The 56,217-nt window shown below is 61.7% G+C and carries 50 protein-coding genes, 2 tRNA genes and 3 pseudogenes; 34 read left to right on the top strand and 21 right to left on the bottom strand.

Annotation, left to right across the window (positions count from 1 at the left end; all coding sequences use genetic code 11):
• Positions 1–34 precede the first annotated feature (34 nt).
• Together SB772_RS25925 and SB772_RS25930 are read right to left on the bottom strand one after the other, a co-directional pair.
• Positions 35–382 (bottom strand): hypothetical protein, encoded by a 348-nt coding sequence (locus SB772_RS25925; protein ID WP_410836042.1) that lies wholly within the window; start codon positions 380–382, stop codon positions 35–37.
• Positions 379–917: pseudogene (locus tag SB772_RS25930) on the bottom strand (glycoside hydrolase family 73 protein). The gene SB772_RS25925 and the pseudogene SB772_RS25930 overlap by 4 nt, the downstream one beginning before the upstream one ends.
• A 244-nt stretch (positions 918–1,161) precedes the next feature.
• On the opposite strand from SB772_RS25930, the gene SB772_RS25935 reads away from it, so the two are divergent.
• Positions 1,162–1,953: a DNA adenine methylase gene (locus tag SB772_RS25935; RefSeq protein ID WP_410836043.1), complete on the top strand. Its 792-nt coding sequence runs from the start codon at positions 1,162–1,164 to the stop codon at positions 1,951–1,953.
• Between the two features lie 532 nt (positions 1,954–2,485).
• On the opposite strand, the pseudogene SB772_RS25940 reads toward SB772_RS25935, so the two are convergent.
• Positions 2,486–2,668, bottom strand: a pseudogene (locus tag SB772_RS25940) (IS5/IS1182 family transposase); the annotation flags it as partial.
• Between the two features lie 296 nt (positions 2,669–2,964).
• Between SB772_RS25940 and SB772_RS25945 the strand changes: the two are divergent.
• The 3 genes from SB772_RS25945 (at position 2,965) to SB772_RS25955 (ending at position 5,851) form a co-directional block, all read left to right on the top strand.
• A complete protein-coding gene (locus SB772_RS25945) occupies positions 2,965–3,699 on the top strand; it encodes a phosphatase PAP2 family protein (protein WP_410836044.1) in 735 nt (244 codons plus the stop codon).
• Positions 3,700–4,338: 639 nt separating this feature from the next.
• Complete coding sequence (locus SB772_RS25950; protein WP_410836045.1) at positions 4,339–5,097, top strand: TraB/GumN family protein; 759 nt, start codon at positions 4,339–4,341, stop codon at positions 5,095–5,097.
• A gap of 259 nt (positions 5,098–5,356) precedes the next feature.
• Positions 5,357–5,851 carry a GNAT family N-acetyltransferase gene (locus SB772_RS25955; protein WP_410836046.1) on the top strand — a complete coding sequence of 165 codons (495 nt, stop codon included), beginning with the start codon at positions 5,357–5,359 and terminating at the stop codon, positions 5,849–5,851.
• A gap of 63 nt (positions 5,852–5,914) precedes the next feature.
• Here SB772_RS25955 and SB772_RS25960 read toward each other — a convergent pair whose 3' ends face one another.
• Genes SB772_RS25960 through SB772_RS25970 form a run of 3 tightly spaced genes read right to left on the bottom strand, consistent with a single transcriptional unit; the run spans position 5,915 to position 7,858 of the window.
• Positions 5,915–6,799: a cytochrome c oxidase assembly protein gene (locus SB772_RS25960; RefSeq protein ID WP_410836047.1), complete on the bottom strand. Its 885-nt coding sequence runs from the start codon at positions 6,797–6,799 to the stop codon at positions 5,915–5,917.
• 9 nt (positions 6,800–6,808) lie between these two features.
• Entirely contained in the window at positions 6,809–7,270 is a 462-nt protein-coding gene (locus tag SB772_RS25965) for a copper chaperone PCu(A)C (RefSeq protein ID WP_410836048.1), read from the bottom strand.
• Between the two features lie 18 nt (positions 7,271–7,288).
• Positions 7,289–7,858, bottom strand: a complete 570-nt coding sequence (locus SB772_RS25970) for an SCO family protein (protein ID WP_410836166.1) — start codon at positions 7,856–7,858, stop codon at positions 7,289–7,291.
• Between the two features lie 250 nt (positions 7,859–8,108).
• On the opposite strand from SB772_RS25970, the gene SB772_RS25975 reads away from it, so the two are divergent.
• The 3 genes from SB772_RS25975 (at position 8,109) to otsA (ending at position 10,645) form a co-directional block, all read left to right on the top strand.
• Positions 8,109–8,321, top strand: a complete 213-nt coding sequence (locus tag SB772_RS25975; protein WP_410836049.1) for a hypothetical protein — start codon at positions 8,109–8,111, stop codon at positions 8,319–8,321.
• Between the two features lie 49 nt (positions 8,322–8,370).
• Entirely contained in the window at positions 8,371–9,120 is a 750-nt protein-coding gene (gene otsB, locus SB772_RS25980; RefSeq protein WP_410836050.1) for a trehalose-phosphatase, read from the top strand.
• Between the two features lie 64 nt (positions 9,121–9,184).
• A complete protein-coding gene (otsA, locus tag SB772_RS25985) occupies positions 9,185–10,645 on the top strand; it encodes an alpha,alpha-trehalose-phosphate synthase (UDP-forming) (protein ID WP_410836051.1) in 1,461 nt (486 codons plus the stop codon).
• Positions 10,646–10,747: 102 nt separating this feature from the next.
• Here the strand turns inward: otsA and SB772_RS25990 are convergent, their stop codons facing one another.
• Positions 10,748–12,583 (bottom strand): ABC transporter ATP-binding protein, encoded by a 1,836-nt coding sequence (locus SB772_RS25990; RefSeq protein WP_410836052.1) that lies wholly within the window; start codon positions 12,581–12,583, stop codon positions 10,748–10,750.
• 703 nt (positions 12,584–13,286) lie between these two features.
• Here SB772_RS25990 and SB772_RS25995 point away from each other — a divergent pair.
• The 3 genes from SB772_RS25995 (at position 13,287) to SB772_RS26005 (ending at position 16,077) form a co-directional block, all read left to right on the top strand.
• On the top strand, positions 13,287–14,351 hold the full coding sequence (locus SB772_RS25995; RefSeq protein WP_410836053.1) for a glycosyltransferase family 4 protein: 1,065 nt from the start codon (positions 13,287–13,289) through the stop codon (positions 14,349–14,351).
• A 245-nt stretch (positions 14,352–14,596) separates the two neighbouring features.
• Entirely contained in the window at positions 14,597–15,451 is an 855-nt protein-coding gene (locus tag SB772_RS26000) for a hypothetical protein (RefSeq protein WP_410836054.1), read from the top strand.
• 161 nt (positions 15,452–15,612) lie between these two features.
• Entirely contained in the window at positions 15,613–16,077 is a 465-nt protein-coding gene (locus SB772_RS26005) for a DUF2214 family protein (RefSeq protein WP_410836055.1), read from the top strand.
• 24 nt (positions 16,078–16,101) lie between these two features.
• Here SB772_RS26005 and SB772_RS26010 read toward each other — a convergent pair.
• From SB772_RS26010 to SB772_RS26030, 5 genes and pseudogenes are all read right to left on the bottom strand, one after another.
• Positions 16,102–17,977 (bottom strand): annotated as a pseudogene (locus SB772_RS26010) (ABC transporter ATP-binding protein).
• 451 nt (positions 17,978–18,428) lie between these two features.
• A tRNA-Val gene (locus SB772_RS26015) sits at positions 18,429–18,503 on the bottom strand.
• Positions 18,504–18,551: 48 nt separating this feature from the next.
• Complete coding sequence (gene dnaQ, locus SB772_RS26020) at positions 18,552–19,286, bottom strand: DNA polymerase III subunit epsilon (protein ID WP_410836056.1); 735 nt, start codon at positions 19,284–19,286, stop codon at positions 18,552–18,554.
• A gap of 80 nt (positions 19,287–19,366) precedes the next feature.
• On the bottom strand, positions 19,367–19,813 hold the full coding sequence (rnhA, locus tag SB772_RS26025; RefSeq protein WP_410836057.1) for a ribonuclease HI: 447 nt from the start codon (positions 19,811–19,813) through the stop codon (positions 19,367–19,369).
• Positions 19,810–20,649 carry a methyltransferase domain-containing protein gene (locus SB772_RS26030; protein WP_410836058.1) on the bottom strand — a complete coding sequence of 280 codons (840 nt, stop codon included), beginning with the start codon at positions 20,647–20,649 and terminating at the stop codon, positions 19,810–19,812. Before SB772_RS26030 ends, rnhA begins: the two co-directional genes overlap by 4 nt.
• 19 nt (positions 20,650–20,668) lie before the next feature.
• Between SB772_RS26030 and gloB the strand changes: the two genes are divergently transcribed.
• The 7 genes from gloB to SB772_RS26065 all read left to right on the top strand — a co-directional run bounded on the left by gloB (position 20,669) and on the right by SB772_RS26065 (position 30,889).
• On the top strand, positions 20,669–21,460 hold the full coding sequence (gene gloB, locus SB772_RS26035) for a hydroxyacylglutathione hydrolase (RefSeq protein WP_410836059.1): 792 nt from the start codon (positions 20,669–20,671) through the stop codon (positions 21,458–21,460).
• A 156-nt stretch (positions 21,461–21,616) separates the two neighbouring features.
• Complete coding sequence (locus SB772_RS26040; protein ID WP_410836060.1) at positions 21,617–23,311, top strand: transglycosylase SLT domain-containing protein; 1,695 nt, start codon at positions 21,617–21,619, stop codon at positions 23,309–23,311.
• Positions 23,312–23,511: 200 nt separating this feature from the next.
• Positions 23,512–24,756 carry an MFS transporter gene (locus SB772_RS26045; protein ID WP_410836061.1) on the top strand — a complete coding sequence of 415 codons (1,245 nt, stop codon included), beginning with the start codon at positions 23,512–23,514 and terminating at the stop codon, positions 24,754–24,756.
• A 447-nt stretch (positions 24,757–25,203) separates the two neighbouring features.
• Complete coding sequence (gene carA, locus SB772_RS26050; RefSeq protein ID WP_410836062.1) at positions 25,204–26,358, top strand: glutamine-hydrolyzing carbamoyl-phosphate synthase small subunit; 1,155 nt, start codon at positions 25,204–25,206, stop codon at positions 26,356–26,358.
• A gap of 118 nt (positions 26,359–26,476) precedes the next feature.
• Positions 26,477–29,731, top strand: coding sequence for a carbamoyl-phosphate synthase large subunit (gene carB / locus SB772_RS26055; RefSeq protein ID WP_410836063.1), 3,255 nt, complete (start codon positions 26,477–26,479; stop codon positions 29,729–29,731).
• A 151-nt stretch (positions 29,732–29,882) separates the two neighbouring features.
• A complete protein-coding gene (gene greA, locus SB772_RS26060) occupies positions 29,883–30,359 on the top strand; it encodes a transcription elongation factor GreA (RefSeq protein WP_074282679.1) in 477 nt (158 codons plus the stop codon).
• A gap of 20 nt (positions 30,360–30,379) precedes the next feature.
• A complete protein-coding gene (locus SB772_RS26065) occupies positions 30,380–30,889 on the top strand; it encodes a DUF4149 domain-containing protein (protein WP_410836167.1) in 510 nt (169 codons plus the stop codon).
• Positions 30,890–30,973: 84 nt separating this feature from the next.
• Here the strand turns inward: SB772_RS26065 and SB772_RS26070 are convergent, their stop codons facing one another.
• Positions 30,974–31,504, bottom strand: a complete 531-nt coding sequence (locus SB772_RS26070) for a YhbY family RNA-binding protein (RefSeq protein WP_410836064.1) — start codon at positions 31,502–31,504, stop codon at positions 30,974–30,976.
• 184 nt (positions 31,505–31,688) lie between these two features.
• On the opposite strand from SB772_RS26070, the gene SB772_RS26075 reads away from it, so the two are divergent.
• The 11 genes from SB772_RS26075 to phoR all read left to right on the top strand — a co-directional run bounded on the left by SB772_RS26075 (position 31,689) and on the right by phoR (position 43,938).
• Positions 31,689–32,351 (top strand): RlmE family RNA methyltransferase, encoded by a 663-nt coding sequence (locus SB772_RS26075; protein WP_410836065.1) that lies wholly within the window; start codon positions 31,689–31,691, stop codon positions 32,349–32,351.
• Between the two features lie 192 nt (positions 32,352–32,543).
• Positions 32,544–34,433 (top strand): ATP-dependent zinc metalloprotease FtsH, encoded by a 1,890-nt coding sequence (gene ftsH, locus SB772_RS26080; RefSeq protein ID WP_410836066.1) that lies wholly within the window; start codon positions 32,544–32,546, stop codon positions 34,431–34,433.
• A gap of 68 nt (positions 34,434–34,501) precedes the next feature.
• Positions 34,502–35,416, top strand: a complete 915-nt coding sequence (gene folP / locus SB772_RS26085; protein ID WP_410836067.1) for a dihydropteroate synthase — start codon at positions 34,502–34,504, stop codon at positions 35,414–35,416.
• 28 nt (positions 35,417–35,444) lie between these two features.
• Complete coding sequence (gene glmM / locus SB772_RS26090) at positions 35,445–36,803, top strand: phosphoglucosamine mutase (RefSeq protein WP_410836068.1); 1,359 nt, start codon at positions 35,445–35,447, stop codon at positions 36,801–36,803.
• A gap of 318 nt (positions 36,804–37,121) precedes the next feature.
• Positions 37,122–38,153 (top strand): phosphate ABC transporter substrate-binding protein PstS, encoded by a 1,032-nt coding sequence (pstS, locus tag SB772_RS26095; RefSeq protein WP_410836069.1) that lies wholly within the window; start codon positions 37,122–37,124, stop codon positions 38,151–38,153.
• Positions 38,154–38,270: 117 nt separating this feature from the next.
• Entirely contained in the window at positions 38,271–39,272 is a 1,002-nt protein-coding gene (gene pstC / locus SB772_RS26100) for a phosphate ABC transporter permease PstC (RefSeq protein ID WP_410836070.1), read from the top strand.
• Positions 39,269–40,165: a phosphate ABC transporter permease PstA gene (gene pstA, locus SB772_RS26105; protein WP_410836071.1), complete on the top strand. Its 897-nt coding sequence runs from the start codon at positions 39,269–39,271 to the stop codon at positions 40,163–40,165. The genes pstC and pstA overlap by 4 nt, the downstream gene beginning before the upstream one ends.
• Before the next feature lie 17 nt (positions 40,166–40,182).
• On the top strand, positions 40,183–41,031 hold the full coding sequence (gene pstB, locus SB772_RS26110; RefSeq protein ID WP_410836072.1) for a phosphate ABC transporter ATP-binding protein PstB: 849 nt from the start codon (positions 40,183–40,185) through the stop codon (positions 41,029–41,031).
• Positions 41,032–41,058: 27 nt separating this feature from the next.
• On the top strand, positions 41,059–41,763 hold the full coding sequence (gene phoU / locus SB772_RS26115) for a phosphate signaling complex protein PhoU (protein WP_410836073.1): 705 nt from the start codon (positions 41,059–41,061) through the stop codon (positions 41,761–41,763).
• 28 nt (positions 41,764–41,791) lie between these two features.
• On the top strand, positions 41,792–42,493 hold the full coding sequence (phoB, locus tag SB772_RS26120) for a phosphate regulon transcriptional regulator PhoB (RefSeq protein WP_331599213.1): 702 nt from the start codon (positions 41,792–41,794) through the stop codon (positions 42,491–42,493).
• Positions 42,494–42,624: 131 nt separating this feature from the next.
• Complete coding sequence (gene phoR / locus SB772_RS26125; RefSeq protein ID WP_410836074.1) at positions 42,625–43,938, top strand: phosphate regulon sensor histidine kinase PhoR; 1,314 nt, start codon at positions 42,625–42,627, stop codon at positions 43,936–43,938.
• A gap of 75 nt (positions 43,939–44,013) precedes the next feature.
• On the opposite strand, the gene ppk1 is transcribed toward phoR, so the two are convergent.
• A complete protein-coding gene (gene ppk1 / locus SB772_RS26130; RefSeq protein ID WP_410836075.1) occupies positions 44,014–46,077 on the bottom strand; it encodes a polyphosphate kinase 1 in 2,064 nt (687 codons plus the stop codon).
• Between the two features lie 202 nt (positions 46,078–46,279).
• Between ppk1 and ppx the strand changes: the two genes are divergently transcribed.
• Positions 46,280–47,887: an exopolyphosphatase gene (gene ppx, locus SB772_RS26135; protein ID WP_410836076.1), complete on the top strand. Its 1,608-nt coding sequence runs from the start codon at positions 46,280–46,282 to the stop codon at positions 47,885–47,887.
• An 89-nt stretch (positions 47,888–47,976) separates the two neighbouring features.
• Here ppx and SB772_RS26140 read toward each other — a convergent pair whose 3' ends face one another.
• The 3 genes from SB772_RS26140 to SB772_RS26150 form a co-directional block, all read right to left on the bottom strand.
• Positions 47,977–48,789 carry a GNAT family N-acetyltransferase gene (locus tag SB772_RS26140; RefSeq protein WP_410836077.1) on the bottom strand — a complete coding sequence of 271 codons (813 nt, stop codon included), beginning with the start codon at positions 48,787–48,789 and terminating at the stop codon, positions 47,977–47,979.
• Positions 48,790–48,996: 207 nt separating this feature from the next.
• Entirely contained in the window at positions 48,997–49,455 is a 459-nt protein-coding gene (gene sixA, locus SB772_RS26145; RefSeq protein ID WP_410836078.1) for a phosphohistidine phosphatase SixA, read from the bottom strand.
• Positions 49,456–49,841: 386 nt separating this feature from the next.
• On the bottom strand, positions 49,842–50,117 hold the full coding sequence (locus SB772_RS26150) for an HD domain-containing protein (protein ID WP_410836168.1): 276 nt from the start codon (positions 50,115–50,117) through the stop codon (positions 49,842–49,844).
• A gap of 102 nt (positions 50,118–50,219) precedes the next feature.
• On the opposite strand from SB772_RS26150, the gene SB772_RS26155 reads away from it, so the two are divergent.
• The 3 genes from SB772_RS26155 (at position 50,220) to SB772_RS26165 (ending at position 52,205) form a co-directional block, all read left to right on the top strand.
• On the top strand, positions 50,220–50,366 hold the full coding sequence (locus SB772_RS26155) for a hypothetical protein (RefSeq protein ID WP_410836079.1): 147 nt from the start codon (positions 50,220–50,222) through the stop codon (positions 50,364–50,366).
• A gap of 208 nt (positions 50,367–50,574) precedes the next feature.
• A complete protein-coding gene (locus SB772_RS26160) occupies positions 50,575–51,789 on the top strand; it encodes a DUF6402 family protein (RefSeq protein WP_410836080.1) in 1,215 nt (404 codons plus the stop codon).
• The gene (locus SB772_RS26165) at positions 51,786–52,205 is read left to right on the top strand and encodes a hypothetical protein (RefSeq protein WP_410836081.1); all 420 of its coding nucleotides are present in this window, start codon (positions 51,786–51,788) and stop codon (positions 52,203–52,205) included. The genes SB772_RS26160 and SB772_RS26165 overlap by 4 nt, the downstream gene beginning before the upstream one ends.
• A 282-nt stretch (positions 52,206–52,487) precedes the next feature.
• Here the strand turns inward: SB772_RS26165 and SB772_RS26170 are convergent.
• A tRNA-Pro gene (locus tag SB772_RS26170) sits at positions 52,488–52,564 on the bottom strand.
• Positions 52,565–52,960: 396 nt separating this feature from the next.
• Entirely contained in the window at positions 52,961–53,134 is a 174-nt protein-coding gene (locus tag SB772_RS26175) for a hypothetical protein (protein WP_410836082.1), read from the bottom strand.
• 155 nt (positions 53,135–53,289) lie between these two features.
• Here SB772_RS26175 and SB772_RS26180 point away from each other — a divergent pair, with 155 nt between their 5' ends.
• Entirely contained in the window at positions 53,290–53,460 is a 171-nt protein-coding gene (locus SB772_RS26180) for a hypothetical protein (protein ID WP_410836083.1), read from the top strand.
• Positions 53,461–53,716: 256 nt separating this feature from the next.
• Here the strand turns inward: SB772_RS26180 and SB772_RS26185 are convergent, their stop codons facing one another.
• Positions 53,717–55,105 (bottom strand): MATE family efflux transporter, encoded by a 1,389-nt coding sequence (locus SB772_RS26185; RefSeq protein WP_410836084.1) that lies wholly within the window; start codon positions 55,103–55,105, stop codon positions 53,717–53,719.
• A complete protein-coding gene (locus tag SB772_RS26190; RefSeq protein WP_410836085.1) occupies positions 55,102–55,410 on the bottom strand; it encodes a DUF2288 domain-containing protein in 309 nt (102 codons plus the stop codon). The genes SB772_RS26185 and SB772_RS26190 overlap by 4 nt, the downstream gene beginning before the upstream one ends.
• A gap of 82 nt (positions 55,411–55,492) precedes the next feature.
• Here SB772_RS26190 and SB772_RS26195 point away from each other — a divergent pair, with 82 nt between their 5' ends.
• Positions 55,493–55,843 (top strand): pentapeptide repeat-containing protein, encoded by a 351-nt coding sequence (locus tag SB772_RS26195; RefSeq protein ID WP_410836086.1) that lies wholly within the window; start codon positions 55,493–55,495, stop codon positions 55,841–55,843.
• The last annotated feature ends 374 nt before the right edge of the window (positions 55,844–56,217 follow it).

A 56,217-nucleotide genomic window follows, 5' to 3' on the forward strand; every position in this document is an offset into this window, starting at 1 on the left:
GGTTACTTTGATCGTGCTCCGGAGGCCCCGCGCCTCAATTCTTTGCAGGTGTTTTGAGCGGCAGGTAGTGCTCGCTGTCGTACGCGGTCGTGACCGTGTAACCGTCCCGTTTGCGGATCTTCAGGAAGAACAGGGTAGGCGAGACGCCGGCTGCGCCGCCGCACGCTTCCGTGTGGTTTTCGCGCACTCGCACCAGAAAGTATTCGCCCTTGTCGGCGGTATCGAAGAGCAGGCACTCGGTCTGGTCTTTCGAGAGACCGTAGGTGCGCGTGATGTCCGCCGCTCGGGTGGCTGCGTTATCGTCATTCGTCACCGGTTGATGGGCAGCGCATGCCTGGGTGCAGACAATCAGCGCAGCCGTGATGATTGCGCGGCGCATCATGGCTCGGTCCTGCGCGCGTCATACTGGTCGAGCTTGTGCGCGCGGATGATTGCGTTGAGCTTGACTGCGTAAGACGGATCCGTCGCATAGCCGTTGCGGGCGAGCGCGTTGGCGAACTGCGAACTGCGGGTGTAGAGGAAGCACGACCGGAAGCGCGGATTGTTCCGAAGCATTTGCGCATAGTCGTCGCGGCCTCTTCATAGCTGCCGTAGGCGCGGAACGCATCATCGATCTTGATCGCCTTGCCGTTGATCACTTCGTGAGTGGTGAACGTGGTGCTGTCGCCGCCCGGCGCGCGGCCTTTGACGCCGAAATAGGCGTTGCCGACGACCGACCTTCCCCAGTTGCTTTCAAGCGCCGATTGGGCAATGACAACGCCCGCTGGCACCTGATACCTGCGCTGAACCTCCTGCGCAGCGGCCAGATGGGTATCGATGAATTGCCGCACGTACGCCGGCGCCACGTGGGGCTTCGGCTTGTGCCCTGTCGCGGGGTGATGGTGCATGGACGGCTGTGCCATGGCAAATCTTTTCATCCTACGAAACGGGGACCCAGCATGCCACACGTGCGTATCGCGGGCAATCAGCCACCCGATGCACACGGCATAAAGTTACTTTGAACGTGCTTCATGGCGCGGGAAAAGACAGGGCGACCGGGAAAATGTTCGCGCATGTTCCCGGCCACCTTTCCACTGCACGAGCCAGTGAATTAGCCAAGGCCCCGACACCTACCGGTAGGCGGGCCGAATTCTAACAAATATCCAACAAAGGCAATCCACTATGGCAAATCCCATCGTTCCATGGATCGGCGGCAAGCGCCGCCTCGCGGATCATCTCATTCCGCGGTTTCCTGAATATGACTGTTACGTCGAGGTCTTCGCGGGCGGGCACGCGTTGTACTTCATGCGACCACCGGCGAAGGTCGAGGTCATCAACGACATCAACGGCGAGCTGGTGAACCTGTACCGCGTCGTGCAGCATCATCTTGAGGGATTCGTGCGCCAGTTCAAATGGGCGCTCACCAGCCGGCAGGTGTTCAAGTGGCTGCAGGATACGATCCCGGAAACGCTTACGGACATCCAGCGTGCGGCCCGCTTCTATTACCTGCAGCAGAACTGCTTCGGCGGCAAGATCGAGGGACAGTCGTTCGGCACGGCAACCACTGCGCCGCCGGGCCTGAACCTGTTGCGGCTCGAGGAGACACTGTCGGCCGCGCACCTGCGCCTGTCAAACTCGTTCGTCGAACGGCTCGACTGGAAGGCATGCATCGACAAGTACGACCGGCCGCACACACTGTTCTATCTCGATCCGCCGTATTGGGAGACCGAGGGTTATGGCGTGCCGTTTCCGTATTCGGAATACCTTGAGATGGCGGCCCGCCTGCGATCGTTGAAGGGCAGGGCGATCGTCAGCCTCAATGATCATCCGGACATCCGCCGGGCGTTCGAGGGCCTTCACATCGAGACGGTGGACATCAGGTACACGGTGGGCGGTGGGGGCCGGGAGGCTGCGCGCAAGGAGGTGATTATTTTCAGTTGGGATGATGCGGCACAACCGGCAGGTCTTTTCTAAGCCGCGGCGATCACAGGAACCCTGCCGAGGGTTCCAGCGTTTGCGCCGTCTTTTGTCCTGACGTATTGTAAATGTCCTGCCGACTTCGACTGTGCTGACGGCGGGACTGGCCTCGCGACGATAATGGGCAGCGCCGGCCAGGACGCGAGAGGCGATCAATCTGAATGGTCAATCAAGATCGGGTATTGAATTGCCGAGATTGTGGCGGCCTGCAAAGCTGTTCAGGCCGATTGAACCGAACTCAGCCTTCGCGCCGACAAAGCGACTTTGAACGGCCCAGTTCGACTCTGAGCCGACGTTCACCGTTCTACGAAGCGGACATTGATTCAAGGTAACCTGACCCGCTTCTGAAGCTACCCACGGATCGCTTGAAATCATCGTCCTTTAGTACATTCGCGGGACGAGCGTGTCATCCGCTACCCGCTGCACTGTACCCTGCCATGAGCGCCTCGGCCTCCCTTGCGAACGGGTGCATGCTGTCTACCGCGAGGCGTATCAGCGCAATCATGGGCGAGTAGCGCCCGTACTTCTGATAACGATTGATGCTTGCCCCAATGTCTTGCATGCGCCATTCTAACTTCGCGCTCGCGAAGTTGCGGTCTCGACGGTTCACCGCCTTCTTGCTTCCGTCGATTGCCACGAGCGCTTCAAAGAGCAGATCCAGGCACTGACATAACACGACAAATTGCCGGCAAACGCTTCGGATATCCGGTGCGTCCTGAGGACGAGACCAGGCTCTCATCGTTCGTCCATGACAATATCAACATGCTCGTACGCTACTCGTTCGCGGCGCCGGTGGCCGTCGCACGCGGTGAATTGCGCCCACTGCGCGATTCAACCGATCCTTAGGTCGGGGCATTGCCGTTGCTCCCCGGACCCCTTATTTTGCATTCGTCTTGTGCCTTACGACCCGGGTGGCATACTTGGCTCATTCGCGGTTGAGAGAAAAGCGCGCGTCAGCTTCCGATAACCAGGCATTTTTATAGCCATGAATCCAAGAGGACATGCCGAATGAACAGTTTCGATACAGCAATCCTAGCTTTCCTGACGCACAACGCTTTTAGCTCCGACCTGATTAACCACGCGATAAGGGTAATCGCGGACCTGTATACATTCAAGGGCCTCGTGCTCATACCCATTTTGTGGTGGATGTGGTTCAAACCCAGTCAGCGTGGCGAATGGGAGCGTGAAATGGTCATTGCAACGATTGTGGGCGGCCTTCTGGCGCTCGCAATCGGCAGGCTTCTCGCCGATTATTTGCCATTTCGGGTGCGGCCAATCTATAACCCCGAGCTGCACCTGCACTTTCCATCCGCCAGTCTGCGAGACGTGCGAACCTGGAGTTCCTTTCCGAGCGACCACGCGATGCTGTGGATGTCAGTCGCGACAGGAATTTTTCTCGTCTGGCGCCGCGTGGGCGTGCTTGCGCTTTTGTACACCGCGATCTTCATATGCATGCCGCGCGTTTATCTCGGCTTGCACTATCCGACCGACGTACTCGCGGGTGCGGCGATTGGGATTATCATCACATACGTAATGACACGGGACTCCGTCAGAACGCGTTTTGCGGTGCCGATACTGGGATGGATTCAGAGATTTCCCGGGGGCGGTTATACGTTGGCGTTTCTCTTGTGTTTTGAACTGGTAACCCAGTCGGTGGAAATACGTTTGCTCGAGCAGTCCGTTTCAAAGGCAGTACGACTGGACGGGACCGCAACTTATCGGCCCGGCAACCACTGGCAATAGCGTGAGCGTGGTAGATCGACTGATTTAAAAAACGAACCGTACACGAATCCGGACGGAGGTTGACCGGAAGCGGAGGCCACGAACCGCAGTCCCCGCAAAATCCCTGGCCCGACCGGTGAATGACCGCTTTACGCTGGCGCGTCCGATCGTCTGCTTCTGGTCGTCACTGGTCCGTCGTTGCTGACCAAGATGGATTGCCTTGAGCGGTCAATCTGGATGGTTATTGCGTGTAACGCATTGATTTAAAACTAGATGCAGCGGCCTGCAAAGCCGTTTAGGCCGGTTCGACTCCGGCTCGCGCCTCCAGTAGTTGATGAAGAGAAAAGCCCCGACTCGTCGGGGCTTTTCTCTTTTCTGCGCGTAACCTCTTGCGTCTCGCATCCAACGTGCTTCCCGATCAGGGGTGTCTGCCGTGGCGTTCCCCTGCGCGTATCTGCAGCTTTGCTGCTTCCGCCGGTATAGTGCGCAGACGTTCAGCCCTGATACACCGGCATCTACCGCATGCGCATCCAGAATATCGAACGCCGTTCTTTCTACCTGCGTGTGATCTGCGCGTTATGCCTCACCGGCGTGCTGCCGGGTGAATGACCCAACGCCCGAATACCCAATTGCCGAATCGCCCGCCAATCCCGAGGCTGCATGTACCTACAACTCACCGGCACCAACGTACGCCTGCTCGGCTCGATGCATTTGTTCCCTGCAACGAGCCGCAGGACGCCGCCCTGGATTGCCGAGGCTTATGACTGGGCCGAAACGCTGGTCTTCGAATCCGATGCACCGACCATCTTGCCGTTTCTGAAAGCGCACTCGCGAAGCGGTGCCGATCAACTGCGGCCCTTGCTATCCGCCGACGCCTGGAATCAACTCCAGGCCGTGTGGCCCGTCGACGGCCCGTTGGCGCCGCTCACCGATTTGCGGCCATGGGCCGCGCTGATCGTCGCGCCGACGCTGTTTCAGCAGGTCGTCGAAGGCGTCGAGCCGCGCATGCTGCGCTCGGCGCTCGCACAAGCCAAACCGTATCGGTATCTCGAGACCGCGGAGGAAGTGGCGACGTCGCTCGAATCGATTCCATTGGAAGCAGTCGGCGCCGCGCTCGGTTTGCTGGTGGCCGATCTGAAGGAGCCGCAGCGCACGCTCGAGCGCATGCATGCGGCCTGGCTGCATGGCGATCTGCAGGCCGTGCACGAAATTGCCGTCGAGTCGCCGATGTTCAACCTGCCCGGCATCCGCCACGCCCTTCTCGATGCGCGCAATCGCGCCTGGGCGGCGCGCGTGACGGAGATGCTCGGACGGCCGGAGCGAACGCTGGTGGTCGTCGGCGCGCTGCATTTGTGCGGCCCTGAAAATCTCGTCGAGTGTCTTGGCCGCCCTGTCGAGCCGGTTTTCCTGGGCGCGTAGCGGGCTTGCTGCGGGTGACTGCACGCGCCGAACGTGGCGAAAAGCGCAGGGAGTGCAGGCGAGAAAAGGACTCGCTCCGACGGTGGCGGCTGACCGCCGCAGAAGCGCCGCGTGCCGCGACGAGCCCCGCGCCCCGCTCGCCGGTGGTCCGCGCCCCATTCCGCAATACCGGCGCGCCATAGCCTAAGCCCGCCAGGCGCGGCATAATTCCGCATCGCCGCCGTCCGCACAGGCGCGCCTTCTTTTTTGAAGCCTTTTCATGACCGAACCGCTGCACATCGCCACGACCCCGCTCGCACAACTCGAATGGCGCTGGAAAGCCTTCGACGATCTCACCGCCGCTGAAGTCTACGCAATGCTGGCTGCTCGCAGCGCGGTGTTCGTCATCGAGCAGAACTGCCTTTACGGCGATATCGACGGTCTCGATACGCAAGCCTGGCATCTGTTCGCCTTCGGTCCCGGCGCGAGCCATCCACCGCTGGCAGGTTATCTCCGTGTGCTGCTGCCGGACGCCGAGAACACCGATATCCGCATCGGCCGCGTACTGACGACGGCGGCGTTCCGCGGCATCGGTCTTGGCAACGCGATGCTCGAACGCGCGCTGACGCAGATCAGGGCGCAGTGGCCCGGCACGCCGATCCGTTTGCATGCGCAAGCGCATCTTCAGGCTTTCTACGGCGCGTTCGGCTTTGCGCCGATCTCGGACATTCACGAAGAGGACGGCATTCCGCACGTGTGGATGCGTTCGGTCTAAGCGTCAACGAAACTCGGCGCATGCATGCGCCGGCCGCCTTCAATCGCTTTGAAATTGCCGGTATCAGCGGTGGCTGCTCGCCGGCACTGAACCGCCTCGCGCCGGCGCTTGCGCGGCAGCCGCTCCTCGTTCGCCACGCAGACGTCCGCGTGCCGACAGCCGCATCCAGTGACGCAACGCCAACAGGGCGCCGATCACGCTCATCATCGAACCCGGAATCCACAGCAGCAGTCCGCCGATCTGCTGATCGCGCATCGGGCTCAGCCACGTGAAGGCGCGTCCGCAAATCGAATAGATCGGATAAAGCTCGCGTGGCGAGAAGAAGATGAACGCGCCGAGGATGATCTGCGGCGGAATCGCGGCGATTACCACCAGCACGCGTTTGCCCGGCGACAGCCGCGCCGGTGGCGCGGGGCGCGAGTCGAGCACGAGCCACCAGAACAGCAGTCCGTCGATCACCATGCTCCAGTTCATCACGCGGTAGAGCCGCCAGTCGAGCATCGCCACGAAATGAATCGGCGACATCAGCCAGAAATAAATCAGTCCAACGAACAATGTAACCGCGACCACAGGATGCATCACCACGTCGAGCACCTTGCGCACGATGCGGGTTTGCAACGCGGGCCGCACGAAGCGTTGGCGCCAGCCGAACGGAATGCCCGCACGCAATGCGGCGCCCGGATACGACAGCGCGATGAAGAACGGGCCGAGATGATGCAGCACCAGATGCTGCGCGCGATGCATGAAGAACTCATGCTCGAAGAAGTAATCGAGCCGCGTATGCAGCGCGACATACAACGCCGCCAGCCCGAACCAGAAGGCAATGCGCCGCGCAATCGACACCTTCGCCTTGTGCGCGCCTCGCACGAACAGGATCGCAGGCACCAGCAATGCGATCACGACAGTCGGTGAAAACTCCCAGGGGTCGAGCCAGTAGAGCAGGGTCATCGTACGGCGTTACTTGGTCTGTGCGGGCGATTTGACGGCGAACGGCGTATCGAGCGTTTCGCCGTCGGAGAACTTCAGCGTCAGATGCACGGTGTCGCCCGGCGCCACCTTGTGCTTCGCGTCCTCGAGCATCACGTGGTAGCCGCCCGGCGCAATCGCGACCTGGCCGTGCGCGGGCACCGTCAGCTTATCGACCATCACCATTTTTTGCGTCGAGCCGTTCGACACGGTTTGATGCAACATCGCGCCGCCATAGTCGTTGCTGGAAATATCGACGAGGTCGACCGGCTTGTCGCTCGCGTTCATCAGCGTTACGTAGCCGGCGGCGGGCAGGTTGTTCGGCAACCAGCGGACCCACGCCTCTTTGGCGCTGATCGCTTGAGCACCGGCCGCTTGCGCGCTTGCGGCGAAACCGAACGAAAGGGCGAGGGTGCAGCTCAATGCAGCGAACGTTTTGATCTTGATCGACATGGTTGGATTCGGGAAAGGTCAGGAACGGTCATCAATGATACGGCGCAGGTCCTGTGCGATCGCGTCGGGGGTGTCGTGATCGGTGGCGAGCAGGCGCGCGTGGCCTTGCTGGTCGAACACGTAGACGGCCGAGCTATGCGTGACTTCGTAATTGCCGTCGGGGTCGCGCTTTTCCATCTGATAGGCGACCCGGTAACGCTTGGCGAGCGATTCGATTTGCCAGTCGGTGCCGGTCAGCCCTTCGGCGTGTTGCGAGTCGAAGGCGCCGATGTAATCGTGCAATGCCTTGGCCGTGTCGCGCGCCGGATCGACGGTGATGAACAGGATGCGCACTTTTTGCGCGTCCGGGCCTAGCTTGCCCAGCACCTGCATCAGACGGGCCATGGTCTCGGGACAGACGTCCGGACAATGCGTATAGCCGAAGTAGACGAGCGACGTGCGGCCTTTGAATGAGTCGCCGGTGACGGGACGGCCGTCGTCGCCGGTCAGCGAGAAATCCAGATCCGGCAAGTGGCCGGTCACGTTGGTCAACTGCCACGGTTCGGCGCGATGCGTGCAGCCGGCTAGCGTAGCTAGCGCGCCTACCATAACGGTCAGCGCGAACAGGCGGCAGGACCACGCCCGGGGTGGCGATGCAAGGTTCGGTTGCTGGCGCCGGGATGAGATGATCGGGAACAAAGCAGGATTCAATGACTCGATTGAAGAGTGGCACATGAGCTGACACATAAACTGGCACACAAGGTGGCGCAAGAGCCGATACCTCAGCGGACGCAGTGCGCTTCGCGCAAAGCGCGCAGCCCTTCATGGTGTGCAAATATGGCCGTAACCTGAGTGGTCTGTGTGGCTGCGACTGTATCGCAAAATAGCCGGCGGCGTGGCGCAGCGACTGTTGGCGCGCGGTTTGCGAGGCAATTTGACGCAGGCGGCTGAAAGCTGGATGAAGCCGGATTGTGCTCTTTTTGAACGCAATCCACGCTGGCGTCGGCTCGCGCGCCGCGACCGGGCTTGTGTCCTGGCTTACTTTCTCGAAAAATGGGTGGATGCGCGGTAAGATGCGCACACTTTTCCGGCCGCAGAAGGCTGAAAGGCAAAACTAACCGATGCAATCACTTCCGGCATTTCTGTCTCCGAGCGAGACGGCATTTTTCTTCGACTTTGACGGCACGCTCGTCGAACTCGCACCCACGCCGGACGGCGTGCTGGTGCAACCCGAAGTCATCGTGCTGCTGACCGAGTTGCAGCGTCTGACGAATGGCGCGGTGGCGATCGTGTCGGGGCGCGGCATCGATAGTATCGATGCTTTCCTCGGCTTGCCCGATCTGCCGGTCGCCGGTCTGCACGGCGCCGAGCGGCGCGACGCGAACGGCGATACGCAGCGTATCGGCTTTCACGACGAGCGCCTGTTGCGCATGGAGCAGGTGCTTGCGCAGGTCGTCAATTCGAATCCCGGCATGCTGCTCGAGATCAAGGGCGCGGCGCTCGCGCTGCACTATCGCAATGCGCCGGATCGCGAGCCGGTGGCGCGCGAGGCAACCGGGCGGCTGGTCGCCGATTACGCCGGCTCCTATGTATTGCAGCCCGGCAAGATGGTCTACGAGATCAAGCCGAAAGACGTCGACAAAGGCCGCGCGCTGCGCGCGTTTCTCGACGAGCCGCCGTTCGTCGGCCGTTTTCCTGTGTTTGCCGGAGACGATCTGACCGACGAGAAAGGCTTTGCCGTCGTCAAGGAGCGCGGCGGTCTGTCGATCAAGGTCGGTGCGGGCGATACGATGGCGCACACGCGCGTCGATTCGGTAGCGGCATTGCTCGACTGGCTGGCGTCGATTGTCGCGGCGGCGCGCGGAGCATGATGACCGCGCCGTATCGCTCAACGTACATAACGTACTTCAAGTACTGCATCGGGAATCGCGCTTCATGAGCCGACTGATCATCGTATCGAACCGGGTCGCGCCGATCTCGGAAGGCGGGCCGGCGGCAGGGGGCCTGGCGGTCGGCGTGTACGACGCGCTGAAGGAAACCGGCGGCATGTGGTTCGGCTGGAGCGGCGACGTGCTCAGTTCGGGCCAGCCGCAGATCAAGGTCGAGGAGCGCGGGCCGGTGACCTTCGCGACGATCGCGCTAATGCGCCGCGACTACGACCAGTATTACCGCGGTTTCTCGAACGCGACGCTGTGGCCCGCGTTCCACTATCGCGCCGATCTGCTGCAATACGACCGGCACGATTTCGAGGGCTATTGCCGCGTCAACGCATGGCTCGCGCAGCAACTCGTGCCGCTGTTGCGCGAGGACGATGTGATCTGGGTCCACGACTACCACCTGATTCCGTTTGCGCAAGCATTGCGCGCGGCCGGCGTGAAGAATCGCATCGGCTTCTTTCTGCATATTCCGTTTCCGGCTTCACAGGTCCTGCTCGCGGTGCCGCCGCATCGCGATCTGGTTGAAGCGCTGTGTTCGTTCGATCTGCTCGGGTTCCAGACCGCGCCGGATCTGCGCGCGTTCTGCGACTACATCGTCAACGAGGCGAACGGCACGATCGACCCATCCGCTACGGGCCCGCTGACCGTTCACGCGTTCGGCCGCACGTTGCGCGCGGCGGCCTATCCGATCGGTGTCTATCCGGACGAAATCGCCGAGCTCGCGAGAGCGGGCGAGCGCGGCAAACCGGTGCGCACGATGAAGGCGACGCTGCATTCGCGCAAGCTGATCATGAGCGTGGACCGGCTCGATTATTCGAAGGGGCTGGTCGAGCGTTTCCGCGCGTTCGAGCGGCTGCTCGAACATGCGACGGCGCAGCGCAACAAGGTGTCGTTCCTGCAAATCGCGCCGCCGACGCGTGCCGACATGCACGCGTACCAGGACATCCGTCTGCAACTCGAAGGCGAGTCGGGCCGTATCAACGGCCGCTTTGCCGAGCTGGACTGGACGCCGATTCTCTACATTCATAAGCAGTACGAGCGCTCGGTGCTGGCTGCGCTGTTTCGCACCGCGCACGTCGGCTACGTCACGCCGTTGCGCGACGGCATGAACCTCGTCGCCAAGGAGTACGTGTCGGCGCAGGATCCCGAAAATCCCGGCGTGCTGGTGCTGTCGCGCTTTGCCGGCGCGGCACAGGAGCTGGACGGCGCGCTGATCGTCAATCCGGTCGATATCGACGACATGGCCGATGCGCTGGCCAAGGCGCTGCAGATGCCGCTCGCGGAGCGCCAGGCGCGTCACCGCGACATGATGGTGCAGTTGCGCGAGAACAATGTGTCGGTGTGGCGCGATAACTTCATGCGCGATCTGCAGAGCGGCGATGGTGCAACGAGCACCAGGAGTGTGAAAACGCGTGCAGCGTCGTGCAAGCGGGCAGTGCGCGAAACATTGGCTGAATAGGCCGCTATAAAGGCCGTTCGCGGCGGGTCCGGAAAACAAGGAAGCCGCTCGAAAGCGGCTTTCTGGTTGCTTCCTTGTCGGTAGCGCCGGGCGCTACGCAGTTCAAACCACGTGCTGTTCGTCGACCTTCTTGCCGCCGACATGTAGCGTGGTGCCCTTGCCATATTGCTTCGAAAGCAGGTCGCGATATAAGCCCGGGCGCGAGCGGAGTTCTTCCGGGCTGCCGTCGTCGATCACTTTGCCCGTGCTCATCACAATGATCCGATCGAAATTGTTCAGCGTCGACAGCCGGTGCGCGATTGCAATCACCGTGCGACCCACCATCAGCCGGTCGAGCGCCTTCTGGATCGATTCTTCCGACGCGCTGTCGAGTGCCGAGGTGGCTTCGTCGAGCAACAGGATCGGCGCGTTCTTCAGAATCGCCCGGGCAATCGCGATCCGCTGACGCTGACCGCCGGACAGCTTCACGCCGCGATCGCCGACGATCGTATCGAAACCTTCGGGCATCGCCTCGATGAAATCCGTGCAGCGCGCTTCGCGCGCGGCGGCGAGCACTTCTTCGCGGGTCGCTTCAGGCCGGCCATACGCGATGTTCTCGTACACCGTGCGATGAAACAGCGAGATATCCTGCGGCACCAGCGCGATCGCGTGGCGCAGGCTGTCCTGGGTGATCGCGGCGATGTCCTGGCCGTCGATCCTGATCGCGCCGCCTTGCGTTTCGTAGAAGCGCTGAAGCAACGCGAGCACGGTGGATTTGCCCGCGCCCGACTTGCCGATCAGGCCGACCCGTTGGCCCGGTTCGATACGCAGATCGAAGTGATCGAGAATCGGCCGGCGGCGCGGATAGGCGAACGTCACGCCTTCGAAATCGACCCGGCCGCCTTGCGGCACGAGTTCGGTCGCGTCGCTGCGGTCCGGCATGCCGTGCGGTTCGAGCAGCGTGCGCACCGCTTCCGCGAGCCGCGCGACGTGCTGTGTCACGTCGACGAGCGCCACGGCCAGATCGCGCGTGCCGTGCAGGATCGTGAAGCCGAGCGAGCTGACCAGCACGATGTCGCCGGAGGTCGCCCTGCCTTGATCCCACAGCCACAGCGCCCAGCCCAGCAAGCCGGCCGACAGCAGCGCGGTAATCACCGCGTGCAACAGCCGCAGCTTTTCCAGATACAGCAGGCTCTGCTGGCGGGCATCCATTTCCGCTTTGACCGTCGCGCCAAAACGCTGCTGTTCGCGAAACGTCATGCCGAAGGCGCGCACGAGGCCCATGTTGCTGATCACGTCGACCAGCTCGCCGTCCACCGAGGCCGCTTTGGTCGCGAACTGGTGATGCCGTGCCGAACCGCGGCCGGCAAGTTTGTAAAGCACGACCGACAGAATTGCCGAGCACAGCATCAGGCCGGCCGCCATCAGCGGATTCACGGCGATGATCATCACGATCGCGCCGAGCACCGCTATACAAGGCGGCAGCACGTTCCACGCGGTGGTGTTCTCCGCGGTGTACACGGCGTTCGAGGTTGCCGTGATGCGGCTCGCGAGCATACCCGGCTGCTTCTCGGCGTAGTAGGTGGGCGAATGGCCGCTCAGATACTGGAACAGGTCGCGCCGCAAGTCGCCGGTGACGGCCACGAAGGTATGCGCGGCGACCCAGCCGCCGACCCGCCACAGCAGGTTGTCGGTGGCGATCAAACCGACGAGGATGGCAAATGCTCCCCACAGCGGACCGGGATGATGCCGGCCTTCGCCGAGCACGTCGATCAGATGTTTGATCGCGTATTGCGAAGCAAGCGCACACCCCACGGCCGCAACCACGCTGCACAGGACGGTGGCATGCGCGAGCGGGTGGCGGCGGATAAAGCGGAAGAGAAACGCAAGCGGCCGATGCGCGTAGCTCGCAAGCTTTGCGTTTTGGGCATTACGCTGGGCGATGGTTGAGTGTTCCAATTGATCGTGAGGTCGGAGTGTTTCGGTTGTGCACGCAAGGCATGGGCCACGGTAAATAGCTCGCCGCGAAGCCGATGCTTCGCATTGTAAACATGCAAAAGCGATTGCGCCCTGGGTATCCGGCGCGTTGACGCGACTGATTTCGCGATAGAGGTCCGCGACCGACCATTGCTTGGCCCGCCGACGGGGCGGTGGTTCACGCAGGCTGCGGAATATTTCGAGATATAATTACAAATTGCATTCAATTTTTACCGATGTGCCGGTGCATTTCTTCAACGGCTGCCGGTAAAGTTGGCGGCGACCCGGCACGCGCCGCGTTCGAGGTGCGTGCGGCGAGCCAGTCACCAATGTAGAACTGTCTTAGAAAACAAGGGTTTGCAAAGTGTTTCGCGCTTGTAACAACGTAAAGACTTTGAAATGTTGTGCTGCAGCGCAAATTCCGGCACCGATAATGCATGCTCTGTTGGCCCAGCGAAATATCTGACAGTTTGTCAACGTAGGTGTTGCGTGTGCGTTTACCGGCACATGCGCAGACGGTGACGACATCGATCTGGGCTCACTACCCAAGCGATCCATCGCAGGATTTCTCGAAAGAAACAGGCCCGTGCCGGGATCAACCGGCCAGAGTGCCCTGGCGAGCAAGCGAGTCGCTTTTAACCAAACGCAGTACTTTTGCCTGATTTTTTACGAGGAGTTCTCCATTATGCGAATCGCTCAAATCGCTCCGTTGCACGAGGCGGTTCCTCCCAAGCTGTATGGCGGCACGGAACGAGTGGTGTCCTACCTGACCGAAGCTCTGGTCGAACAGGGCCATGACGTGACGCTTTTTGCGAGCGGCGATTCGCAGACCTCGGCGAAACTCGAAGCTTTCTGGCCGCAGGCGCTGCGTCTCGACCCGACGATCCGCGACGTGATGGCGCCGCACATGCTGCTGCTCGAAGAAGTGCGCCGCCGCGCGGATGAATTCGACGTGCTGCATTTCCACATCGATTACTACCCGTTCTCGCTGTTCGCCCGTCAGCCGGTGCCGTTCCTGACCACGCTGCATGGCCGTCTCGATCTGCCGGAACTGCAACCCGTCTTCAATACGTTCAGCGACGTGCCGGTGGTGTCGATTTCGGACAATCAGCGCATCCCGCTGCAACAGGCGAACTGGCTGCAAACGGTCTATCACGGTCTGCCGGAAAACCTGCTCACGCCGATCAAGGACGTTGAGCCGGGCTACCTCGCGTTCCTCGGCCGCATCTCGCCGGAAAAGCGCCTGGACACGGCGATCCGCATCGCTGAACAGGCCGGCATGAAGATCAAGGTTGCTGCCAAGCTGGACAAGGCTGACCGTGCGTACTACGACGAAGTGATCAAGCCGCTGATGGCGCTGCCGCACGTCGAATACATCGGCGAAATCAGCGAAGCCGAAAAAACCGAATTCCTCGGCAATGCGCACGCGCTGCTGTTCCCGATCGACTGGCCGGAGCCCTTCGGTCTGGTGATGATCGAGGCGATGGCTTGCGGTACGCCGGTGATCGCGTTCAATCGCGGTTCGGTGCCGGAAGTGATCGAAAACGGCGTGTCGGGTTTTGTCGTCGAAGACGAAATCAGCGCGGTCGCCGCTGTGAAGCGTTTGCACACGCTGCCGCGCGCCACGGTGCGCAAGGCGTTCGAATCGCGCTTCTCGTCGAAGGTGATGGCGCAGAATTACGTCGCCACTTACGAAGCGCTGCTGCGTCAGAAGCACCGTACGGTGCTGCGCGAAGTCAACGCCGGCTAATGCCTGGTTGGTAAAAGCACGGTAAAAAACAGTAGAAGCCGGCTGCGGAGCGCCTCCGCCAGCTGCCAGTAACGCCTCGCGTGCGTCATGCCCGCGGGGCGTTGTTGCATGCGCGCCGCGTTTTTTTGCGCCGGCGGCAGAAAGTACGGTTTTCGGGCCGGCAAGCGTGAGCCTCCCTCAGTAATATCCCTATAATGGCCGTGCCGCAAATTTGGCGGCGGCGCGCTGACGAAAAGGAGGATGCCTTGGCGAGAACGAAAGAGACGCGTGCGAACGCGGCGCCCGGCGCCGGAACGATTTTCGCGTTGCGCGCCATCGGTCTCGTGCTGCTGACTCGCTGGCTTTTTTCGATGGCGCAGATGGATCTGGGTGCCTCGCTGGCGGCGATGGTGTCCTCGCCGTGGGCGTGCATCAATCTTGTCTTCCTGTTCCTGCTGATTTTCCTGCCGGGTGCCCGCGCGGTAGCCGAGCGGCCGTTTCATCCGTTGCCGCAATGGCTGCGGCAGGCGCTGCGTCTGTTTGCTTTCCTCGGGTTTCTGTTCGCGGCGTGGTCGGTCGGCGCCTTTGCGGCGAGCGCGGGTTGGCGGCGCGCCGCGCAAGCGGTGGCGGCCACCAATGGCTGGCTGCTGGCCGCGCCGGCGTTGTACGCGGCCGTCGTGTGGATCTGCCGGCCGCGCGCGCTGTGGCGCACCAATATCGCCGCACGACGCTTCGCAATTGGCCGCTACGCGGTCGCGCTCGATCCGGCGACGCGTACCGTGGTCGTGTGGGCCGAGCGTCGCAAAGTCGGTCAGTACGATGCACGTGAGTTGTCCGTGCGTTGGCCGGCAGGGCAGGGTATGACGAGCCCACCGACGCCGACGCCTGCAGTGGCTTTCGGTGCTGTGGGCGAGCCGGGCGTGACGTCGGCGCCGGTTAGGATGGCTACCGCGGCTTCACTTGCTCGCGACGGCTTCGGCCGGCGGCCGAAAATCGAATTGCTGTGGGATTCGCCCGCTGCGGCGGGTCACAACCGGCAAACCGTGTTCCGCGCCGCGCTCGCTACCGAAGGCGATCGGGTCGCCGCTCGGGCGCTCGATACGTCGTTGCGGCAAGTTTGAAGCTGGCTGTTCGGGAATTGCCCGCGCCCTCGGTCGAGGCACCCGTAGCGTAGAGAGCCCATACTTGGCATCAGTGAGATAACACCGTCCGGCGCGTCCAGCGCGAATGCGGGCGAGTGAGAAATACGTCGTTCGTGTCGCGTCCTTTTACAGGAGTCGCTATGCTGGTTCGCTGGTTGCTTGCCGCCGTTCACCTGCTTGCTTATGGCTTTGCGCTCGCGTCGATTCTCCGGCGCACCTGGGCATTGCGCCGCGCTACTGTCCCTGCTGCGTTACGGTCCGTTTTCCGCGCCGACACCGGGTGGGGCATCTCGGCATTGTTCCTGATCGTCACCGGGTTAATGCGCGCCTTCGGCGGCTTCGAAAAGGGCGCCGACTACTACCTTCATGAGCCGCTCTTCCACGTCAAGATGACGCTGCTCGTGCTGATCCTCATCCTCGAAGTCCCGTCGATGCTCGCGCTAATGCGTTGGCGTGCCGCACTTCGCAAAGGCAGCCCGCCGGATCTGCGGCGAGCGCGGAGATTCGCCCACCTCAGCGTGATCCAGACGGCGTTGCTGATCGCGATGGTGTTCGCCGCCTCGGGGATGGCGCGCGGTATCGGGCTGCCGACGGGCGTGGTCTAGTAGTGGGCGCGCTTTCAAAGCAATTTACTTCCCCACCAGTAGCGACGAATCGTCCACCCGAGTCGCCTTCGCACCAGCGGTTTTGTGCATGACCTCCGGATCGGTCAATCCCTTGATCAACTCCAGCGCCTGACGTTCGAACAAGCGGCGGTACAGGCCGTTCTCGAGCTTGATCAGCGTCTCGTGGTCGCCTTCCTCGACGATCTTGCCCTTGTCCAGTACCAGCAGCCTGTCGAGCGCTCGCACGGTGGAAAGACGGTGCGCCACCACCAGCGTCGTGCGGCCCGTCATCAGCCGCTCCATCGCCTGCTGGATCAGCACTTCGCTTTCGCTGTCGAGGCTCGACGTCGCTTCGTCCAGAATCAGGATCGGCGCGTCGGCAAGGACGCCCGCGCGATGGCGACCCGCTGACGTTCGCCGCCCGAGAGTTTGATGCCACGCTCACCTACCAGCGTGTCATAACCGGCAGGCAGCGCCGCGATGAAGCCATGGGCGCTGGCGAGTCTTGCCGCGCGTTCGATCTCGGCACGGCTCGCGCCGGGCCGCGCATACGCGATGTTCTCGGCAAGCGAGCGGTGAAACAGCACGGGCTCCTGCTGAACGATTGCAATCTGGCTGCGTAACGATGCTTGCTGCACATGGGCGATGTCCTGGCCGTCGATCGTGATCCGACCTTCGGAGATGTCGTATAGCCGCTGGATCAGCTTGATGAACGTCGTCTTGCCGGACCCTGAATGTCCGACTAGCCCCACGCGTTCGCCCGGTGCAATGCGCACGGAGAAATCGTCATAGAGCGGCGTGGCGTTCACGCCATAGTGGAAGGCGACATGTTCGAAGCGGATCTCGCCCTTGCCGATCGAGATCGGACCCGCGCCGGGCCGGTCCTCGATGCCGAGCGGCTGGCTCTCCAGCGACACCAGTTCTTCCATGTCGTTGACCGAGCGCTGAAGGTTGCGGATATGCATGCCCACTTCGCGTAGATAGCCTTGCAGCATGAAGAACATCGTCAGTGCGAACGTGATGTCGCCGACGCTTGCCTCGCCACGCGCCCACAGCAGCAGCGCCGCGCCGAGGATCGCGGCCTGAATGGCCACCAGCATGCCGCCCTGTACACCGCCGTTGATCGTGCCGCGCATCCACGTGCGGCGCGTGCGATGACGCCACTTGCCGATCACGCGGGCAAGCAGGCGTTCTTCGCGGTCTTCGGCGCCGAATGCCTTCACCACGCCGTTGCAACTGACCGCATCGGCGAGTGCGCCGCCCATGCGCGTATCCCATGCATTCGCAAGGCGAGCGGCGGGCGCGACGAAGCCGAGCGACAGCGCAACAGTCACCGCGATATACAGCACGGCGCCGACACCGACGACCGCGCCCATCAAGGGCCAGCGCACGCCCAGCAAAACCGTCGCGCCGACCAGCATGACCAGCGACGGGAACAGTGCGATCAGCAGCGTGTCGTTGAGCAGATCGAGCGCCCACATGCCGCGCGTGATTTTGCGCACCGTGGATCCGGCGAAGCTGTTGGCGTGCCAGTCGGTCGAAAAGCGCTGCACGCGATGAAAAGCATTCGCGGCGATCTCGCTCATCATCTTGAGCGTCAGCTTGATGATGTTGAAGAAAACGCCCTGGCGAAGCAGGGTGGCGCCGAGCCCGAGTGCGCTCAGCACGCAGAAGGCCGTGAGCGCCGCGTGCCAGACGTTGTCGTTGCTGCCGGACCTGACGCGATCGCGTCGACGAGCCGCCCGGCGAACATCGGCGTGAGCACGTCGGCCAATGCAGAGAACAGCACCAGCACCGTAATGGCGAAGATGCGCCAGGGCTGCCGGGCCCAGTGACGGAAGGTGAAGCCGAGGACGTCCTTGAAGGCTTGTCCGCGAAAGTCGAGTTTTTTTCTGGTCATTTGCCACGACGCGGTGGCGCATGAGCGCACCGAGGTTCCAGTCAGGAGCGAAAGGACGAGACAGTCGGAGGGTGCCAGAATGTGCTGGCAAAAAGACTACGGGCTGTCCGGGAATTGCGCGGGGCGCCTGTTCAGGCAGAACCGCGTGAGCGACGAGTTAACGTCGCGAGACCATGCCAGGGACGGCGAGATGCACTGCGAACATGTGACGCCTCCCTGTAGTCGATGAGGTGGAGGTAAAGAAGCCGGGGCGCGTGCCCGAGACCTGACTATATCAGCGCTATTTCGCGGTTGCAATCGTACGAAGTTTCGGTGTCGACTTCGAATGGGAGCAGTGCGAGCGCGTTGCTATGCGCCGTGTGATCGCCGGGACATAGCATGCGAAATGAAAAAAGCCTCAGGTCTTGCGACCCGAGGCTTTTATTCTTCGGTGATCGACACACCAAGATTCTGGTGGGTAGTACTGGGATCGAACCAGTGACCCCTGCCGTGTGAAGGCAGTGCTCTACCGCTGAGCTAACCACCCGAAGAGAGCCGAATTATGTCAGGGATATTCCTACTCGTAAAGTACTTTTTAAGTAGTTTGCTCATCCGCGGCCGGCGCGCGCTCCAGCCTCCACACGCTCGTGCCCTTGACCGCCTTGTCGAGGCCGTCGAGCACAGTCTGGTGCGCGGCGAGTTCGTCGTCGCTGGCGGCGAGCACCACCAGATCCAGTGAGTCGAGTGCGACGCGCGGCGCATGCGTATCGCCGCCGGCGTGCGCGTCGCCGAGCATGTCGATCACAAGGCTTTCCTGGCCACGCGTCATCGCCAGGTAAACTTCAGCGAGCAGTTCCGAGTCGAGCAGGGCGCCGTGCAGGGTACGGTGCGCATTGCTGATGCCGAAGCGGTCGCACAGTGCATCGAGTGAATTGCGCTTGCCCGGGAACATCTGCTTGGCGCGCGCCAGCGTGTCGATGATCTCGCCGCAGTAGGTGCTGACCGGCGGCAAACCGAGCAGCGCGAATTCGACGTCGAGAAAGCCGATGTCGAACGGCGCGTTGTGAATGATCAGGTCCGCGTCTTGAATGAAGTCGCGAAACTGGTCGGCGATCTCGGCGAACTTCGGTTTGTCGCTGAGAAACTCAGTGGTCAGCCCGTGAACGGCCAATGCACCCGGATCGCTGTCGCGTTCCGGGTTGATGTAGAAGTGCAGGCTGTTGCCCGTGAGCCGGCGGTTCAACAGTTCGACGCAACCGAGTTCGAGGATCCGGTCGCCGGTGCGTGGATTCAGGCCGGTGGTTTCGGTATCGAGGATGAGTTGACGCATGTCGGATTAGCCTGCTCTAAAAAAATCAGCGAAAAAGAACGGCGCGCGTGGGCGTGGCGCCGCGGGCGTCGAGGCGGGCATCACATCTCTGCAAGTGACGCGACGCCGCGATTGGCCAGTTGATCGGCGCGCTCGTTTTCCGGGTGGCCGTTGTGACCGCGCACCCAGCGCCATTCGATTTCGTGTTGCGCGACCAGCGCATCGAGCCGCTTCCACAGATCGGCGTTCTTCACCGGCGTTTTCGACGCGGTCATCCAGCCTTTCTTTTTCCAGCCGTGAATCCACTCGCTGATGCCTTTCTGCACGTATTGCGAGTCGGTGTGCACGACCGCTTTGCATGGGCGCTTCAGCGCTTCGAGCGCGGCGATCACGCCCATCAGTTCCATGCGGTTGTTGGTGGTGTTGGCTTCGCCGCCGAACAGTTCTTTTTCCTGGTCGCCGAAGCGCAGCAGCGCGCCCCAGCCGCCGGGGCCAGGGTTGCCTTTGCAGGCGCCGTCGGTATAAATGTCGATGAGATCGGAAGTCATTGGGTGTGGTTACGTGTGTTCGGTGTGGCGGCGGGCGCGAGGCCCGCGGTGAGGACGGGTTTTTTCACTTTCAGCGGACCGACGAGGTGCATGCCGCGCACGCGCTTGATCGCCTTGATCATGTATGTGGCGCCGAAAATCGGCCACCAGCGGTCGCCGGCGGCCTCCATGAAACTGTAGCGCGAGAGCCACTGATCGCTGCCAAGCGGCGGACGATAGCAGCCGAAGCGTCCGCGTTCAAGGTCGAAACCAAGCAGCTTGATCCAGTCTTTCAGGCGCGTGAACGCAATCAGATCGACTGCCGCGGGTACGAACGGCCGGCCGGTCATCTTGCCGACCGACTGCCGCGCGCCCCACAGCGACAGCGAATTGAAGCCGAGAATGATCAGTTGCCCTTCGGGCATCAGCACGCGCTCCGCTTCGCGCAATAGCCGGTGTGGGTCGCTGGTGAATTCCAGCGTGTGCGGCATCACGATCAGATCGACGCTTTGCGCTTCGAACGGCAAGTCGAGCAGATCGCACCACACGGCGCTGCGCCCGGCCGGCGCGGGCAAACCTTGCGGGGCGCTGCTGCCGAAGCTGTTGCCCACGCGCCCCAAGCCGCGCGGAAAAGTGTAGGGCGCGCTGGCGCCGCTCGCGGCGTCGAGCACAAGGCCGCGGCACGGCATGCGGTTTTCGCGCAAGGCATCGAGCTGCGGCAGGCCGAGTTGCAGCGCATGGTAACCGAACACGTCCGACACCACGCGGTCGAGCTGGGTCTGTTCCCAGTCGAGCACGTAGCGTCCGGGGGGCGAATCGGTCCACGCGGGCCAGTCTATAATTGCTCGGTCAGTCATATCAAAGAATGCGTCGCCTATGAATGCGCTCGAGTACGTACCGGTCCCGGCGTTTGAAGACAATTACATCTGGCTCGTGTCCGACGGGCACCATGCGGTGGTCGTCGATCCGGGTGAGGCCGCGCCCGTTCGCGCTTATCTGGCGAAAAGGGGGTGGCAGCTGAGCGCTATTTTACTCACCCACCATCATCAAGACCACGTCGGCGGGGTGGCCGATCTGCTGAACGGCCAGGCGGTGCCCGTGTACGGCCCCGCCGGTGAAGCGATCGAGCATCTCACGCATCGTCTCAAAAGTGGCGATCGCGTGAATATCGAGGCGCCCGTGCTCGAATTCAGCGTGCTCGAGGTGCCGGGCCATACGAGCGGTCACATTGCGTATTTTCAGGCTGCCGACCCGCGCGGCACGCCGCACGTGTTTTGCGGCGACACGCTGTTCGCCTGCGGCTGCGGCCGGCTGTTCGAGGGCACGCCCGCGCAGATGCTTGCGTCGCTGGATTCGCTCGCCGCGCTGCCCGGCGCCACCGAGGTCCACTGCACCCACGAGTACACGCTATCGAACATTCGCTTCGCGCTGGCGTGCGAACCGGGCAACGCTGAACTGCAAGCCTGGCGTGACGAAGCGAGCGCACTGCGGGCGCGTCACGTGCCGACGCTGCCGACCACAATCGCCCACGAACGCGCGGTGAACCCGTTTTTGCGCGCCGACAGTCCAGCCATTCAAACGACCTTGCAGGAGCAGTTGCACGAAAAAGTGCCTGATCGGTTGACGGCGTTCACGCTGATGCGCGAATGGAAGAACCGCTTCCGTTAACCAGATTGACGTCAGGGTATTCCTCGCGCGAAGACTCGCAAAAATTCGCCAAGCCTAAGATTTGCTTGATTTTTTCGCTATTTTCCGATTGACGTAAACGTTGCCGTTTCGTACTATCGGCTGCAAATTCCAGCCCTTGTGGAAGCCGAGACGTTCATGCGATTTATCTTAAGTGCGTTGTTGGTTCTGACGCTCGCCGCCTGCGCGAGTCAGGGACCGTCGACGAATAGCCCGACCACCGCAACAAACCCCGCCAGTCAGGAAGCCGTAGCCGACGCCCTTCGCAAGACAGCCACCGCCAAAGAGACGATCAACGTCGACCAGGGCTCGGTCACTCAACTGACGAGCGCGGACGCCGATCTTTGGGGCCGCATTCGCCGTGGTTTTCAAATGCCGGATCTGCAAACCGACCTCGTCGACATGCAGGTCAACTGGTATGCGCAGCGCCCCGACTACGTGCAGCGCATGACGGAGCGGTCGCAGAAATACCTGTATCACATCGTCGAAGAGCTCGAGGCCCGCAATATGCCGACCGAGCTCGCGCTGCTGCCGTTCATCGAATCGGCGTATAGCCCGCAAGCCTTGTCGGTGGCGAAGGCGGCCGGCATGTGGCAGTTCATGCCGGGCACCGGCCGCACGTACAACCTCAAGCAGAACATGTGGCAGGACGAGCGTCGCGACGTGCTGGCCTCGACCAGCGCCGCGCTCGATTACCTGTCGCGTCTGCATGACATGTTCGGCGACTGGCAACTGGCGCTCGCCGCGTACAACTGGGGTGAGGGCAACGTGCAGCGCGCGATCGCGCGCAACGAAGCGGCGGGTTTGCCTACCGACTACCTCAGCCTGCGCATGCCGAATGAGACGCGCAACTACGTGCCGAAGCTGCAGGCCGTGAAGAATATCGTGACGAACCCGCAGATGTACGGGCTCACGCTGCCGTCGATTCCGAACCACCCGTATTTCGTGACGGTGACCACCTCGCACGATATCGACGTGGAAATGGCGGCGAAGCTGGCGAATCTTTCGCTCGATGAATTCCGCTCGCTGAATCCGTCGTTCAGGAAGCCGGTGATTCTCGGCGCGACGCAGCCACAAATCCTGCTGCCGTTCGACAACGCCAGCGCCTTCGAGCGCAATCTGAAAACCTACTCCGGTTCGCTGTCGTCCTGGACCACCTACACGGTCACTGAGCGTTCCGCACCGGCGGCGATCGCGCAAAAGATCGGCGTCGACGCCGACACGTTGATGGAAGTGAACAAGATTCCGGCCGGCATGCGGTTGAAGCCCGGCTCGACGATCGTCGTGCCGCGCGGCTCGGACGACGACGAGGACATCAGTGCGGACGTCGCCGAAAGCGCCGTGCTGGCGATGGAGCCCGACGTCCCCGATACCCGCAAGATGCTGATCCGCGTGCGCCGCAATCAGACGATGGCGGCCATCGCCGGGCGCTATGGCGTCTCGATCGGCCAGCTGAAGGCATGGAATCGTACGCGTCGCGATCAGGTTTCGCGTGGCCAGGTCATCGTTCTGCACGTGCCGGTCGGCAAGGCGATGCCGAGCGAACCCGGTCCGGTACGCATCTCGACCGACGCGCAAGGTGGCGGTGTCGAGAAGATCGGCACCCGCGTCGCAGACGCGAGGAACGATTCACGCTACGATAGTAAGAAGGGTCGTGGCCGCTCCAGCGTAGTAAAAGTATCGGAACCGGTAGGCAAAGCCAGCAAGCCGACAGCATCCGGCGCCAGCAAGGGCAAGGTGGCGAAGGTGTCGGCTTCCACGTCCGGCAAGGCGTCGAAGGCCGCGGCAGACAGCCGCCCGAAGACCGCGGCCAACGCGAAGAAGGGAAAGTAGACCAAAAAGCGGCTCCCACGGGAGTGACCACATGCGCTGCGGGGGCAGCGCATGAATTGCGCTCCGATCACACCGTGTTGTTTCCAACGCCGTCACCAGTGGTGACGGCGTTTTTCATTGTGCAGACTATTGCGAGCGAACCCCGCTCATTTCCTTTATCGTTCGTGCTTTGGCCACATCGGGCAGTCCATCTTTCGCTTATGTCGTCTACCCAGCTGCGCGTTTTTCTCCTGTTTTCTGTCGGTTACTTTGTTTCGTACGTGTTTCGCGGCGTGAATCTCGGCTTTGCGCCCGTCATCACGCATGATCTCAGCTTGTCGGCCGCCGACCTCGGCTTGCTGACCAGCCTTTATTTTCTTGGCTTCGCGGGCGCGCAAATTCCCGCCGGCGTGCTGCTCGATCATTTCGGCGCGCGTCGGGTCACGGCGGCCACGTTGTTGTTTGCCGCGGCGGGGGTGTGGGTGTTCGGCGCGGCACATAGCGTCGGCGTGATGATGCTCGGCCGCCTGCTGATTGGCGTCGGCGTGTCGGTGTGTCTTGGCGCCGCCTTCAAGGCCTTGGCGCAGCATTTCGCGCCGGCGCGCTTGCCGCTGATGAACGGGCTGGTGATGGCGGTGGGTGGCCTGGGTGGCGTGATCGTCGGCTCGCCGCTCACATGGGTGCTGGCCTTCGCGAGTTGGCGCACGGTCTGCGTCGGGCTGGGCCTGTTGACCGTGCTGGTCGCGGTGGCGCTGTGGACATGCGCGCCGGACACCAAAGAAACGCATCATCAGGCGAGTGTCAGTGCCCAGTTTAAGGGCACCTTGCACATCCTTAAAAGCGCGGCGTTCTGGAAAATCGCGTCTTTCTCGGTGGTCACTCAAGGTGTGTTCTACGCGATGCAATCGCTGTGGGTCGGCGCCTGGTTGCGCGATGTGCAGGGTTTTGAGCCGCATGAAGCTGCTGCGCTGGTGTCGATTCTCGGCCTCGCGATGATGGCCGGTTGCGTCGGCTTCGGCGCGGCGGCGCGCAGCCTCGAGCGGCGAGGCGTGTCGCTGTACGCGTTTTGCGGCATCGGCATGGCGCTGTTCGTTCTCACGCAGTTGCTGATTATGTTCGGTGTGCCGCTGCCCGCGGGGCTGCTGTGGGCTGCGTACGGGGTTTTCGGCGGCACCGGCATTCTTAGCTATGCGGTGATGGCCCGGCATTTCCCGGCACAGATGATCGGCCGGGCCAACACCACGCTGACGCTGATCATTTTTTTGCTGATTTTCGGTTTTCAGATTGGCGTTGGCGCCGTGCTGTCGCACTGGCCGGCGAGCGACGGCCATTATCCGGCGGTCGCGCACCTGACTGCCTGGGGCATTCTGGTGGCGCTGCAAGTGTTGAGCGCGATCTGGTACGTATTGCCTGGCCGTAAGCTGAGTCAGCCGGTGCACGTGCACGCCGCCGAACGCCAGTCCTGAGCCGGCCGCTCGCGGTTATAGTTAGGGCCGCGCTTGCGTCATATTTACCGCATCTATCCCGATTCTGACTCGTACACATTTCCTCAAACAGCTTGTGTGCCAGACGCAGTAAGGCTTTGCGCGGTATTGGCGCGCGCTGGTTCACGCTTGTTCGTCATCTCGGATTTGGAGGGAGGGGTAGTTTCAAGCTATAATTTCAAGGTTTGAGCTTATCAACCCGCACCCTAGCGCCTACCTCTCCCATACCGTTCATCCGCCGCTCGCCGCCAGCGTAGCAAAGGGCCCCGCACCCAGCCGATCCGTCCATACAATGGACTCATCGCGTCCCTTGCAGCCTTGGTAGCAGACCGCGAGCGAGCCTGCGCGCGCATCTTTGCCGATGCGCCTTGCTGCGGCTCGCAGTCGGATAGACAGGTCGGCAACAGGGTGTTCCCCAAGGAGTCTCCCGTGTTGCCGTCATTTTCTCCCGCTCTGCTCGCGCTCGCCGACGGCACGGTCTTTCGTGGTTACTCGATCGGCGCCCCCGGGCATACGATCGGCGAAGTCGTGTTCAACACCGCTATCACCGGCTATCAGGAAATCCTGACTGACCCGAGCTACGCGCGCCAGATCGTGACCCTCACGTATCCGCACATCGGTAACGTCGGTGTGAATGCCGAAGACGTCGAAGCCACCAAAGTCCATGCCGCCGGCCTGATCATTCGCGATCTGCCGGTTCTCGCGTCGAATTTCCGCATGGAGCGCACGCTTGCGCAATACCTGCAGGACGAAGGCGTGGTCGCCATCGCTGGCCTCGACACTCGCAAGCTGACCCGCGTGCTGCGCGACAACGGCGCACAGAACGGCGCCATTCTGGCGGGCTCGGATGACGAAGCGAAGGCAATCGAACTCGCGCGCTCGTTCCCGGGTTTGTCGGGCATGGACCTCGCGAAGGTCGTGTCGACGAAGGAAACCTACGAATGGACCCAGACCGAATGGCGTCTGGGCACCGGCTACGGCAAGCAGAACGCACCGAAGTACCGCGTGGCCGCATTCGATTACGGCGTCAAATACAACATCCTGCGCATGCTGGCCGAACGTGGCTGCCACGTCACCGTGCTGCCCGCGCAAGCCAGCGCGGCCGACGCGCTCGCGCTTAACCCCGACGGCATCTTCCTGTCGAACGGCCCGGGCGACCCGGAACCGTGCGACTACGCGATCGCGGCCACCAGGGAACTGATCGAGCGCGGCATCCCGACCTTCGGCATCTGTCTCGGCCACCAGATCATGGGCCTCGCGGTCGGTGCAAAGACCATGAAAATGAAGACAGGCCACCACGGCGCGAACCATCCGGTGAAGGATCTCGGCGACGGCCGCGTGGTGATCACGTCGCAGAATCACGGCTTCGCAGTCGACGCCGACACGCTGCCGGCCAACGCCCGCGTCACGCACATTTCGCTGTTCGACGGCACGCTGCAAGGCTTCGAACTGACCGACAAGCCGGCCTTCTGCTTCCAGGGCCACCCGGAAGCGTCGCCCGGCCCGCACGACATCGCCTATCTGTTCGACCGCTTCACCGCGTTGATGGACGCGAAGAAGGGCAGCAAGACCGCAGCGGCATAAAGCATGGGCGCGGTTCTGCTCGCCATGCGCGAGCGGCACCGCCAGGAACAGAGCGCGCGCAACGCAGAAACGACGCGCGCCGACAGCAAGAATTCAGGAATACATTAGCGAGAGCGTTATGCCCAAGCGGACAGACATCAAGAGCATCCTCATCATCGGCGCGGGTCCGATCATCATCGGCCAGGCGTGCGAGTTCGATTACTCGGGCGCGCAGGCATGCAAGGCGCTGCGTGAGGAAGGCTACAAGGTCATTCTCGTCAACAGCAATCCGGCGACGATCATGACCGACCCGAACACGGCCGACGTGACCTACATCGAGCCGATCACGTGGGAAGTGGTCGAACGCATCATCGCCAAGGAGCGCCCGGACGCGATCCTGCCGACGATGGGCGGCCAGACTGCGCTGAACTGCGCGCTGGATCTCCACGCGCACGGCGTGCTGGACAAGTACAAGGTCGAGTTGATCGGCGCGTCGCCGGAAGCGATCGACAAGGCGGAAGACCGTCAGAAGTTCAAGGATGCGATGACCCGGATCGGCCTCGGTTCGGCCAAGTCGGGCACCGCGCATACGATGGAAGAAGCACTGCAGGTGCAGGCGCGTATTGCTGGCGAAACCGGCAGCGGCGGCTATCCGGTCGTGATTCGCCCGTCGTTCACGCTGGGCGGTTCGGGCGGCGGCATCGCTTACAACCGCGACGAATTCGAAGAAATCTGCAAGCGCGGTCTCGATCTGTCGCCCACGCGCGAATTGCTGATCGAAGAATCGCTGCTCGGCTGGAAAGAGTACGAGATGGAAGTCGTCCGCGATAAGAAGGACAACTGCATCATCGTCTGCTCGATCGAAAATCTGGACCCGATGGGCATCCACACCGGCGACTCGATCACCGTCGCGCCGGCGCAAACGCTCACCGACAAGGAATATCAGATCCTGCGTAACGCGTCGCTCGCGGTGCTGCGCGAGATCGGCGTCGATACCGGCGGTTCGAACGTGCAGTTCTCGATCAATCCGAAAGACGGCCGGATGATCGTGATCGAAATGAATCCGCGGGTGTCGCGTTCGTCGGCGCTGGCGTCGAAGGCCACGGGGTTCCCGATCGCCAAGGTCGCGGCGAAGCTCGCCGTCGGCTACACGCTCGACGAACTGAAGAACGAAATCACCGGCGGCCAGACTCCGGCATCGTTCGAACCGACGATCGACTACATCGTCACGAAGATCCCGCGTTTCGCGTTCGAAAAATTCCGCGAAGCCGATTCGCGTCTGACCACGCAGATGAAGTCGGTCGGCGAAGTGATGGCAATCGGCCGCACCTTCCAGGAGTCTTTCCAGAAGGCGCTGCGCGGTCTGGAAGTCGGCGTCGACGGTCTGGATGAAAAGACCGATAACCGTGATGAGATCATCCGCGAGATCGGCGAAGCCGGTCCGGACCGCATCTGGTATGTCGGCGACGCGTTCCGCGTCGGCATGACGGCGCAGGAAATCTTCGAAGAGACCGCGATCGATCCGTGGTTCCTCGCGCAGATCGAACAGATCATCCTGAAGGAAAAGGCGCTGCAAGGCCGCACGCTGGCAAGCCTTTCCTATGACGAACTGCGTTACCTGAAGCAAAGCGGTTTCTCGGATCGCCGCCTCGCCAGGCTGCTCGGCGCGAAGCCGGCGCAAGTGCGTCAACGTCGTATCGAGTTGAACGTGCGCCCGGTCTACAAGCGCGTCGACACCTGCGCCGCCGAGTTCGCAACGAAAACCGCGTACATGTACTCCACGTACGAAGACGAATGCGAAGCGAACCCGACCAGCAACAAGAAGATCATGGTGCTGGGCGGCGGTCCGAACCGGATCGGCCAGGGCATCGAGTTCGACTATTGCTGCGTGCACGCCGCGCTCGCCATGCGCGAAGACGGCTACGAAACGATCATGGTCAACTGCAACCCTGAAACCGTTTCGACCGACTACGACACATCCGATCGTTTGTACTTCGAATCGCTGACGCTCGAAGACGTGCTCGAAATCGTCGACAAGGAAAAGCCGGTCGGCGTGATCGTTCAGTATGGCGGTCAGACGCCGCTGAAGCTCGCGCTCGATCTCGAAGCGAACGGTGTGCCGATCATCGGCACGTCGCCGGACATGATCGACGCCGCTGAAGACCGCGAGCGTTTCCAGAAACTGCTGCAGGACCTCGGTCTGCGTCAGCCGCCGAACCGCACCGCGCGCGCCGAAGACGAAGCGCTGAAACTTGCCGACGAAATCGGCTATCCGCTGGTGGTCCGTCCGTCGTATGTGCTCGGCGGCCGCGCGATGGAAATCGTCCACGAGCCGCGCGACCTCGAGCGCTACATGCGCGAGGCCGTGAAGGTATCGAACGATTCGCCGGTGCTGCTCGACCGCTTCCTGAACGACGCGATCGAATGCGACGTGGATTGCATCTCCGATGGCGAAGCCGTGTTCATCGGCGGCGTGATGGAGCACATCGAACAGGCGGGCGTGCACTCGGGCGACTCCGCTTGCTCGCTGCCGCCGTACTCGCTGTCGAAGGAAACCGTTGCGGAGCTGAAGCACCAGACCGGTGCAATGGCGAAGGCATTGAATGTGATCGGCCTGATGAACGTGCAATTCGCGATTCAGCAAGTGCCGCAGCCGGACGGTTCGAAAGAGGACGTGATTTACGTGCTCGAAGTGAACCCGCGCGCATCGCGTACGGTGCCGTACGTGTCGAAGGCGACCAGCCTGCCGCTCGCGAAAATCGCAGCGCGTGCGATGGTCGGCCAGAAGCTCGCCGCGCAGGGCGTGACGAAGGAAATCGATCCGCCGTACTTCAGCGTGAAGGAAGCGGTGTTCCCGTTCGTCAAGTTCCCGGCAGTCGATCCGGTGCTCGGGCCGGAAATGCGTTCGACCGGCGAAGTGATGGGCGTGGGCGAGACTTTCGGCGAGGCGCTGTTCAAATCGCAGCTTGCCGCAGGTTCGCGTCTGCCGGAGTCGGGCACGGTGCTGTTGACCGTGATGGACGCCGACAAGCCGAAGGCCGTCGAAGTCGCGCGCATGCTGCACGAGCTCGGCTATCCGATCGTCGCCACCAAGGGCACGGCTGCAGCGATCGAAGCAGTGGGTGTGCCGGTCAAGGTCGTCAACAAGGTAAAGGACGGCCGTCCGCACATCGTCGACATGATCAAGAACGGCGAGATCGCGCTGGTCTTCACGACCGTCGACGAAACCCGTGCCGCGATTGCCGATTCGCGTTCGATTCGCATGAGCGCGCAGGCGAACAAGGTCACGTACTACACGACGATGTCCGGCGCACGAGCCGCCGTGGAAGGTTTGCGCTATTTGAAGGACCTGGAAGTCTATGATTTACAAGGTCTTCACGCTCGCCTAAACTAAGGCTTCGAATACCTGTCAGATGTAAGTGCCGCGGTTAAGCGGCGTTTCGCAGGTGCTTTGGACCCGGGTTTTTCCCGGTGCTCCGGCCCTCGCGAGATGCACTTAACCGCGGTGATTTTTTTTACGGCTGTTTTTTTGCATAGAGTTGTTTATGAGCACTGTTCCATTGACGAAGCGCGGCGCGGAAATGTTGCGCGATGAACTGCAGCGCCTGAAATCGGTTGAGCGTCCCTCGGTGATCAATTCGATCGCGGAAGCGCGTGCCCAGGGCGATCTGTCGGAAAACGCGGAATACGACGCTGCGAAGGAAAAGCAGGGCTTCATCGAAGGCCGTATTGCCGAAATCGAATCGAAGCTGGCGGGTGCGCAGGTCATCGACCCGTCCAAGGTGGACGCGGACGGCCGCGTGGTGTTCGGCGCGACGCTCGAACTCGAAGATCTCGATTCGGGTGCAAAGGTCAAATACCAGATCGTCGGCGACGACGAAGCGGACATCGACCACGGCCTGATCTCGATCAGCTCGCCGATCGCGCGCGCCTTGATCGGCAAGTCGGAAGGCGACGTTGCGTCGGTGCAGGCACCGGGCGGCGTGCGCGAATACGAAATCATCGCGGTTAGCTACGTTTGAAGGCGGCCCCGGTGTCCATGATGCCGCATCGACTGTTCCGTCTGCTGACGGTGGTGTGGGTCGGTAGTCTGTTGACGATCGGCTATGCCGTCGCGCCCGTGCTGTTCACATCGCTCGACCGGATGACGGCGGGCGCGGTGGCGGCGCAACTGTTTCGCATCGAAGGCGTGCTGGGCGCGGTGTGCGGCATCTTGCTGCTGGGATTGGCCAATCTGCTGATTCGCCGCGGGAGCGATGCTTATCGCCGTTTGCGCTGGCCGATCGCCGGCATGCTGGTGTGCGTGCTGGTCGGTTACTTCGCGTTGCAGCCGTTCATGAACGCCATGCGCGTTGCCGCGCTCGAAGCGGGCAGCGATGTCGGGCATTCGGCTTATGCGACGCGCTTCGGCATCCTGCACGGCCTGTCGAGTCTGTTCTATCTGATCGAAAGCTTGCTGGGCGTGGCGCTGGTGTGGAAGCTGCCGGCAAGCGTCGGCATAGCGGCGGCGGAGCAGGGCGCTCGCGGTGCTGCGGGGAACGCAGCCGGCTGAGTGGAGTGCGGCTCCGGCTTACTGAACGGATTTGCCCGGGCAGCCCACGCCAAGGTGCGGGACCTCGCCCGCACCATCATTCGCTTACTTCGACGACTGATGCGAGCGCTTCGCGCTGGTCTGGCGTTTCTTGGCCCGCTTGATGTTGCCGCCCTGGGTCACGCGTTCATTGCCGCGCACCACGACTGCTTTCGCCTTCGGCTTGCGCATCGGGATCTCGCTGGGCTTCACGACCGTCACCACGCGAGGCGCACGGCCTTTACCCGGTTTGGCATCGACAGCGGCTTCGCGGGCGCTCGGCAGGGCGCCGCGCCTGGTCTTCACGGCTGCCGGTTGCGATGCTTCCGGCTTCCAGATCACCAGCAGCTTGCCGATATGTTGAATCGGCGCGGCGTTCAGCTTGTCGCAGATTTGTTCGTAGATGGCGATGCGCTCTTCGCGTTCGTCGCCGAACACGCGGATTTTGATCAACTGATGCGCGCCAAGGTGCACCTCGATTTCGGCGAGCACGGCGTCGGTCAACCCTTCGGCGCCGACGAGCACGACCGGTTTGAGCGCATGTGCCTGGGAGCGCAATTCGGCGCGTTGATCGGAAGAGACTTTAAGGGCTGGCATGGGAAGTGGGAGACTCGACTAAAATGGCGGCACCTGCATTTCCGAGAGATTCGGCCAATTGCGCAGGGCGGCGCGCGTCAGAACAACAGAATCGCGGATGACTGCCAGTTTTGGCGGTGGCCGCGCGAATTAACCGCGTATTATCCCCTAAAGCGCAACATAACGCAGCAAGAGTTCAAGTTTAATGGCAAAAAACAAGTTCAATACGGCGTGGTTGCACGATCACATCAACGACCCGTACGTAAAAATGGCGCAACGGGAGGGTTATCGCGCCCGCGCGGCCTACAAGCTCAAGGAAATCGACGAGCAGGACAAGCTGATCCGGCCCGGCCAGGTGATCGTCGACCTCGGCTCGGTGCCGGGCAGCTGGAGCCAGTACGTCCGCAACAAACTCGCCAAGGGCTCCCAGCGCGACGCCGAACGCGAGGGCGGCATCGACGGCACGATCATCGCGCTGGATCTCCTGCCGATGGAGCCGATCGCCGACGTCCATTTCATTCAGGGCGACTTCCGCGAAGATACGGTGCTCGGCCAACTCGAAGAATTAGTCGGCGAGCGTCAGGTTGATCTTGTAATTTCGGATATGGCACCCAACCTGTCGGGAGTGGCGGTGGCGGATGCCGCGCGGATCGAACACCTGTGCGATCTCGCGCTGGAATTCTCGCAGAATCACCTGAAGCCGGATGGTGCCCTTTTAGTCAAATGTTTTCACGGCAGCGGTTACAGCCAGATTGTCGAAAAGTTCAAGCATCAGTTCAAGGTGGTGGCGGCCCGCAAGCCGAAAGCGTCGCGGGACAAATCGTCAGAAACGTTTATTTTGGGTAAGCATCTGAAGCGGCCCGCATAAAAGGGGCGCAGCAGCATAGTTCCGCATGAGCCGATAAAGGCCCGGTGGCGCCGGAAAATGGCGCGACGACTGCCCGCTACGCTATTTCTGTGGTAGTGAAACCTTATGGCAGGGGTCTGCGGACTGGATTAGAATGCTTTCGTGGTGCCGCAAGGCAAATGTAGGCGCCCGTCTAAGTGAAGGAGTGGTGCTTTGAACAACAATATGTTTTCGAAGGCAGCAGTGTGGCTGGTTATCGCACTGGTGCTGTTTACGGTGTTCAAGCAGTTCGACAAGCCCCGTGTCCAGGAAGGTGTTTCCTATTCGCAGTTCATGGACGACGCAAAGAACGGCAAAGTCAAGACTGTCATCGTTCAGGGGCGGAACCTCACGGTCACTCCAGCAGACGGCCAGAAGTACCAGATCGTGTCGCCGGGCGACATCTGGATGGTCGGCGATCTGATGAAGTATGGCGTTCAGGTGAGCGGTAAGGCCGATGACGAACCGAATGCGCTGGTGTCCGCGCTGTACTACCTCGGGCCGACGATCCTGATCATCGGTTTCTGGTTCTACATGATGCGACAGATGCAGGGAGGCGGGAAAGGCGGTGCGTTCTCGTTCGGTAAATCCCGTGCACGTCTGATCGACGAAAACAACAACGCGATCAATTTCACCGACGTCGCCGGTTGCGACGAAGCCAAGGAGGAAGTCTCCGAACTGGTCGACTTCCTGCGCGATCCGCAGAAGTTCCAGAAGCTGGGTGGCCGTATTCCCCGCGGCGTGCTGCTGGTCGGCCCGCCGGGAACCGGTAAGACGCTGCTGGCGCGTGCCATTGCCGGCGAAGCGAAGGTGCCGTTCTTCAGCATTTCGGGTTCGGACTTCGTCGAAATGTTCGTCGGTGTCGGCGCGGCCCGTGTGCGCGACATGTTCGAACAGGCGAAGAAGCATGCGCCGTGTATCGTGTTCATCGACGAAATCGACGCGGTCGGCCGTCATCGCGGCGCCGGCATGGGCGGCGGTAACGACGAGCGCGAACAGACCTTGAACCAGATGCTGGTCGAGATGGACGGCTTCGAGGCGAACTCGGGCGTGATCGTGATCGCTGCAACGAACCGTTCGGACGTGCTCGACAAGGCGCTGCTGCGTCCGGGCCGTTTCGACCGTCAGGTGTACGTCGGTCTGCCGGACATTCGCGGCCGCGAACACATCATGAAGGTTCACCTGCGCAAGGTGCCGATTTCGAACGACGTGGATGCTGCGGTCATCGCACGCGGCACGCCGGGCTTCTCGGGCGCCGATCTGGCGAACCTCGTGAACGAAGCAGCGCTGTTCGCGGCTCGCCGCGGCAAGCGCATCGTCGAAATGACGGACTTCGAAGACGCGAAAGACAAGATTTTCATGGGTCCGGAGCGCAAGTCGGCCGTGATCCGCGAAGAATCGAAGCGCGCCACCGCGTATCACGAGTCGGGTCACGCGGTGATCGCCAAGCTGTTGCCGAAGGCCGATCCGGTGCACAAGGTCACGATCATTCCGCGTGGCCGTGCGCTGGGCGTCACGTGGCAGTTGCCGGAGCACGACAACGAAACGTATTCGAAGGACTACCTGCTGGATCGCCTGGCGATCCTGTTCGGTGGCCGTGTCGCGGAAGAACTGTTCCTGAACCTGATCAGCACCGGGGCATCGGACGACTTCAATAAGGCAACGGCTACGGCCCGCGCCATGGTGGCTCGCTTCGGTATGACGGATGCGCTCGGACCGATGGTCTACGTCGACGACGAAAACGACGCTACGCCGTTTGGCCGCGGCTTCACGCGGACCATTTCGGAGGCGACGCAGCAGAAGGTCGATGCGGAAATCCGGCGCGTGCTGGACGAACAGTACAATCTCGCGAAACGCCTGCTGGACGAGAACCGCGACAAGGTCGAAGCGATGACCGCCGCGCTGATGGAGTGGGAAACGATCGACGCCGATCAGATCAACGACATCATGGCAGGCCGTCCGCCGCGCTCGCCGAAGAGTTCGCCGCCGTCGGCTAGCGACGCGTCGTCGGGCGGTAGCCCGGGCACCGAGGTCAAGCCAGGTAGCGCGACCGCGCCGGCCTGATAGGCGACAAGAGGAAAGTGCGGGCCGGTGTGATTCACACCGGCCCGTTTTGCATTTATCCGTTTTATATGAATGACCGCTACGTGTCGAAAGTCGAAACTCCTTCTCTTCCCATTCCTGAGCCGCTGCAGTGCGGCCGCTTCAAACTGACCTTTGAGCGCCCGCTGGTGATGGGCATCCTGAACGTCACGCCCGATTCCTTCTCCGACGGTGGCAAGTACGCAATGCGCGGTGATGCGCTGCGCCAGGCCGAGCGCATGCTCCTCGATGGTGCGGACATCATCGACATCGGTGGTGAGTCGACCCGCCCCGGAGCGCCGCCGGTGCCGCTCGACGAAGAACTGGAGCGGGTCATTCCGCTGGTCGAGCAACTGCGCGGCACGAATATGCCGCTGTCGGTCGATACGTACAAGCCGGAAGTCATGCGCCACGCATTGGCCGCGGGCGCCGATCTGATCAACGACATCTGGGGCTTCCGGATGCCCGGCGCGATCGATGCCGTGCGCAACAGTCAATGCGGTCTGTGCGTGATGCATATGCTCGGTGAGCCGCAGACCATGCAGCTCGGCGAGCCCGCCTATGACGATGTGGTCGCCGAAGTCCGCGGCTTTCTCGCAGAACGCGTCGCGACGCTGACGCGAGCGGGCGTCGCCCGCGCGCGCATCAGCGTCGATCCGGGTTTTGGCTTCGGCAAGGCGGTGGTCGAACATAATTACGCGATGCTCGCGCATCTGCAGGACACGGCGCCGCATGCGGAACCGCCGTTTCCGATCCTCGCAGGGATGTCGCGCAAGTCGATGGTCGGCGCGGTGATCGGGCGTCCGGCACCGGAGCGTGTCGCAGGCAGCATTGCCGCAGCGGTGTGCGCTGCCGAACGGGGCGCCGCAATCCTGCGCGTCCATGATGTCGCGCAAACAATAGATGCATTGAAAGTATGGGCAGCCATGCGCGACGCGGCGAATCGCAGCCGCGCGCGTGGCTGAGCCCAAAAGCCAAGGAGGAATATAAAAGATGGCACGTCGTTATTTCGGAACGGACGGGATTCGGGGCAAGGTCGGCGAGGGGCCCATCACGCCGGAATTTGTATTGCGGCTCGGCTATGCGGCCGGCAAGGTGCTCGCGGGCGCGGACCGCTGGGCCAGGACGGGCGCGCGGCCCACGGTGCTGATCGGCAAAGACACCCGCGTCTCGGGTTATATGCTCGAAGCCGCGCTCGAAGCGGGCTTTTCCGCTGCCGGGGTCGACGTGATGCTGGCCGGCCCGATGCCGACGCCGGGCATCGCCTATCTGACGCGCGCGCTGCGGCTCGCCGCGGGCGTGGTGATTAGTGCATCGCACAATCCGTACTACGACAACGGCATCAAATTCTTCTCTGCCGACGGCAACAAGTTGCCGGACGAGGTGGAATTGCAGATCGAAGAGCAACTCGATCTGCCGCTCGCGTGCGCGGCCTCCGAGCAACTCGGCAAGGCCCGGCGCCTGGATGACGCAGCTGGCCGCTACATCGAGTTTTGCAAGAGCACCTTTCCGGCTGCGTTCGACCTGCGCGGGCTGAAGCTGGTCGTCGATTGCGCGCACGGCGCCGCGTACGACATCGCGCCGCACGTGTTCCATGAACTCGGCGCCGACGTGATCCCGATCGGCGTCGCGCCGAATGGCTTCAACATCAACGACGGTGTCGGCGCGACCGCACCGGACGCGCTGGTGCGCGCCGTGCGGGCGAACCACGCGGACCTCGGCATCGCACTCGACGGCGACGCCGACCGTTTGCAAGTCGTGGACGCGGCCGGCCGCCTGTATAACGGCGACGAGCTGCTGTACGTGCTGGTGAAGGACCGGATCATGACCGACGGCAAGGTGGAAGGCGCGGTTGGCACCTTGATGACCAATATGGCGGTCGAAGTCGCATTGCAGGAAGCCGGCGTGAAGTTCGTTCGCGCGGCAGTGGGCGATCGCTACGTGCTCGAGCAGTTGCGTGAGCACGGCTGGCAGCTGGGTGCAGAAGGCTCCGGCCATATTCTCTCCCTTGACCGCCATTCGACCGGCGACGGTATCGTGTCGGCGCTGCTGGTGCTGGCGGCGATGAAGCGCAGCGACAAGACGCTCGCGGAATTGCTCGAGGGCGTCACGCTGTTCCCGCAGAAGCTGATCAACGTGCGGATGCAGCCGGGCGCGGACTGGAAGGGCAGCGACGCGATCCGTCGCGCGATCAGTAACGCCGAGGCTGCGCTGAATGGCCGCGGCCGCGTGCTGATCCGCGCATCGGGCACCGAGCCGGTGCTGCGTGTGATGGTCGAGGCGGAACACGTCAACGACGCGGTCTACCATGCCGAAACGATCGCCAACGCCGTGAAGCTGGCGACGGCCTAAGCAAACACTTCGATCAGATAACGCCGGTGAGGGACGACAACCTGCTCGTCCTGCGCCGGCGCGCGGCAAGCCCGAAAATCCCACGCCACGCGCCATTCGAGATACGCAAACGTTCGCGCCCCATCTTTTTCGCCTAATCTCTATAGCTACGGCAGTGGCGCTGTAAAAGTCCAGATTTTAGTCGCCGAAACGCCTTTCACCTTAGTAATCAGACTGTCACACACGTTTCACGGTTAGTCACGTTACTGTCACAAAGAGACCCTAAGCTTCGCGGTGTTCGTGTTACTCGCTCACACCGCTCACACCCTTGGAGGTCTCATGAAATTGATGCAAACCGTGTTCGCTGGCGTCGCTGGCGCGCTTTTCGCGATCGCAGCGCAGGCCGCAGACATCACCGGCGCGGGCAGCACCTTCGCAGCACCGATCTACACGAAGTGGGCCGACGCCTATCAGAAATCCGGCGGCGGTAAGGTTAACTACCAAGGTATCGGTTCGTCGGGTGGCGTGAAGCAGATCGTCGCCAAGACGGTCGACTTTGCCGGTTCGGACGCTCCGCTGAAGGACGACGAACTCGCCAAGGAAGGCCTGTTCCAGTTCCCGACGGTGGTCGGCGGCGTGGTGCCGGTCATCAACGTACCGGGCGTGAAGCCGTCTGAACTGACGCTGTCGGGCGAAGTGCTGGGTGACATCTATCTGGGCAAGATCAAGAAGTGGAACGATCCGGCGATCGTTGCGTTGAACCCGAAGGTCAAGCTGCCGGATACCGACATCGCCGTGGTGCGCCGCGCCGATGGTTCGGGCACCAGCTTCATCTGGACGAACTACCTGTCGAAGGTCAACGCAGACTGGAAGTCGAAGGTCGGTGAAGGTTCGACGGTCAACTGGCCGACGGGTACGGGCGGCAAGGGCAACGACGGCGTTGCAGCCTTCGTGCAACGTCTGCCGGGCGCAATCGGCTACGTGGAATGGGCGTACGCGAAGCAGAACCACATGACGTACGTGGCGCTGAAGAACTCGACGGGCACGGTGGTCGAGCCGAAGACGGAAACGTTCAAGGCAGCGGCAGCGGGCGCGGACTGGTCGAAGTCGTTCTACCAGATCCTGACGAACGAACCGGGCAAAAACGCATGGCCGATCGTCGGCGCGACGTTCGTGCTGCTGCACACGACGCAAGACAAGGCTCCGCAAGGCGCCGAAACGCTGAAGTTCTTCGACTGGGCATTCAAGAACGGCACGCAAGCTGCAAACGATCTGGACTACATCTCGCTGCCGGATTCGGTTGTGTCGGAAATCCGTACGCAATGGAAGTCGAAGGTGAAGGACGCTTCGGGCAAGGCGCTTGCCGAGTAAGCTTGGCGTCGAGTATTACGTAACACGGTGGCCGTCCTCATGTGAGGATGGCCGTCGGCATTACCGGCCGCGCGACATATGTCATACGGCAACTGGAAACAGGTCTATCAGGCTCTCATGTCCGACATCCATTTAGCGTCTGGCGCGACCAGGTCGACACCGCCCGGCGGCTCGGCGCAACAGAAAGCACCCAGCCGTGCCGGTGACGTTATTTTCGGCGGCCTCGCGCGCCTCTCGGCCATCGTCACGCTGCTGCTGCTCGGCGGCATCATTGTCTCGCTGATCGTCGCGTCCATGCCGTCGATCAGGCAATTCGGCCTCAGCTTCCTGTGGACCGCCGACTGGGATCCACCCAGCAAGCAATTCGGCGCACTGGTGCCGATCTACGGCACGATCGCCACCTCGATCATTGCACTCATCATCGCGGTGCCGGTCAGCTTCGGCATCGCGCTTTTCCTGACCGAACTCTCGCCCGCGTGGCTGCGCCGGCCGCTCGGCATCGCCATCGAACTGCTCGCCGCGATTCCGTCGATCGTCTATGGCATGTGGGGCCTGCTGGTGTTCGCGCCGATCTTCGCGACGTGGTTCGAAAAGCCGCTCGGCGCGGTCCTCGGCGGCATTCCCATTGTCGGTGCGCTGTTTCAGGGCGCGCCGATCGGTATCGGCATTCTCTGCGCGGGTGTGATTCTCGCGATCATGATCATTCCGTACATCGCCTCGGTGATGCGCGACGTGTTCGAAGTCACGCCGGTGCTGCTGAAAGAATCGGCGTATGGTATCGGCTGCACGACCTGGGAAGTGATGTGGAAGATCGTGCTGCCCTTCACGAAGAGCGGTGTGATCGGCGGCGTGATGCTCGGCCTCGGCCGCGCGCTCGGTGAAACGATGGCGGTCACCTTCGTGATCGGCAACACCAATCTGCTCGATAACGTGTCGCTGTTTTCGCCGGGCAACAGCATTACCTCGGCGCTCGCCAATGAATTCGCCGAAGCGGATCCGGGCCTGCATACGTCGGCGCTGATGGAACTTGGCCTGATCCTGTTTGTGATTACTTTCGTCGTGCTGGCGATCTCGAAGGTCATGCTGCTTCGCCTCGAAAAAGGGGAGGGCGCGAAATGAGCCAGCCCACTTTGAAAATGCCGGGTTCGAACGACGCCGCCGCACTCGAAGCGATGCGCGTGCGTCTGCAAGGCCGCCGTCGCATGAAGAACGCCGTCGCGCTGACGCTTTCGCTCGGGGCGATGGCGTTCGGCCTGGTGTGGCTCGTGTGGATTCTCTATACGACGCTGCGTCTGGGTATCGGCGGCTTGTCGGTCGAGTTGTTCACGCAATCCACGCCGCCGCCGAACACCGATGGTGGCGGCCTCGCCAACGCGATCGTCGGCAGCCTGATGCTGGTCGGACTCGCGACTTTCGTCGGCACGCCGATCGGCATTCTCGCTGGCGTGTATCTGGCCGAGTACGGTCAGAAAGGTTGGCTCGCAAGCGTCACGCGGTTTATCAACGATATTCTGTTGTCGGCGCCGTCGATCGTGGTGGGTCTCTTTGTCTACGCCCTGGTCGTCGCGAAGATGGGTCACTTCAGTGGCTGGGCCGGCGTGTTCGCGCTGGCGCTGCTGCAGATCCCGATCGTGATCCGCACTACCGAAAACATGCTGAAGCTGGTGCCCAATGCGCTGCGTGAAGCCGCCTTCGCGCTCGGCACGCCGAAGTGGAAAATGGTGCTGTCGATCACGCTGAAGGCGTCGATTGCAGGCATCGTCACCGGCGTGCTGCTCGGCGTCGCGCGGATTGCCGGCGAAACCGCGCCGCTGCTGTTCACGGCGCTGTCGAACCAGTTCTTCTCGTTCGATATGGGCCAGCCGGTCGCCAACCTGCCGGTCACGATCTACAAGTTCGCGATGAGCCCGTTTGCGCAATGGCAATCGCTCGCGTGGGCCGGCGTCTTCCTGATCACGCTCGCGGTGCTGGGACTGAACATCCTCGCGCGCACGATCTTTTCGAACAAGTAAGGGCGGAGTGTAATCCGATGAATATGGCAGAAACTCAACTCAATCCGATCGCGCGCCCCACCGCGCCCGCCGGTTTCGATCCCGCCCAAAGCGGCCAGGCGCTGTCGCCGTCGCGTCCGAAGATCGAGATCAACGACCTGAACTTCTTCTACGGCAAGTATCACGCGCTGAAGAATATCAATCTGCACATTCCCGAAGGCAAGGTGACCGCGTTCATCGGCCCGTCGGGTTGCGGCAAGTCCACGCTGCTGCGCACCCTCAACAAGATGTACGCGCTCTATCCGGAGCAGCGTGCCGAGGGCGAGATCCTGATGGACGGCGAAAACCTGCTGACCTCCAAGCGCGATATTTCGCTGCTGCGCGCACGGATCGGCATGGTGTTCCAGAAGCCGACTCCGTTCCCGATGTCGATTTACGACAACATCGCGTTCGGCGTGAAGATGTTCGAAACGCTGCCGCGCTCGGAAATGGACGACCGCGTCGAATGGGCGTTGACCAAGGCCGCGTTGTGGAACGAAGTGAAGGACAAGCTGGGCCAGAGCGGCTACGGTTTGTCGGGCGGCCAGCAGCAGCGCCTGTGTATCGCACGCGGCATCGCGATACGTCCTGAAGTGCTGTTGCTCGACGAACCATGTTCCGCACTCGACCCGATCTCGACGGGCCGCATCGAAGAACTGATCGCCGAATTGAAGAGCGATTACACGGTGGTGATCGTAACCCATAACATGCAACAGGCGGCGCGCTGTTCGGACTACACTGCCTATATGTACCTCGGAGAATTGATCGAATTCGGCGACACCGAAAAGATCTTCATCAAGCCGGTCCGCAAGGAAACCGAGGACTACATCACCGGCCGCTTCGGCTAAGCCGACGAGCAAATAACGGAGTACGACATGTCCGATAAACACCTGTCCAGCCAGTTCGATGCCGACCTTAACTTCGTTTCGTCGAAGGTCCTCGAAATGGGCGGTCTGGTCGAATCGCAGATCGTCAACGCGATGATCGCGCTCAACAACTTCGACCTCGACGTCGCCGAACAGGTGATCGCGGCCGAAGAACGCCTGAACACGATGGAAGTCGAAATCGACGAAGAGTGCAGCAACATCATCGCGCGTCGCCAGCCGGCCGCACGTGACCTGCGCCTGTTGATCGCGATTTCGAAGACCATCACGAATCTTGAGCGTGCCGGCGACGAAGCCGAAAAGATCGCCAAGCGCACCAAGCGTCTGATGGAAGACGGTGCATCGCGCACCATCAATATCGCCGAGATCAAATTGTCGGGCGAAATGGCCGTGTCGATTCTGCGCCGCGCGCTCGACGCGTTTGCTCGCCTCGACACGGTAGCCGCCGCGCAGATCGTGCGCGACGACAAGGCGATCGACGAGGAATTCCGCGCGTTCGTGCGCAAGTTGATTTCGTACATGACTGAAGATCCGCGCTCGATTTCGGTGGGCCTCGACTTTCTCTTTATCGCCAAGGCGATCGAGCGGATCGGCGACCACGCGAAGAACATCGCTGAGTTCATCATCTATATCGTCAAGGGCACCGACGTGCGCCACAAGTCGCGCGATGCGCTCGAACGCGAAGCCCTCGGTTAACTCCAGCATAAAGGTCAAAGAGGTGCCGATGCCCAGCAGCATTCTCGTCATTGAAGATGAGCCCGCCATTTCCGAACTGATTTCGGTCAATCTTCAACACGCCGGACACTGCCCGATTCGCGCGTACAACGCGGAGCAGGCGCAGAACCTGATCAGCGATGTGTTGCCCGACCTCGTCCTGCTCGACTGGATGTTGCCGGGCAAGTCTGGCATCGCGTTCGCACGCGATCTGCGTAACAACGAACGCACCAGGCACATTCCGATCATCATGCTGACCGCGCGCGGCGACGAGCAGGACAAGGTGCTCGGCCTCGAAATCGGCGCCGACGACTACGTCACCAAGCCGTTCTCGCCGAAAGAGCTGATGGCGCGCATCAAGGCGGTGTTGCGCCGCCGCGCGCCGCAGTTGACCGAAGACGTCGTTGCGATCAACGGTCTGAAACTCGACCCGGCGACGCACCGGGTGGCCGCGCATGCCGAAGGCAGCGAGATCAAGCTCGATCTCGGCCCGACCGAATTCCGTCTGCTGCACTTCTTCATGACGCATCCGGAGCGCGTGCACAGCCGTACGCAACTGCTCGATCAGGTGTGGGGCGATCATGTGTTCGTCGAAGAACGCACGGTGGACGTGCACATCAAGCGTCTGCGCGCGGCGCTCAAGCCGGCCGGGTGCGATGCTATGATTGAGACGGTGCGCGGCAGCGGTTACCGGCTCGCGAAGAGCGCTTAACTTCTTCGGTAGTGCCGAAAGCGTTGAAGGCGTTGGTGACGGCGCTTACACCACCCGAGTCACGCACGTGACGAATAGGCGTCGCGATCCATGATCACGGCGCGTACGGTTTTCTCTTCGATCGCTAGAACATGAACATCATCTGGGCGCGCTCCCTCGTGTCGGTCGTGCTGCTGGCTGTTCTTTGCGCGGTGGTCGGCGCACTGGTGAACGTCAAGGCAGGACTGGCCCTCGCGATCGTTCTGCTGCTCGCGCAGGGCATCTTCAGCACCTTTCACAAGCAGCGCTTATGGCGCCTGCTCGACGCGCCGGTCTATGGCGAAGTGCCGAGCGCTCCCGGCATCTGGGGCGAAATCTATTACCGTCTGCATAAGCTCGCGAAGCGCTGGCATGCGCAGGTGCGGCAGGTCGAGCAGCAGCACTCGCGTTTCATTCAGGCGATCCAGGCGTCGCCGAACGGTGTCGCGATGCTCGACGATCACGACCAGATCGAGTGGTGCAACGCGATCTCCGAACTCCATTTCGGACTCGACGCGAAACGCGATCTGCGCCAGCACATCACGCATCTGGTGCGTCAGCCCGACTTCGTCCGCTATCTGAATTCGCACCGGTACGAAGAAATGCTGATCATGCGCGGGATGGGCGACAAGCGCCAGAACGTGCTGTCGGTGCAGGTGTTTCCGTACGGCGAAAATCGCAAGCTGGTGCTCTCGCAAGACATCACCGAACTGGAGCGCACGGACGCGATGCGCCGGGACTTCGTCGCCAATGTCTCGCATGAACTCAAGACGCCGCTTACCGTGCTATCGGGCTTTCTGGAGACGATGCGCGAGTTGCCGTTGAGCGAAGCCGAACGCTCGCGCTACCTCGAACTGATGGAACAGCAGGCGTCGCGCATGCGCCACATCGTCAACGATCTGCTGGTGCTGGCCAAACTGGAAGGCGACAACAAGCCGCCAAGCGATCAGATGATCGATATGCGCGCGGTGTTGCGGCATCTCCAGGAGGACGCGGAGAGTCTGTCGAGCGATCATCACAAGATCGTGTTCGACACCGACGAAGGGCTCACGGTCACCGGCGTCGAAACAGAAATTCTCAGCGCGTTGGGCAACCTCGTGATCAACGCGATCCGCTACACACCGGATGGCGGCGCGATTCAGGTGAACTGGCGAGCGAACGGCGGCAGTGCGGTGTTTTCGGTCACCGATAGCGGCCTGGGAATTCCGGCTGCGGACATTCCGCGGCTGACCGAGCGCTTCTATCGCGTCGACCGCAGCCGTTCGCGCGATACCGGCGGTACGGGCCTTGGGCTCGCGATCGTCAAGCATGTGCTGCAACGGCACGATGCACTGCTCGAGGTGAAGAGTGAAGAGGGGCGTGGCAGCACGTTCACCGTGCGCTTTCCGGTGTATCGCACGGCACGCAGGCACCCGGCGCCGGTTTGACAACGTTGCCCCGTAAAAAAGCCCGCCGTGGAAACAAGGCGGGCTTTTTTTAGCCTGGTTCGCTTGCTGATTCGCTCACGAACAGAATTTAGTCAGCAAACTCATTTGCGCATTGCGCGACGACTTGCCCGGCCGCCGCCGACGATAGTGGCCGTCGCTTTGCATCAGCCACGCGGACTGGTTGTCGCCGAGAAACGCCGACAAGCCTTCAGCAATCACGCGCCGCTTCAAGCGACGGTTGTTGACCGGGAACGCCACTTCGACGCGACGGAAGAAGTTGCGGTCCATCCAGTCGGCGCTCGACAGATACACCTGTTCCTTGCCGCAGTCGTAGAAGTAGAAGATGCGATGATGTTCCAGAAAGCGCCCGACAATCGAGCGCACCGTGATGTTCTCCGACAAGCCGGGCACGCCGGGCTGCAACGAACACACGCCGCGCACGATCAGATCGATCTTCACGCCCGCCTTCGACGCTTCGTACAACTCGGCGATCACGGTCGGCTCGAGCAGCGCATTCATCTTCGCGACGATGCGCGCTTTCTTGCCGGCGCGCGCATGCTCGGCTTCCGCGCGGATCGCTTCGACTAGCTTCGGGTGCAGCGTGAACGGCGATTGCCAGAACTCATGCAGCCGCAATTCACCGCCAATGCCCGTCAGTTGCTGGAACACGTGATGGACGTCTTCGCAGATTTTCTGGTCGGCGGTCATCAGGGCGAAGTCGGTGTAAAGCCGGGCGGTGCGCGGATGATAGTTGCCGGTGCCGAGGTGAGCATAACGCCTGAGCGAAGTCTTGCCGCCCACCGACACGCGCCGCACGATCAGCATCATCTTCGCGTGGCACTTATGGCCCACCACGCCATAGACGACGTGCGCGCCCACCGCTTCGAGCTGCGACGCCCAGTTGATGTTGGTTTCTTCGTCGAAGCGCGCGAGCAGTTCGACCACCACCGTGACTTCCTTGCCGTTGCGAGCGGCTTGCATCAGCGCGTCCATCAGCGGCGAATCGGTGCCGGTGCGATAGATCGTCTGCTTGATTGCCACCACGTTCGGATCCTTGGCCGCTTGCAACAGCAGTTCGAGCACCGGCTGAAAGCTCTCGTACGGATGATGCAGCAGCACGTCGTCCTGATCGATCACGTCGAACAGGCTGGTGCTGTTGGCGATCCGCGGCGGTATGGCGGGGATGTGCGGCACGAACTTCAGGTCGGGCCGGTCCACCATCTCCGGCAACTGCATCAGGCGCACCAGATTCACGGGGCCGTCGGCGTAGTAGCAGTCCTTGTCCGACAGACCGCTTTCGTCGAGCAGGCGCCGCACGACGTGCGAGGGCGTTTCTGCCGACACTTCCAGCCGCACCGCATTGCCCAGGTGCCGTGCCGGCAATTCGCCCTGCAACGCGACACGCAGATTGGTGATTTCGTCTTCGTCGACGAACAGTTCGCTATTGCGCGTGATGCGAAACTGATTGCAGCTACGCACCACCAGATTCGGAAACAGCTCGCCCACGAAGCGTTGCAATAGCGAGCTGAGCAGCACGAAGCCATGCGGATAGCCCGACAGCTCCTGCGGCATCCGCACGAGGCGCGGCAACGCGCGCGGCGCCTGGACGATGCCCATCATCGCCTGGCGGCCGAAGGCATCCTTGCCTTCCAGTTCGACGACGAAGTTCAGGCTCTTGTTGAGCACGCGCGGGAAGGGATGCGCCGGGTCGAGTCCGATCGGCGTGAGCACCGGCAGCAGTTCGTCGAAGAAGTAGTTGCGCGCCCATTCGGTCTGCGCTTCGTTCCATGCTTCGGTGCCGTGAAAGTAGATGCCTTCTGCTTCGAGCGCAGTGAACACGGTATCGTGCAGCATCGTGTACTGACGATGCACGAGCTTCTGCGCGCGTTCGACCACGAGGTCGTACACGTGCTGCAGCGACATGCCGTCGGGCGACAGCGCACCCGGGTTGTCGCGCATCTGTTCCTGCAGTCCGGCCATACGGACTTCGAAGAATTCGTCGAGGTTGCTACTGGTGATGCAGATGAAGCGCAGGCGTTCGAGCAAAGGGACGGCGGGGTCGGCAGCTTGTGCCAACACACGCTCGTTGAAACCCAGAATGCCCAGCTCGCGATTCAATAAGGGGTAGCGGATGGACATCGGCAGCGAGAATGGATTGTCAGGAAGGGACGCGGAAAGACGCTCGGAAATTCTCACAGTATGATTACGTAGTTATGACATTCTCGATGGCTTAAATTCTACGCTGTATTCTTCGCGTGTCGTCAATATGACGCGGTGTATATGGGACCATGGCGCACACCCAACACTGCGAGGTCACATCGTGAGGCCCGGTACGCTTAAAATGGCGTCTTTGAACAGTGCGGCCGGCTACAAGACGCATACGGCGTCTTCCGCATCCCTGGCTGCCGCGCTCGCGCGCATGGAGTCCGCTCAATCGATGGTCAATCCCCCACACCTCCTCGCTGCCGTGGATCTCGGCTCCAACAGCTTCCGGCTGATCGTCGGCCGGGTCGAGGAAACCGACGCGGGTAGCCAGATTTATCAGGTCGACGCGTTGCGCGAACCGGTGCGCCTCGCCGCCGGTCTGTCGAGCGACAAGATGCTCGATCGCGCGTCGCAAGTGCGCGGCTGGGATGCGCTGAAGCGCTTCGGTGAACGGCTGCGCGACTTTCATCCCGATCATGTTCGCGCGGTCGCCACCAACACGCTGCGCATCGCCAAGAACGCCAACGAGTTTCTCGGCGAGGCGCAAGCCGCGCTCGGTTTCCCGATTGAAGTGATCGCCGGCCGCGAAGAAGCACGCCTGATTTATGCCGGCGCCGCACACTCGGTGCCCGCGAGTTCGGGCAAGCGGCTGGTGGTCGATATCGGCGGCGGCTCGACGGAATTCATCATCGGTTCGCACTACACGCCGATCAAGATGGAAAGTCTATATATCGGCTGCGTGAGCCATAGCCGCGCGTTCTTTCCGGCCGGCAATGTCGACGAATACACGATGCGCCAGGCCGAACTCGCCGCGAGCCGCGAAATCCAGATCATTTCCGCTGAATACAAAAAAACCGGCTGGGAGCAGGCGATCGGCTCGTCGGGCACCGCGCGCGCGCTGGCCGAACTGGTCGAGGCGAACGGCTTCAACGATCCGGGCGTTACGCACGGTATTTCGCGCGGCGGGCTCGAACGGCTCAAGCGCGCGTTAATCAAGGCGGAAAACGTCAATCGTCTGAAGCTTGTCGCGTTGAAGGCCGATCGGATTCCGGTGCTGGCGGGCGGCCTGTCGATCATGCTGGCGGTGTTCGATGAACTCGGCGTCGAATACGTCGATACGACGGACGGCGCGTTGCGTCTGGGCGTGCTGTACGATCTGCTGGGCCGCGCGCAGCACGAAGACATGCGTACGGTGACCGCCGGCGGCTTCATGCGGCGCTATGGCGTCGATCGTGCGCAGGCGGGACGGATCGGCGACCTGGCGGTGAGTTTCTACGATCAGTTCTCGGAGCCGGATGACGAGCGTCGAGTGGAAAACCGGATGTTCCTCGGTTGGGCCGCGGCTTTGCATGAAATCGGTTTGTCGATTTCGCACAGCGCGTATCACAAGCATTCGGCCTATATCGCGAGCAATGCGGACATGCCGGGTTTTTCGCGCACCGATCAGGCGCGGCTCGCCGCGCTGGTGCTCGGCCACGCGGGCAAACTCGGCAAGTTGTCGCAAACGCGCGAAGTGGAATGGCCGCTGTTGTTCTGTTTGAGGCTCGCGGCGCTGCTGTGCCGCCGGCGTGCCGATGTCGGTTTGCCCGGCATCGCGGTAGCGCAGGCGAACGGCGGCTACGAAGTGCGCTTGCCGAACGAATGGGTCGCGAACAATCCGCTCACGGATTACAGCCTGATTCAGGAGGCTGCGGAGTGGGAGAAGGTTGGCATCCCGTATCGCGTGGTTTACACGGACGAGTAAAAAGCGACGGTTAAAAAAAGCCCGGCGGTTCAAATTCGCCGGGCTTTTTTATGTGCGCATTGCAGATGCGTCGAGCGTATCCGGGTCAATCAACGCGGCAGCGCATCGCCCAAAAAGTGCCGTGCATAACGTGCATTGATTTCGGAAAGACGAAGCAGCGTCAGAAAGTCCGCCGTGTTGAAGTCGGGATCCCAGGCCGGTGCGCCGCAAATTTTCGCGCCAAGACGCAGATAGCCCTTCACCAGCGGCGGCGGCGCGACGTCCGCGCCCGTTTGCAACTCGTCGACCGGCAGCGGTGTATGCGGAAACGCGCGATATTCCGGCGTCGTCAGTGCGTTGTCGCGCAGCGAGCAATACAGATTCGCCGCGTAGTGACCGCCGTCGACCATCGCGACGCTCGCGCAGCCGAGCATCGTTTCGTAGCCGTTGTGCTTCATATACTCGGCGAGGCCCGCCCACAGCGACATGATCACCGAGCCGCTGCGGTAGTCCGGGTGCACGCACGAACGGCCGACTTCGACCATCTTGGCGCGCAGATGCGTGAGACGTGAGACGTCGAACTCGCTCTCCGCATACAGGCCGCCGATACGCGCGGCCTGATGCGGCGGCAACGCGCGATAGGTGCCGACAACTTTCAGCGTGTCGAGATCGCGCACCAGCAGATGATCGCAATACGAATCGAACGAATCGACGTCGAGACCGGCGGGGCCCGTCAGGCGGGCACCCATTTCATCGGCGAACACCCGGTAGCGCAGCCGCTGGGCCTCGCGCAGTTCTTCGTCGGTGCGTGCCCATGTAACTTGCAGGCGATGCTGGGCGGTGACCGTTTCTTCGGCGCGCGGCAGACGGCGCAACTCGAAGATCGAAGCGAGGGGCAGGGTGGGCGTCGGCAGTTCTCGCATGTGGCGTCCTGGTCGAAAAAAGGGGAGATTTCTTTTTTCGCCAATGTAGTAACGCCTGGTGACGATCGCATGGCAAAGCCGTGACGATTGGATGACGGCCCGTAAGCTGCGGGCTTGCGGCTTGTCATGTCACGCGGATGTGTTGTGCCGGCGCGACCGTGTGTAGCGGCCCCCTGGGATAGCGTTCGAGGCAGCGCCCGCGCAGGCTCAGATCAAATCGGGGCTCATCGCCGCGCGCAGGACGGCCTGTTCGTCACCGTTGCGTTCACGGCTGGAGATCCACCAGACGCCGGCCTTCTTCAGCGGCCAGCTCGCTTCGCTGTTGGCGAGCAGCAGCGCTGCGACGTGGCCGAGGGTTGGCTGGTGGCCGACGATCACGACGGTTTGAGCGATGCCTTCGGGCCAGCCGGCGGCGGTGAGCACGTCGTTGGCGCTCGCGTTGGGGGCGAGCTCGCGCACCACGCGATACTGGTCGCTCAAGGTTTCGGCGGTCTGGATGGTGCGCACCGCGGGGCTTGCGAGAATCACCGCGTCCTCGGGCAGGCGGGTGCGCAGCCATTTGGCGACGTTCTGTGCCTGTTTGCGGCCCTTCGTGGTCAGCGCGCGGGCGAGATCGCTCGGGGCGAAATCTTCGGCTTCGGCGTGACGCCAGAGGATCAGATTCATGCGTGTCTCCTTGACTCTGGTTGCGGCGGGGAAAGCAGCGCCGGTATTTCGATCACTGTCGCATGGGGGCTTGCGATGCCGCAAGGCAAAGGCCCGGGTGGGTTGTATAAGCGACAGCGTATATCGAACGAAGTCCGCGGGATTTCGCCGGCGATTCGCCGCGCTGCCTGCGGGGGCGCCAGAACCTTCAGACAGGCGCCCTAATGCTTGAAATGCGACCCAAAAGCAAAAACCCGCGAAGCCGGAGGCGACGCGGGTTTGGTCATGCTTTCGTGGTCGGAGCGATAGGATTCGAACCTACGACCCTCTGATCCCAGGGTGAGATAGTGTGCAAGCCGATGGCGGCGCGGCTGTGGCAGTTTCGCAGAACGGAGCCGCCGCTCTGCTCAACATATCGGCGAGATGCGCTGGATCGGGCGCACACGGCGAACGCATCGGCAGCGGCGCAGTGCCTTACGCGCCGCCCGATCGCCGTCTGCTGGCGTCGATACAGCAGTCAGTTCATCGACCAGTCGCGCGACCTGTGCCCGGAACTCCGTGTGAATAAGTGAAAGCGGTACGGCGGTATCTTCGGCCACATCGTGCAGCCAGGCGGCGGCCACCATTTCAGCCGTCGCGCCGTCGCATCGCGCTAACGTCTTGACCGGGAGCCTTCTGCAAATTTATACAGGCCAGTCAGGCCACTATGATATGGCGGCATCGATGTCCTGCTGTCGAACCTGCATACCGTCGAGGCGCGCGACCCGGAATTTGCAGCGGTCTATATGCGCGAAAAGCGTCTGCTTCTCGATGTGCTGGCGCAAGCCGATCCGCGTCTTCTCGATGAAGTCCGCGTGATCGTGTCCAGTTATTTCAGCCGTCACCCCGATCTGTTGGCGTTGGATGCGCCGGAGTCCAAAGCTGGTGCGTGACGGCGGATCAACCATCAAGCAGGACGCACGAAAGCCAGCCCGCGAGGGTTGGCTTTTTCACTTTTTGCGGCGGCAAAAGCTTCGAAAATTGAATTTAACCATTGTTGACGGAAATTCGGATTTATCTGATTGGCGCCACTTCCTCGCCTGGCATAACTTCTTATGGGGCAATCCGCACCCATTTAACAGGACTAGGGAATAACAAGACATGGCTGCATCGACAAACGGAAAAATCCGTTATTTCAAGATCGGTAAGTTGCTCTGGCGATGGAAGCTATGCGATGGGGACAACGGATGCAGCCCTATTCCGGGTCTCGCTATAGCTATGGACAAAGCGCCTCCGGCGCTACCCAGCCCGGCGGCGTCCACACCAACACCGACCCGCCCATGGACACGCGAAGAATTCAGGAAGGACACCGCAGCGACCTTCTCAAGCTTTAAAAAATGGCTCGATACGCCATGGGGTGACGATACGCCCGCCGCACCCAAGCCCGAGCCGGTCAAGCAGGGAAAGGTCAAGACTGTTCCGGCATTCGATATTCAGGAAATTCCGGGGGCTATGCGCAAGGAGATGATGCCGGTTGGGGCCAAGCTGATGGAGCGGTGGTTCGCTGGTCGTTTGAACTACTCGCCCACTGACGATGATGAGCAGGGCAAAATCAATCAGGACGGAAAGCCCTATCCGCCCGACATGTACGACACGACTACAGTCAAGCTGGATTGGGTGTTGAAATACGCACGCGCAAAAGAGAAATACGACTATTTGATAACGGAGGCCATTCGTTCACCGAGGGCGATTGACAAGCTTAAGGAGAAGCTAATCCCGTATAAGGCTAGGAGTGATCTTTTCACTACTGATGTTTGTGGGGATGATTCTAAGCAATTGCATAAGCTCTTCCAATTCCAATTTTCACAGGTTGACGGCGCTCTTGCAGAGAAAATCAGGAATCAATTAATAGCAGATATCGAGCGTTCCGGTATTCCTGACGACCTTACTGCTGCGCTTGGCTCATTCAATATATATGTGGCCATTGGGTCTGTCCGTTTTTCACAGGATATCGCTAGCGGTGTGGTAGTGAGTGGGACAATAAAAGCTCAAATAACGGGCATATGGGTGTACGTGACGGATGGCTATACGTTCACCGACAAACAGGGAGATCGCTCGCAATATTTGGGGCATTGGAGTAGCGACGGCGTGATCGTGATCCCACTTGACGGAGTTGCGGCCACTTCCCGGCATATTCCCTATGTAGAATCACCGGTCACCATCGGCAATCCGGTTATCAAGTGGGAGGTCTACTACCCCGTACATAACAGTGACTTTCGACAGTGGCAGATCAAGCACAAGCGGGGTGGAGATTTTATTATCTATACAGATCGGCGATTTGTTCCTGTTAACCCGGCAATCGCGGTCTACCTATGAAATTCACGCGCAGACGTGTCGCGCTGCTGGCCTTGATTGCAATCGGCGCGCTTTATTTCGCCCTGTTCAACAGAACTCCACACGGGACCAAATGCCAAAGATCGACATCGCCTGATGGTGTCTACATGGCCGAGCGCTGTCTGCTGGTCCGGATTCCGGGAGGGAACTCGGAATACGTTGGTCGGCTGTTCAATGCGAAGAGTGGGAAGCTGTTGGCGCAACACACTTTTAGTACGCCAGTCCCGGATTTGTCTTGGTCTTCCGGCGTGACCTATTCCTTGAAACCTGACGGACCTGTTCACTATTTCGGTCCGTCTGTTGGATTCTCGATAGGCGATGGCAGCGACGACTCGACGTATATCTCGCTACCGCCCTCCGGGTGGGACAGGCTGCTGGCTGCGCGTCCACGCCTTTAATCGGACGCGCAGCGCATTACCGAATACCGAATCTGCGTTCCCAAAACCATCGCCCGGTTTGGGGCTGCCTATTCAGACGACTCACCACAAGCCAACACATGTGCCGCCCACGCTTTCATCAGCGTGGCGGCGCTGTTCCAGCAAGTCAGTCCGGCGAACACCCGGTAGCGCAGCCGCACAGTTGTCGATACGTGTTGATCGAATTTGCCTACACCGTGCCTACACAGATTCCAAAAAGCAAAAAACCCGGTCGCAATGACCGGGCTAAATGCTTGATTCCGTTGGTCGGAGCGATAGGATTCGAACCTACGACCCTCTGATCCCAAATCAGATGCGCTACCAGGCTGCGCTACGCTCCGACGAATCCGAGATTCTACGTGGCATTGGGTGCCAGAGTCAATGGTGAATTGCGTCGGGCTGAAAACGGAGCGCAAAGGCGCATGTCCGCAAGCCTATATGCATCCCAACAACAGCAACCCGATCACGATGATCGACGCGACGCCGGCCACGCCGAAAGACATCGCGTGGCGATGCCGGCAAGACCGTATCAATGCGCCGTCGCGGTGCTTGTTTGCAGCCTGTTGGAGAGATTGAAGCCCGTGCGCCATAACAGCGCTGCGGCGTGCATCAGCGCGCGACGGTCGGCGGCCGGCAGATCGTCGCTGCGGTGAAGATAGTCGGCGAGCGCAGTGTATCGATGGCCTAAAAGCCGGAATGTGCGCAAGCGCACAAACGCACGAGCGGGCGGTTCTTTCTCAATGCCGGCGATGCATCCAGTCCGGCAGGTGCTGATGAGTCAGCCAGTGGTGCAGCATGCCTTCGCCGTCGTGTTCGCGCCGGTAGGTTTTCATTTCGAAAATCGACAAGGCGAGCAGCACGAGTAGACCAATTCCGAGTCCGACCAGACCCGCGATCGATTCAGCGTCCATGGCAGTCTCCTTTGATGATGCAACCATGCCTCCATAGTAGGACACGCATAACGAAATGGGAGGGGGAGGCTGGGTGCCGGGCAGTCGTGGATGACGCTTTGCAGGTAGACTCTTGGCGCTTTGCCGCCGTTCTGTTCATTCTGTCTTGAGAGTCTATGAATCGCGTTCTACTGATTGCGCTGTTGCTGGCTGCCGGCCTGACCGGCTGTGCCGATAATCCATCCGGTCATCATGGCGGGCCGCCGCCAAAAGATCCGGCCGACTATCACGGTGTGCCAACCGACGACCGTCCGCCTCCGATGATGCTCGCGCCCGCCGCGCCTTGACGAATTTGTGATCAGCGGGTTGTGGTCAGCGCCGCGCGACCTGCTTGACGGGCCGCTTCGGAAGCGGCGCCGTGGCCGGCCGGGTTTGCTGCTTCAAGAGAAAAAGGAAAGACGAAGCACCGGCGCGGGCACGCCGGCACCTCTGACCCGCGCAGACTGTTCGCGCGGAGAGCACGGGCTGCAAGCATTCTAGGGCGAGCGGTGTGCCGCATATGTATGCGCTTGTTTCAAGCCGTAACCGCATGCTGCACAAACGTTAAACGGGCACCCTCGGCAGCTGGGGCAGGGCGCGCACGACGCCCGGCAAAAAGCGCGCGAGCGTCGCGCCGCGCGCGGCCATGAAGATCAGCATCGCAGCCCATAAGCCGTGATTGCCGTAGAGCGTCAGCAACGCCCACGACGCCGCGACGAACACCGCGAACGACACCACCATCGACATCATCAATTCACGCGTGCGGGTCGCGCCGATGAACACGCCGTCGAGCAGAAAGCCCCATACGGAAATCACCGGCGACAGCGCGGCCCACGGCAAATAGGCTTCAGCAGCGGCACGCACCGCGACCTGATCGGTCAGGCGTTCGACGATCCACGCCCCCGCGCCCCAGTACACCAGCGAGAAACCGACTGCGCCGAGTGCGGACCACAGCGCCGTCACCTTGACTGCCTGACGGAACGCATGCCGGTCGCGTGCGCCGATCGCGGCGCCGACCAGCGCTTCGGCGGCGTGCGCGAAGCCGTCGAGTCCATAGGCCATGAAGGTCTGAAAATTGAGCAGCAGCGCGTTGGCGGCGAGGATGGTGTCGCCCTGTCTCGCGCCGAGATGCGCGAACCAGCCGAACGAGGCCAGCAGACACAGCGTGCGCACGAAGATGTCGCGATTCAACGCCACCAGACGCCTGAGCGCCGCCGCATCGAACAATGCGGCGCGGTTCAGCGCGGGCAGGCCGCGTGGCCGCCCGTGCCACAACAAAGCGGCGCCGAGCACGAAGCCGAGCGAGTCGGCCGTGGCCGTGGCTGCGCCGATGCCGGCTACGCCCCAATCGAACACGTACACATACAGCAGCACTGCCACGATGTTCACGCTGTTGATGAACACCTGCGACAGCAGCGCGAGCCGCACTCGCTGCGTGCCGAGCAGCCAGCCGAGCACGACGTAGTTGGCGAGGGCGAGCGGCGCGGCCCAGATGCGCGCGTGGCAGTAGATCTGTGCGTGGCGCTGTACCGCGTCGCTGCCGCCGAGCGCGCGCAATGCGTAGCCGATCAGCGGTGCTTGCAGAAGGAGCACCGCCGCGCCGATCGCCGCCGCCAGCAACAGCGCGCGCACGACGTTGCTGCGCAACCCGGCCTGGTCGCCCGCGCCATGTGCTTGTGCGACGAGCCCCGTGGTGCCCATGCGCAGGAAGCCGAAGCCCCAGAACACGAAGTTGAAGAACAGGCCGCCGAGCGCGACGCCGCCGAGATACGATGCGCTATCCAGATGTCCGGCGACCGCCGTATCGACCGCGCCGAGGATCGGTTGCGTCAGATTGGCGAGGACGATCGGAAACGCCAGCGTCAACACGCGCCGATGCCAGCGTATTGGCACCGCAGGCACAGCGGGCGCTGCTGCGTCAAGCGCCTCCGCGCCGGGCGCGGTCTCGCTCAACTGCGTTCCTGCACGCAGACCCATGGCGACACGACCACCGCCCACAGGTCGGGATCGCGCGCGGCGAAATCGGCGGCGGTCTCTGCCTGCACGCGTTCGACGAGGCCGGACGACAGCCATTGCGTGACTTGTGTGGTGTCGTCGCTGGCGATGGCTTCGGCGACGCTGACCAGATCGAGGTCGCGCGCCACGCGCAGCAGCATGCCGCGCGCAAAAAAGCGTTCGAGCTCGGTCCAGCCGATTTTGGCGGTTTCCGCGAGCAGCCTGGCGTACAGCGGGCTATGAGAGGCGTCGTTGGAAGTCATTGTGGGCGGGGGTTCTGACGAGGCAGTTACTATAAACCATAGGCGCCGATCGTCACGGCGGCACGCGCTCCGGTGCGCTTAGGTGCTTTCGATTTTATTTTATGTCCACCTTCATGTCACAGGATTCAACCGCTGGGTCCGGTGCCGCGGCCGCGAAGCGGATTTACGCGGGCTGTCGTTTCGCAAGGCGACGCTGCAACAACTCGATTTCTCCGACGCCGATCTCGCCGGGGTCGATTTCCGCGAGGCGGTTTTCGACGGCAGCAGTCTGAAGGACGCGCATCTGAAGGGCGCGCGCTTTGAGGGCGCTGACCTGCGCGAGACTGATCTGAGCGGCGTGCGGCTCGTCGATGCCGCGCTTTTCAAAGGCGCGGCGATTTCACATCAGCAGGCGGCCGTGCTGGTGACCGAACCCGGTTTGCGGGTCATGTAGGCGACGGTTTTAAGCCTGCCGATTTTAGCCGTTCGGCGGGCTTGAACGAATGGCCGGCAATGCCTATTATTCATTTCATCGAATGAATATAAATACTTGATTGGCTATTGCGCGTTTTGTCAGTGGATTTAAAAATTTAAATATCTTCGCTATTCTCGAATTAATGAGGTGGAGTTGGTGGCTCATTTGCTCTGCCTGAATATCGATTAATGGTCCCGTTTGGTGCGTTGGCGCACCAAAGGCACGCCATGTGCAGGGCGCCGGGATCATGCCGGGCGAGGTTAGTTGGAATCGGTCAAACATCTTTCGTCAGGGTTATTGGGATAATCTCGCAAATGCTTGCTGCGCGTGGCTTTGCAAGCCGGCTGAAGATT

It is taken from the genome of Paraburkholderia sp. SIMBA_030 (assembly GCF_046535245.1).
Taxonomy (GTDB): domain Bacteria; phylum Pseudomonadota; class Gammaproteobacteria; order Burkholderiales; family Burkholderiaceae; genus Paraburkholderia.

What these genes read in the sequence shown, in the direction of transcription:
- otsA (WP_410836051.1), top strand. Translation starts at nt 9,185, where the DNA reads ATGAGCCGACTGATCATCGTATCGAACCGGGTCGCGCCGATCTCGGAA.
- SB772_RS26190 (WP_410836085.1), bottom strand. Translation starts at nt 55,410, where the DNA reads ATGACTTCCAACGACGCCTCTCATAGCCCGCTGTACGCCAGGCTGCTC.
- ppx (WP_410836076.1), top strand. Translation starts at nt 46,280, where the DNA reads ATGGCGTCTTTGAACAGTGCGGCCGGCTACAAGACGCATACGGCGTCT.
- gloB (WP_410836059.1), top strand. Translation starts at nt 20,669, where the DNA reads ATGAATGCGCTCGAGTACGTACCGGTCCCGGCGTTTGAAGACAATTAC.
- ppk1 (WP_410836075.1), bottom strand. Translation starts at nt 46,077, where the DNA reads ATGTCCATCCGCTACCCCTTATTGAATCGCGAGCTGGGCATTCTGGGT.
- SB772_RS26030 (WP_410836058.1), bottom strand. Translation starts at nt 20,649, where the DNA reads ATGACTGACCGAGCAATTATAGACTGGCCCGCGTGGACCGATTCGCCC.
- phoR (WP_410836074.1), top strand. Translation starts at nt 42,625, where the DNA reads ATGAACATCATCTGGGCGCGCTCCCTCGTGTCGGTCGTGCTGCTGGCT.
- rnhA (WP_410836057.1), bottom strand. Translation starts at nt 19,813, where the DNA reads ATGACTTCCGATCTCATCGACATTTATACCGACGGCGCCTGCAAAGGC.
- SB772_RS26160 (WP_410836080.1), top strand. Translation starts at nt 50,575, where the DNA reads ATGGCTGCATCGACAAACGGAAAAATCCGTTATTTCAAGATCGGTAAG.
- greA (WP_074282679.1), top strand. Translation starts at nt 29,883, where the DNA reads ATGAGCACTGTTCCATTGACGAAGCGCGGCGCGGAAATGTTGCGCGAT.
- SB772_RS26175 (WP_410836082.1), bottom strand. Translation starts at nt 53,134, where the DNA reads ATGGACGCTGAATCGATCGCGGGTCTGGTCGGACTCGGAATTGGTCTA.
- carB (WP_410836063.1), top strand. Translation starts at nt 26,477, where the DNA reads ATGCCCAAGCGGACAGACATCAAGAGCATCCTCATCATCGGCGCGGGT.
- SB772_RS25965 (WP_410836048.1), bottom strand. Translation starts at nt 7,270, where the DNA reads ATGTCGATCAAGATCAAAACGTTCGCTGCATTGAGCTGCACCCTCGCC.
- SB772_RS25925 (WP_410836042.1), bottom strand. Translation starts at nt 382, where the DNA reads ATGATGCGCCGCGCAATCATCACGGCTGCGCTGATTGTCTGCACCCAG.
- SB772_RS26180 (WP_410836083.1), top strand. Translation starts at nt 53,290, where the DNA reads ATGAATCGCGTTCTACTGATTGCGCTGTTGCTGGCTGCCGGCCTGACC.
- SB772_RS26140 (WP_410836077.1), bottom strand. Translation starts at nt 48,789, where the DNA reads ATGCGAGAACTGCCGACGCCCACCCTGCCCCTCGCTTCGATCTTCGAG.
- SB772_RS25960 (WP_410836047.1), bottom strand. Translation starts at nt 6,799, where the DNA reads ATGACCCTGCTCTACTGGCTCGACCCCTGGGAGTTTTCACCGACTGTC.
- SB772_RS26075 (WP_410836065.1), top strand. Translation starts at nt 31,689, where the DNA reads ATGGCAAAAAACAAGTTCAATACGGCGTGGTTGCACGATCACATCAAC.
- SB772_RS25970 (WP_410836166.1), bottom strand. Translation starts at nt 7,858, where the DNA reads ATGGTAGGCGCGCTAGCTACGCTAGCCGGCTGCACGCATCGCGCCGAA.
- SB772_RS25935 (WP_410836043.1), top strand. Translation starts at nt 1,162, where the DNA reads ATGGCAAATCCCATCGTTCCATGGATCGGCGGCAAGCGCCGCCTCGCG.
- SB772_RS25995 (WP_410836053.1), top strand. Translation starts at nt 13,287, where the DNA reads ATGCGAATCGCTCAAATCGCTCCGTTGCACGAGGCGGTTCCTCCCAAG.
- pstA (WP_410836071.1), top strand. Translation starts at nt 39,269, where the DNA reads ATGAGCCAGCCCACTTTGAAAATGCCGGGTTCGAACGACGCCGCCGCA.
- SB772_RS26045 (WP_410836061.1), top strand. Translation starts at nt 23,512, where the DNA reads ATGTCGTCTACCCAGCTGCGCGTTTTTCTCCTGTTTTCTGTCGGTTAC.
- SB772_RS26040 (WP_410836060.1), top strand. Translation starts at nt 21,617, where the DNA reads ATGCGATTTATCTTAAGTGCGTTGTTGGTTCTGACGCTCGCCGCCTGC.
- phoU (WP_410836073.1), top strand. Translation starts at nt 41,059, where the DNA reads ATGTCCGATAAACACCTGTCCAGCCAGTTCGATGCCGACCTTAACTTC.
- SB772_RS26155 (WP_410836079.1), top strand. Translation starts at nt 50,220, where the DNA reads ATGCGCGAAAAGCGTCTGCTTCTCGATGTGCTGGCGCAAGCCGATCCG.
- SB772_RS26165 (WP_410836081.1), top strand. Translation starts at nt 51,786, where the DNA reads ATGAAATTCACGCGCAGACGTGTCGCGCTGCTGGCCTTGATTGCAATC.
- pstC (WP_410836070.1), top strand. Translation starts at nt 38,271, where the DNA reads ATGTCCGACATCCATTTAGCGTCTGGCGCGACCAGGTCGACACCGCCC.
- SB772_RS26005 (WP_410836055.1), top strand. Translation starts at nt 15,613, where the DNA reads ATGCTGGTTCGCTGGTTGCTTGCCGCCGTTCACCTGCTTGCTTATGGC.
- SB772_RS25945 (WP_410836044.1), top strand. Translation starts at nt 2,965, where the DNA reads ATGAACAGTTTCGATACAGCAATCCTAGCTTTCCTGACGCACAACGCT.
- pstB (WP_410836072.1), top strand. Translation starts at nt 40,183, where the DNA reads ATGAATATGGCAGAAACTCAACTCAATCCGATCGCGCGCCCCACCGCG.
- SB772_RS26065 (WP_410836167.1), top strand. Translation starts at nt 30,380, where the DNA reads ATGCCGCATCGACTGTTCCGTCTGCTGACGGTGGTGTGGGTCGGTAGT.
- SB772_RS25950 (WP_410836045.1), top strand. Translation starts at nt 4,339, where the DNA reads ATGTACCTACAACTCACCGGCACCAACGTACGCCTGCTCGGCTCGATG.
- folP (WP_410836067.1), top strand. Translation starts at nt 34,502, where the DNA reads ATGAATGACCGCTACGTGTCGAAAGTCGAAACTCCTTCTCTTCCCATT.
- otsB (WP_410836050.1), top strand. Translation starts at nt 8,371, where the DNA reads ATGCAATCACTTCCGGCATTTCTGTCTCCGAGCGAGACGGCATTTTTC.
- glmM (WP_410836068.1), top strand. Translation starts at nt 35,445, where the DNA reads ATGGCACGTCGTTATTTCGGAACGGACGGGATTCGGGGCAAGGTCGGC.
- phoB (WP_331599213.1), top strand. Translation starts at nt 41,792, where the DNA reads ATGCCCAGCAGCATTCTCGTCATTGAAGATGAGCCCGCCATTTCCGAA.
- SB772_RS26070 (WP_410836064.1), bottom strand. Translation starts at nt 31,504, where the DNA reads ATGCCAGCCCTTAAAGTCTCTTCCGATCAACGCGCCGAATTGCGCTCC.
- SB772_RS25955 (WP_410836046.1), top strand. Translation starts at nt 5,357, where the DNA reads ATGACCGAACCGCTGCACATCGCCACGACCCCGCTCGCACAACTCGAA.
- dnaQ (WP_410836056.1), bottom strand. Translation starts at nt 19,286, where the DNA reads ATGCGTCAACTCATCCTCGATACCGAAACCACCGGCCTGAATCCACGC.
- pstS (WP_410836069.1), top strand. Translation starts at nt 37,122, where the DNA reads ATGAAATTGATGCAAACCGTGTTCGCTGGCGTCGCTGGCGCGCTTTTC.
- sixA (WP_410836078.1), bottom strand. Translation starts at nt 49,455, where the DNA reads ATGAATCTGATCCTCTGGCGTCACGCCGAAGCCGAAGATTTCGCCCCG.